The organism is Bradyrhizobium sp. 139 (genome assembly GCF_023074175.1).
Lineage (GTDB): Bacteria > Pseudomonadota > Alphaproteobacteria > Rhizobiales > Xanthobacteraceae > Bradyrhizobium.
The window spans coordinates 1-56,259 of record NZ_JADPKS010000026.1; the positions used below are offsets into that span (position 1 = coordinate 1).

Below are 56,259 nucleotides of genomic sequence, written 5' to 3' on the forward strand. Positions count from 1 at the left end.
ATCGACGACGTCAACCGCCATCCGGTCATCCATACCTGGTCCTACAAACTTGCCGAGGCCGCCTGAATATGATTCGAATCAAGGAAACGATCGTCTAGTGCTTAGATACGTGGCCTCTGGCTCGACGGCCCCCGATGTTCCGCTCGAACGCGTCAATGTCGAAGCCAGGGCTGGTGTGCCTGCGATTCAGATCTGGGAGGAAGATGTGGTGCCCGCATTAGGGATCGGCTGAGGCAATCGTTTTCGCTCGTCTTGATCTCGTACAGCCAGGTCCGGTCGGGCGTCTCATCGATAAAGCGCGTAACTGCGGAGTTCGCTTGGCAGAAGCACACTATTATTTCTTGGTTTTCGTCGCATTCCACAATTGCTTCGCTCGCGCGCTTTTTATGTAGATCTTGCGAGGAGGCTCGGTCCCTGAAACCTTGGTCAATGCATCTTCGGCGATGCGCGTGATCTGAAGTACGCTGCGGTCATCTCCCTCTCCGGCGTGCTCCGCCATGCGGCCATGGATGAACGCGTTCTGCTGGGCGTGATCCAGCTCAGCCCAGAATCCATCCGTTGCCACAAGCAGCGCCATTTTGTCCACCGGGATTGAACAGAAAGCCGGTTCGACAAATTCTCGCGAGCGGAAGCTACGCGTAAGACGATGACGACCGATATCATTTGCCAAATCGCCAATCTTCATCGGCGTTACAGCGTTGGCGAGCGTATGCGGTTGGACCAGCCAAGACACCTTGCCCGCTGGCGCGTAATGGCCAACCAGGCAATCGCCTGCGTGCAGAATGAGTGCCTCGCGCCCATCGCCGACGTGTATCAAGAGGTAGCTCGCCGAATCCCTCTGGAAATGCTCGGTGAGCTCGGCACGCGTCGCCCGAAGCTGGGCAGTTAGGACCGCTACGGTGATTGCTTGGTCCGTCGACACGAACCAATCGACTATTCGGCGCGCAATCTCGGAGGCGAAGACTCCACTGTTTGCTCCGGAGCTCGAACCGTCGAGGACGATGGCGAGGACCTCTGTTTGACGTATGCCGATTCCGGCACAATCCCGGTTGTCGGTCGTCCTTGTTCCTTGCTGGCTCTGCCAGCGGAGTGCAAAGGCCATGTCAGCCGTCGCCGAGCCTGCTCAATGCGATGAAGCGGTCGCGGACAATGTCAGCACGTCCCTCCGGGCCGCGAATATTTCCTTCGAGGAAATGATCGAAGTCGCGATCTGAAAGTAGCCTTTTGAATTCCCCGGCAATGTATGAGCGAATGTCCGCATCGGCGGCGGCAACTTCGTCAACTAGTTCTTGCCGCCCGTCAACGAGGAGCAGGATATCTTCAGCGTCGCGGCTGCCGATAAGGTCGCCGCCACCTCTGCCGCGATAAGCCTCCAGCTTCGTTGCGATGAACATGGGCGGGGTGAGATGCCGGATTGTGATGTTTTCATCCAGTGACGTCTCAACGGCTGTTTCGATCCCCTTTGCGTACCAACGATTGCTGAAGCCGAGGATCTCCTCGTCGTCCGGCATAAAGTCGACCTTGAGCTCGCCAAGCTTCATCCGGCATATGACATTGTCGTCGACTGCCTCGGAGAAGCCCTGCTTGCGAAGTTGCTCCAGTAACTTTGCCCACTCCGGAAAGCCGGCCAGATCCACAATCAGGTCGACATCATCTGTGGCTCTTACTCCCTCAAGCGTGACCGGATCCGTTATATAGAGAGCCGTTGTGCAGCCGCCCACAAAGACCAATCGCGCAAGAAGTTGATCGCCGAGCGCGACGGCAACTGTCTTCAGCATTTCCTTGAGACGGCCTTGGATCGTCATCCTAGCCGCTCCTTAAGCAAATTGCTGGCGAGGTGTGCTTCGCGCTGATTACCGAGTCGTATCGCGTCCACGAGAGCCAAATAGGCGTAAAGGCGATCGTCCTTCTCTGCGGCTTCTGGCACGGTCTTGAACAGAGGCTCGATTGACTCGCCCATCTCGCGGCCGCGCGCATAGGGCCAGACGTGGATCAGGCTGCCAGCGCTGTGGAGCGAGTCCTTTAGGACAGGGGCGGCGAAAGCTGTCGGCACGCCGCGCTGCATCGGACCTGGTTTTGCCGGGAAAACAAACTTCAGCCCGTGGGCAATAAAATCGCGCAGGTTCCTGCGATTGGGATTTGGATGGTTGGTGTCGCGGTCCTTGATTGCCATGCCGGATGCGAGACTGCGATTGATCGAGGCCGCGATTTCCGTTTTGCTGATTCCGAGAGAGGCTCCGAGCCCTCTCACCGAGTACGGGTCCTCACCGTCCAGGTGGACGTCTGTCCCGGTTGCGTGTTCATGATCCTGCAAGCTGACGAGCTTTAGCAGGACGACAATATCCTGGCTTTTCATGGTTCCGCGCTGTCCTCAGTCCTCGGACAGAGGACACTAGGCGCGTTGGTTGGCTTGTCAAGTTTTCAGAACTCGGATTCAGCAGAATTGCCAGATAGTTCCTCGGCGCCGAACCAGCTAGAGATCGGCGCCGGTAGCAGCTTCTTAAGGATATTCGATGGGTCCTTAGGTCGCTCGGGATCGTGTTTCGGTGGCCTCCTTGCTGTGCGCCGGCTCCCAGATTCTGGCGATCACGGGGATTGAGAGGATGGTGCAGATGCTAGCGAGCAGGCCTAAGACATCCCTGCAAGGAGACTGGAGTGCGGCTGCCGCGCTTTCAAACGCAAGCCATAGCGCGGGCATGCCCACTTAATTTACGGAGGCGATCGGTCCCTCCAAGTGATCGGCCGGAATCGTTTCGATAGCGCAAGTATTTTTTCGTAATTTTTTCCGCCGCGTTTTCCCATCGCTACGACGAACATGCAGCCGCAACGCAAACGCGCGACATCGCACTTTGCGGTGCCAGCGGCGACCGCGTTTATCTTGGCGCGGACGTTTGTCAAAGTTGTGGAGAGGAGAATTCAGCTACAGGTTCATGCGATGGCATCCGAAAAACTTCGAGAAATCACGCGCGCTACGCCATTGATGCTTGCAGACGCGATCGCCTGCGCTACTGTGTAATGCGTAACGGGACGCGATCGCATCCGAGACAAAAAGCGATCATCCGACCGCTTGCCCCTTCGCACCCTCAGAGCTGGGACAATCCCGACAATGAGGAAGTCTGGCTCGAGTTGGCGCGCGCCATCGGACGACAAATTGCACGGGACGAAAAAGCCGGTTTGGAACAGCCGATAAGGGAACGGCATGACGATAGTGTCACCGAAAAAGAGGGCCGTGCTATACGCCCGTTATTCCAGCGACATGCAAAAGGCGACCTCGATTGACGGCCAGCTATTGCTTTGCCGAAAGATCGCCGAACGCAACAACCTGGACGTGATCGGTGAATTCGTAGACGCCGCAAAGTCTGGCCTTACCGAAGAGGCGCGTGATGGCTATCAGCGACTTCTCAACGGCGTGCGAAATCACGACTTTGACGTGGTCGTCGTTGAGCACTTTGATCGGCTGTCGCGCGATCCCGCAACGATCCAGCGCCTAAAACAGGTCTTCGAGTTCAACGGCGTTGACCTAATGGATCAGAAAGGCATTTACGCGACCGCCACCGATATTAGCATCGCGAGTCTCTACAACACGATCTACAAGCCGCAGCTTGCTGACAAAGTTCGGCGCGGGCACGACAACGCCGTCGCCAACGGAAAAATTCCCGGCGCGTATGCGTACGGTTATCGGCTGAAGCCTGGCGCGCCCGGTGAGCGCTTGATCGACAAGAACGAAGCGAAGATCGTACTCCGCATTTTCAAAGAATATGCTTCGGGCCGTTCAACCCGAGAGATTGCCGCCGATCTTACCCACGAAGGGGTGCACTCGCCCGGTGCCACCCGTCACAAGAACAAGGCTGGCCGTTCCACTTGGAATCATCAGTGCATCACTGGTGGTCGTCATGGTCGCGGAATTCTCGGCAACGAGTTGTACATCGGCGAAATTCATTGGAACGTTCGCTCAACAATTCTGAACCCGGAGACACAGAAGAAGCAGAAGCGCCGCAATCCGGAAGAACGCCACATCTTGGTCAAGAATCCCGAGCTGCGAATCATTCCGCAAGAACTCTGGGATACGGTGCAGAAAGTGCGCGGCGCGCGCGCCATCCATATGTTCGGACCAACGGGTAAACCGCAGCGTCGCCCGCTGATCCCGCGTAACAATGAGCACCCGCTTGCCGGCGTACTCCGCTGCGGCGTTTGCAACGGCCATATGCGAATTGCACAATCGTCTCGGAACGGCGCGCCGCGTGCGGCATGCGCCAACGCGCATCAGCGAGGCACCTGCGAGCACACCCGAAGCTTTGACATGGACGTTCTACTTGAGGATGTTTCCATCAAGATCGATGCGAAATTGCTTTCGCCAAAAGCCATTGAAGAAGCGATGGGTGCTTGGCAGGAGGAACGCAAGAAAGACCGAAAAAAAGGTAGTGAACGCGACAACCTGGAGCGTCGACGGCGAGTACTGACTACCGAGATAGAGCGCCTGTCATATGCGATCGCAAACAGTCGTCGTAAACCGGATGAGCTGCTTAAGCGTATCGATGAGTGCGATCTAGAGCGGGAGAATGTGGATGCGCGCTTGCGGCTGCTGGGCAATGGCAGCGAGAATGTGATCCCGTTCGACCATCCGAAGTTCGGCGAACTCTACCGTTCGGAGGTGAAGAAACTCGTCAGCGCGCTGAAGATCAATCCGAAAGCGATCGAAACCCGCGTCGCCTTCCGCAATTTGATCGACTGCATTGTGGTGCATCCCGGCCGCAAGCGGATGCCCTACGAATACACGCCATACCTGAACAGTGCCGTCCTTTTCGGCAAGAAGCTTTTCCCCGAAAACCGCCGCAAGGCAGAAGAAATTGGCATGTTTGCATACTACGATAATGGCAAGTCAGAGAAGTCCGTGTCCTCGTAGTAGACGCGGACCTGCATGTGGTGGCGGCCGTCGCGGATCTCGCCGTCGAGATGGGCAGTCACGTCGCAAGCCTCTTCGCTTTTCGCTACCAGCCCGTTTTGCGCAAAAACGGCCGGCGGCGCAAGCTGGCTAGACGACCACCGGCCCCCGCCCCAACGTCACCTCGACGATCTCCGGCGGCACGCCGAAGCGGACCGGCATGATGCTGCAACCGAGGCCACCGGAGATGATGACGTCGCATCTCAGCCGGATATGACCATAGGCAAGCCGGAGGCCATGCTGCGGCGGAACGGCCGGCGACCAGCCGAGCAGGCGGATCTGGCCGCCATGGGTGTGGCCGGACAGTTGCACCGCGACGCGTGCGGGCACGCGCGGCGCGATGTTGGGCTCGTGCGCGAGCAGGATGATCGGTGCGTCGTCGGTAACCTTTGCTAGCGTCGCGGTGAGATCGTCGGCGCCGAAACGCACCACGCTCCGGAAGCGCCGGGCCGGAAGGAACGCAAGTTGATCGCCGAGGCCGGCAAGCCAGAACGGGCGGCCTTCCTTCGTGAGCCGCACGGCATCGTTCTCGTAGACGGGAATGCCGGCCGTCTCCAGCGCACGATGCGCGATGGTCGTCCCGTGCCCTGCCTTTTGCACGGTCCTGTCGTCCCAATAATCGTGATTGCCCATCACGGCATGGACGCCCAGCGGGGCCTTGAGGCCGGCCAGCACCCGGGCCCATTCGCTCGATGGAATGATGCGCGTGACCTGGTGAAGACCTGCGACATAGTCGCCGAGGAGCACGATGATGTCGGCATTCAGCGCATTGGTGCGATCGACGATAGCCTCGATCCGCTCCAGCGACATCCAGGGATCGCAGGCATGGATGTCGGCGATCACGGCGATCTTCAGCGGAAAATCGGCCGGCCATTGCCGCGGCGTCAGATGATAGCGAGTGACGCGGAGCCGCAGCACCGGCTCGACGCCGACGCCGTAGGCGGCGGTCGAGAGGCCGAGGGCGGACAGACCGCCGATAGAACGGATGAGATGACGGCGCGTGATCATGGAAGCCCGGTTGTGATGCGCTTTTCGTGATGCGGCCCGATTGGAGCGGAATTGGGGTGCGCTTGTGCAGACCGTCTGCACGACATTACCGGAAATTCATGAGAACTGGAGCGCTTTGCACTCGCGCAGATCAGTCGTCGCTCTCGTCCGTGCCGAACAGGCCGAACTGTGCCGCCGCATCGCGCGAGGGTTCGCTGATGCCGAGATGGCGGAAGGCGTGCGAGGTGAGCAGGCGGCCGCGCGGGGTGCGCTGCAGATAGCCGCACTGAATAAGATAGGGCTCGATGATGTCTTCGATCGCATCGCGCGGCTCGGACAGAGCGGCGGCCATCGTCTCCACGCCGACCGGGCCGCCGCCATAGTTTTGCGCGATGGTCGTGAGGTAGCGGCGGTCCATGGCATCCAGGCCGGCGGCGTCGACCTCGAGTGCGCTCAGCGCGTGGTCGGCAATCCCGCGATCGATCTTGTCGGCATCGGCGGCGGAGGCGAAATCACGCACGCGGCGCAACAGGCGCCCGGCGATGCGCGGCGTACCGCGGGCGCGGCGCGCGATCTCGTTGGCGCCATCCGCGCTCATGCCGACATTGAGTACGCGCGCGCCGCGGGTGACGATGCTTTCGAGTTCCTCGATGGTGTAGAAGTTGAGTCGGACCGGAATGCCGAAACGATCGCGCAAGGGATTGGTGAGAAGGCCGGCGCGCGTGGTGGCGCCAACAAGGGTGAATTTCGACAGCTCGATCTTCACCGAGCGCGCCGCCGGGCCCTCGCCGATGATGAGATCGAGCTGAAAATCCTCCATCGCTGGATAGAGCACCTCTTCCACCGCCGGGCTGAGGCGGTGGATTTCATCGATGAAGAGCACATCGCGCTCTTCGAGATTGGTGAGGAGCGCGGCGAGATCGCCGGCCTTGGCGATCACGGGGCCTGATGTGGCGCGAAAGCCGACGCCGAGCTCCTTCGCCACGATCTGCGCCAGCGTGGTCTTGCCGAGGCCCGGGGGACCTACGAACAGCACGTGATCCAGCGCCTCGCCGCGCTTGCGCGCCGCCTCGATGAAGATCGAGAGATTCTTGCGCGCCTGCTGCTGGCCGACGAAGTCGGACAGCGACTGCGGCCGCAGCGCGGTGTCGCCGACATCATCGCTGCGGCGTTCGGGCGTGACCATGCGGGGGGGAGTGGTCATGCGGATAAACCAGATCGTAGGGTGGGCAAAGGCACTCCTCGCGCCGTGCCCACGATGTCTCCGATCGCTCTGCAGATAGTGGGCACGCTTCGCTTTGCCCACCCTACGATCTGAACACTCACTTCGACAGCTCCTTCAAGCCGAGCCGGATGAGCTGCGCGGTCTCGGCGCTCTCGCCGGCGCTGCGCGAGGCCGATGCAATCGCCGCGGCCGCCTGCGGCTGGCCATAGCCCAGATTGACCAGGGCGGAAATCGCATCCGCCACCGGGCGCGGCGCGCGCTGGTCGTCGACGGCGCCGGCGAGATGTACCACGGCCGGATCGACATTGGCGAAGGCCGGCGCCTTGTCCTTCAACTCGGTGACGATGCGTTCGGCGACCTTGGGGCCGACACCGGGCGTGCGCGCCACCGCGGCCTTGTCACGCAGCGCAATGGCATTGGCGAGATCGGAAGGCGCCAGCGTGCCGAGCACGGCGAGCGCGACCTTGGCGCCGACGCCCTGCACGGTCTGGAGCAGGCGAAACCATTCGCGCTCCTGGTCGGTGCGGAAACCGAACAGTTTGATCTGATCCTCGCGAACGTAAGTCTCGATCGACAGCACGGCGGCCTCGCCGGGCGAGGGCAGATGCTGCAGCGTCCGCGCCGAGCAGTGCACCTGATAGCCGACGCCGCCGACGTCGAGGAGCACGTAATCCTCGCCGTAGGAATCGATCAGGCCCTTGAGCTTGCCGATCATCTCGTGGCCTCGCTCGCGGCGTACAATTCTCTTTCGTCATGGCCGGGCTTGTCCCGGCCATCCACGCCTTTGACATCGGCGCGAAGCAACATGGATGCCCGGGACAAGCCCGGGCATGACGGCCGTGACGTGTGGTGCCCGCTCATATCCCCACCACCTTCAACCTGAGCGCGGTGCTCTGGCGGTGATGGGCGTGGGTAATGGCGATGGCGAGCGCGTCGGCGGCGTCCGCGGACGGCGGCTCGGCCTTGGGCAGCAAAATCTTCAGCATCATCGCGATCTGCTGCTTGCCGGCGTGGCCGGCGCCGACCACGGTCTTCTTGACCTGGTTCGGCGCGTATTCGGCCACCGTGATGCCGAACATCGCCGGCGCCAGCATGGCGACGCCGCGGGCCTGGCCGAGCTTCAGCGTCGCGACACCGTCCTTGTTCACAAAAGTCTGCTCGACCGCGGCTTCCATTGGCTGGTGACCGGAGAGGACGGCGGCGAGCCCCTCATGGATCGCGAGCAGCCGGGTTGCCAGCGGCAGGTCGTCCGGCGGTTCCACCGAGCCGCAGGCGACGTAGATCAAACGATTGCCCTCAGCCTCGATCACGCCCCAGCCGGTGCGGCGCAGGCCAGGGTCGATGCCGATGATGCGAACGGGGCCGCGAATCGGGAGCGCAGTCATGGGGCAGTGATAGCGGCTGGCCGCCGTGGGGGAAACAGAAACAGAACGGAAGTAACAGGGGAAGTGGGGTCTCCTCTTCGCCTCTCCCCCGCAAGAGCGGTGCGAGGGAGAGCACGGTCCACGGGAGTGCCTAGCCGCCCATCTTCGCCATCAGCGCGTCGGACACCTCGAAATTGGCGTAGACGTGCTGGACGTCGTCGTGCTCGTTGAGCAGGTCCATCAGCTTCAAGAGCTTCTCGCCGGTCTCATCGTCGACAGAGAGCGTATTCTGCGGCTTCCAGATCAGAGCGGCCTTGCGCGGCTCACCAAACTTGGCTTCCAGCGCCTTGGCGACGTCGCGATAGCTTTCGGTCGAGGCGTAGATCTCGTGGCCGCCTTCGCCGGACTGCACGTCGTCGGCGCCGGCCTCAATCGCGGCATCCAGCACCGCGTCGTCGGAGGCGACGCTACGGTCGTATTCGATGATGCCGGTACGGTCGAACATGAAGGAGACCGAGCCGGTTTCGCCGAGGTTGCCGCCGGACTTGGTGAAGAAGGAGCGGATGTCGGAGGCGGCGCGGTTGCGGTTGTCGGTCAGCGCTTCGACGATGACGGCGACGCCGCCGGGGCCGTAACCCTCGTAGCGGATCTCTTCATAGTTCTCGCCCTCGTTGCCGAGCGCCTTCTTGACGGCGCGCTCGATATTGTCCTTCGGCATATTCTCCTGGCGCGCCGCGATGATGGCCGCACGCAGGCGCGGGTTCATGTTGGGATCGGGCGTCCCCAGTTTGGCCGCGACGGTGATTTCCCGTGCCAGCTTGCCGAACAGCTTCGACTTCTGCGCATCCTGCCGCCCCTTGCGGTGCATGATGTTTTTGAATTGGGAATGTCCGGCCATGCGTGATCTTCTCTAGGGAATCGTGCGCCATAGGTGAGCGTGGGAAGCGCGGCCTTATAGGCCGCCAACCCACCGGAATGAAAGAGGCTCTACGACTTTAAGGTAATAACGTAGTGCCCCGTGCCTGGATGTCAGGCGCCGTTAACCCTGATTTCATTCCAGCTTGCGAAAATAGCGTCCGCCCGTTCCCCGACAAGAGTGACCTGATGGCGTTCGCATTATTTCGGAAGCGTCTGCGGGACTTGCCTGTGCCGGTGGCAACTCCACAGGCCGCGCAGTCGCCGGTCGATTTCGCTCCGGCCTCAGCCGCCGAGGGCGATTCCGCCACGGAAATCCTGGAACTGCTGGAACTCGAACTCGGCGCCATGATCCGTCAGCTCGAGCGCGCCGCCAATTCGGTCGCCGGCGGCGCGGAGGCGACCGCCACGACGCTTGCCGCCATCCGCGACCGCACCGACGCCCTGACCGGCCGGACCAGCGCCGCGCAATCGACCGCCTCCACCTTCGCCCATGCCGCCGACAAATTCACCCAATCCGCGCAGGGCATCGGCGCGCAGGTGCGCGAGGCCGGCAAGCTTGCCGACGAAGCCAGCGCCGCGGCACAGGAAGCCCGCGCCAATGTCGACCGCCTGCGCGAGTCCTCGGCCGCGATCGGCAACGTCGTCAATTTGATCGCACAGATCGCGCGGCAGACGACACTGCTCGCGCTCAACTCGACCATCGAGGCCGCGCGTGCGGGCGCTGCGGGAAAAGGCTTTGCGGTCGTCGCCACCGAGGTCAAGGCACTTGCGGTGCAGACCCAGGGCGCGACGGAGGAGATCACCAAAAAGATCGACGCGCTCCAGCGCGACGCCGCCGGCTCTGCGGACGCGGTACACCGCATCTCGCAGGCGATCGAGGCGATCCGCCCGGTATTCGAAACCGTCAACGGCGCGATCGCCGAACAGAACGCCACCACCAGCGAAGTCTCCGGCAACGCGACAAGCGCGTCGGAGTTCATCATCTCGGTCGGCGAAAGTGCGGCCGAGATCGATGCCGCGACCAAGGCCGCTGAGACCCACGGCGAGAACGTCGCCAGCGCCGGCAAGGCCGTGACCGCCTTCGCACAGAAACTGAAATCGCGCTGCGCCGTGCTGCTCCGCCAGAGCGAGCACGATGACCGCCGCAAGACCGAACGATTGCCGTGCCATCTCAAGCTTGAAACCGCGCGCGGCGTATGGCCGGTTTACGAGATCGCGATGGATGGCGTGCTGATCGGTGGGGCGGAGGCAGGCCGGCTTGCACCGCAGGCAATGATCGAAGGCACCCTCGTCGACGTCGGCGCTTGCCGCCTGCGCGTGGTCGAACAATCCAAGGCCGGCGCCCGCGCGCAATTCGTCAATCCCGATGCCGAGCTCAAAGCGAAGGTCGAGGACAGGCTCTGGTCGATCCACGAAGAAAACACGGAGTTCGTCAGCCGTGCCATGGAGGCGGGCAACGCACTGACCGGGATCTTCGAACAGGCGGTCGCGCGCGGCGAGGTCAGGATCGACGACCTCTTCGACACCGATTATGCCGAAATCGCCGGAACCAATCCGCAGCAATACCGCACTCGATATCTGGACTGGGCCGACCGCGCGCTGCCGCCGTTCCAGGAAGCGTTATTGGCGAAGGATCCGCGCATGGCATTCTGCGCGATGGTCGATCGCAATGGATTCCTGCCGGTGCACAACAGGATCTATTCGCATCCGCAGCGGCCTGGCGATGCCGCCTGGAACACAGCCAATAGCCGCAACCGGCGGATCTTCAACGATCCGGCGGGATTGGCTGCCGCGCACAACCTGCGCTCGTATCTGGTCCAGAGCTATGCGCGTGACATGGGCAATGGGAATACGGTGATGATGCGCGAGATCGACGTCCCGATCCGCGTGCAGGGCCGGCACTGGGGCGGATTTAGGACGGCCTACAAGCTTTAGAGCACGATTCAAACAAGCAGCCAAAGCGCGACAACAAGTTTCGCGCCTTCGTGCACGCTCAGGCAAGACGGCGACGAATCACCCTTTAGAATTGGAATGGGAAGAATTGGAATGGGAATGCCGCAGGGGGCCGGCGAACGGCTCTGACTGGAGGACGCTCAAGACATGTCCGTCGTACAACTTGCCGTACTGGACACCGGCTCCAACCGGACACTTGCCGAACGTCTGATCGACCAGCTCGCCGACCGCATCGGCGGTCTCGGCGTGGAGCTCGCCGACATCGCCGGCAACGTCCAGGAGGTCGCAAACCGTGTCGCGAACCAGTCCGAACGGTTCCATCACCTCCAGAACACGGCCGAGACGATGGTCTCGGCCAATCACGACATCGCCAATGCATCACAAGCGGTGCAATCGACCGCATCAGCGGCGGTCGGTGAGATCGCGCAGTCGCGCGGCGCAGTCGACACCGCGGTCAGCCACATCTCCGGGCTCGTCGCAGCCGTGGAGCGGATCGAGGCGCGCTTGAGCGCCGTCGGCTCGGCGCTGGCGCAGGTGGCAAAAGTGTCCGGTTCGATCGAGGCGATCGCGAAGCAGACCAACCTGCTCGCGCTCAACGCCACCATCGAAGCGGCGCGCGCCGGCAATGCCGGCCGCGGATTTGCGGTGGTCGCAAGCGAAGTGAAGAACCTCGCGGAAGCCACCCGCCAGGCCACGCATCAGATCTCCGACACCGTGCGCGATCTCGACGGCCAGATCGAAGGCCTGATCAGCGAGAGCAGCGACGCCTCGCAGCGCGCCAAGACTGCCGGCGAAGGCGCCCAGCAGATCTCCGGCATCATCTCGCGGGTCCAGCAGGGCTTCGCCTCCGTGGAAGCGGAGATCAACAGCGTCACGCGCGCCGCGACCTCCAATCTCGGCCATTGCGACACGGTCATCAGCGAGCTCAACGAGCTCGCCAAGGGCGTCGACCTGTCCTCGCGCGATCTCAAGAGTGCCGATCAGCGCGTGACGAAACTGCTCGACACGTCCGAAGCCCTGATCGCACTGATCGCCGACAGCGGCGTGGAGACGTCGGATGCGCCGCTGATCCGCGTCGCCGTCGAGACCGCAAAGCGGATCTCGGACGAGTTCGAAGCCGCAATCGACCGCGGCGAGATCACGCTCGACCAACTCATGGACGAGAACTACCGGGAAATCTCCGGCACCGATCCCAAGCAATACAATACCAACTATGTCGAGTTCACCGACCGCGTGCTGCCCGCGATCCAGGACCCGATCCAGAAATCCGATCCCCGTATCGTGTTCTGCGTCGCCTGGGCCAGGAACGGCTATCTGCCCACGCACAACCCGAACTACCGCCTGCCGCAGGGCAAGGACCCCGTCTGGAATAACGCCAATTGCCGCAACCGCCGCCTGTTCACAGACCGTGCAGTGCAGAAGGTCGCGGCGAACACCAAGCCGTTCCTGCTCCAGACCTATCGCCGCGACATGGGCGGCGGGCAGTTCGTGCTGATGAAGGATCTGTCTTCACCGATCATGATCCGCGGCAAGCACTGGGGCGCCTTCCGGATGGGTTTTCGGCAGAGCTGACGGCCGCAGCGAGGCGCCTCGCCCGATGGCGCTCCGGCGCCCTGAATCAAAAAAGTTGAAAAACAACCCCATGCACAGTAGCCGGGACCAGCGAAATCAAGGGCTTGCGCGGGCAGCCGCGACGCGGTTTGACTCGTCGGGCAAAACAGGGGCATAATGCGAATATTCCGAAATCATCCACCCTTCCTTCCCCGTCTTGGGAGAAGGGAAGACAGCGTGCGATCCGTTGGGCACCAGATGCGACCCGCGAGCGCGACTAGGGCATGTACCCATAAACCCGCGCTGCACTTCGTATGAGGTCCGCTCTGCCTCTGATAGCGGCGCGTTGGCGAACCTCACCCTAGATCCGAATTGGGCCAATTGCGGAATTCACCCGGCTCCAGCCTTCATTCAATTCGCGCTGATACCGGCTGCCCGAACGATTTCGGCGCCTTATACGATCGAGCGCCGGGATCTTACTGAGCCCTGGGCCGGACTAAGCGACCGGCTGTGAGACATCCAATGACTTCGCGACCTTGCATTGGCCCCCGCTCAGGACCCGTTTCCAAACCTACTTGGCGCGTTTGTAGACAAGCTCCGAAGAGCCGCCAATGGACGTTGATGGGTTGGTGACCTTCAATTCGTCCGCAGCAATTGTGAATCCTCGCGTCTGTTCGGTCTCTGCCCGATTTGGGAACGAACTGCCCTCAAATTTCAGCGTGTAGGTCTTTTTCGATTCGTCGACCGTGTACGTGCCAAAGTTGGCAATGCTTCCCTGTACCACGGCTTTGTTTTCCTCTGGCGTACCCTGTGCGCGGTTTTGCGTCGCAAACTTCGGAAGATCGGAGCGCACAATTTGCGACGAGAAGTATCCGTTCTCGGTGAAGATCAGGAGCCCTTTCGGCTTGGTGCCCCACGCCGGACTGCCGTCCGGAAGTTTTGTTGTCGAGGAGACGAACGTCCAGGTCCCCACGAGTTGCTCCTTGATCGACTTCTGCTGACCAACGACGTTGCTCGGCAGCAAAGCGACTCCCAACGCCATCAGTGCAGACATGCGGAACACACTACGCCGATTCATGTTCTCCTCCTGTCTCGAATGGTGCGGAATGGATCGCGAATGCGGTCACAATTTCGCGGCCGCGCTTTTGGCGGCCACGGCGCATACTCCGGCAAAAATGGCTTTGACAGCGTGCCCGATCGGGCATCGAATGCTTGATACCGCCCGCGTCTCGTGGACGGTCAGCGAACCAAGTCGGGAGGAAATCATGGGAGAAATCGACCGGCGATCTGCTCTGATGCTCGGTGTCGCGATAGCGGGAACTGTTCTTGTTGCAGCCAATCCAACGGTGGCTCAGCCTTACCGACCCGATGAGGGCAAGGAGCTCGCCCCGGGCGTCCGACTAGTGGAGGTAAGCGAGCGCGAAGCGATGCATGGGCGCGACTCCGTACTCCCAGCCTATAAGCGAATTAAGGTCGTTGACATAGTCTTCCAGCCGAAGGTAACGCACAAAGACGATGCCATGCGAAACGACATGGTCTGCCAGTGCCTCGACGGCGAAATGCGGCTCGATCATCGCGATGGCCACCCGTTCACGGTCAAGAAAAACGACGTATGGACCTGTGTCAAAGGTGAACCAGAGGACACTGAGAACATAGGGAATAGCGCCGCTATCATGCGAGTCATCAATCTGATGCCTGCCTGAGAAGATTGCGAGAGGGAATTCTCCTCCACCTCGCACCTATACGCGGTCCCGGCTCCAACAAACGCTCTGCTGTCCCAATCACCAGGGAGGGTCCGCTTTGGGTCACAAGCGGCGGTCGGGGACAGCGCCAGCCGTGTCCGGTCCACCTCAAACGGCCGACCTTGCAGCCCCAGGTGTACTCTTCGCTCCGGGCCGACGTTGTAGGCAATCAGGTTGAGGAGAAAGTCGGCGGCGACGCGACTTGGGCCTCGATGTTTGGTCTTTGCTCGCCTCGTGTTAGACTTCGCCTGCCCGACCAGGGAGAACAGCCATGACCGCCGAGTTCGATGAAGACCGCTTCAATATGGCTATCCGTAAATTTCTGAAGCATGTCGGAGTTACATCGCAGCGTGAAATTGAGAACCTGGTGCGTAGCGGGGCGGTGAAAGGTGGCAAGCTCAAACTGCGAATGACCCTGTCCGCTGAGGGGACGCCGCTGAAACATGTAGTCGAGGAAACAATCGCACTCTGACGATGTCCCGGCTGCCCCCGGCATTGCCGCCCTCTTGGTGGAGCATTCAATCCTGTTGATTTCCAGCAACGTCCGCCTTGGGTCACAAGCCGCCGATCACGCTCAAGGTGGGAGACTTCCGCTTTGCGCTGGTAAGCTGACGTTTATGAGTACACGCCCTAGCTCAACCAGAACTTCGGCGTCGTCGGCTCCAGCCTTCCGCCTGCGCGCACGGGCGCGATCCGCAGCGCAAGGCCTGTCGCATCATCCGTCTCCACCGCAACGCCGCTCAGCGTCGCCGCGCCCGCCGCGGGCTCGAAGCGGCCCGAGGGAATCCCCGAGGTGAACCTGCGCAGCGGTTCTTCCTTCTGCATGCCGATGATGGAATCGTAGTCTCCGGTCATGCCGGCGTCGGTCATGTAGGCGGTGCCGCCGGACAGGATCTGGTGGTCGGCCGTCGGCACATGGGTGTGGGTGCCGACGACGAGGCTGGCGCGGCCGTCGCAGAAGAAGCCGATGCCCTGCTTTTCGCTGCTCGCCTCGCAATGGAAGTCGACGACGATGGCGTCGGCGGCAACGCCGAGCGGGCAGGCGCCGAGCTCGCGCTCCAGCGCCGCAAAGGGATCGTCGAACGGGGTCATGAAGACGCGGCCGAGCGCGTTGACGACGAGCGCGTGCTTGCCGTTCTTGGTCTCGACCAGCGCAGCGCCGCGGCCGGGCGTGCCGCGCGGATAGTTCGCGGGCCGCACCAGGCGTTCGGCACGCTCGATGAACACCAGCGCCTCGCGCTGGTCCCAGGAATGGTTGCCGAGCGTCACCGCATCGGCGCCGGCATCGAGAAACTCCTGGTAGATCGCCTCGGTGATGCCGAAGCCGCCGGCGGAATTCTCGCCGTTGACGACGACGAAATCGAGCGACCAGTCCTTGACCATGCCGGGCAGATATTCGGCGATCGCCGTGCGCCCCGCACGGCCGACGACATCACCCACGAAGAGAATGCGCAACTTCAGAACTCCGGAAATCGAACACGTCCGATTCCGTTAGCACATAATCCAGCGCGACGTCGTGCGATAGTGCCGGAACCGCCTTGATCTCCTGCGCTGCAAAAGCAAGCCCGATGCCGACGATGTTCTTGGCCTTGCGCAGATGCGCGAAGGTGTGGTCGTAGTGCCCCGCGCCGTAGCCGATGCGATGGCCGAGACGGTCGAAGGCCGCGAGCGGCGTCAGCATGATGTCGGGGATGACTTCGCTTGCTGCCGGTGACGGTTCGGGAATGCCGAGCGGACCGAGCATCAGCCGGTCGTTCGGGTGGAAGATGCGGAAGACCAGCGACTGGCCGCGCGCGGTGACGCAGGGCAACGCGAGCTTTGCGCCCTCCTCGGCGAGCTTCTTCATCAGCGGCAGCGGATCGATCTCGCTGCGGATCGCCGAATAGCCGGAGACGATGCTGCCGGGCAAGAGCGTGAACGGCAGCCCGCGCATGGCGAGCTTTGCGGCCGCGGCGATGCGCTTCTTCTCGCTCAGCGCGTCGCGCGCCGCGAGGGCTTTGGCACGGAGTTCGGCTTTGGAGTTGGACATGCGCGTTTTCCCCCGAGGCAGATCCTGTCTACCGTCATCGTCCGCCTTGTGCGCCCTTGCGCACTGGGGCGGACGATCCAGTATTCCAGAGACGCTAGTGATCAAGCATCAACGCCGCGGCGTACTGGATGCCCCGCCTGCGCGGGGCATGACACCGAACTCGACCGCAGTCTGACGCGCAATTTCGAAGGCACTAACCATTCGACAGGCACGAACCGGAAGAAAACAACAGTGCGAAGCCGCGGACGCCGTTGAAGCACTCGATCCCGGAGTTCCCTACGAAAGTAGGTGGGCACCATATGTCCGAGCCCACGGGCCCGGCCAGGGACAGTTCCCTAAAGGATCGATAAGGCCCCGGGGATATATGGCTCCGGACGCGCGTCGCAGCCTCGCCCGCGTAATGTAACAACGATACTGACGAATCGCCAGCCCGTTGCACGGGCTTGCCCCCAATCAGCCGATCGCGATCCCGTTGCCGACGGTCCGGTTCAGGACCTGGGTCGACTTCTCGATGCGCTCGGCCGCGGCGTTCAGCGCGTTCACGACCGCTGTCTGGGTCAGCCGGGCGCGCTCGACGGCGGCGTTGCGGAAATCCCTAAGTTCGGTCAGCTCCTGCTCCAAGGTGCGGATGCGGTTGCCGGCATCGACCAGCTCGTCGCAGACGGTCAGCGCCGCCATCACGGTCAGGCGCGCATCGCCGATCTCGCCGAATTTTCCGCGCAGCGACTGAATCCGCGTCTCCAGGCTTTCGGCGAGCTTCAGCAGCCGCACCTCCTGGCCCTCCTCGCAGGCCATGCGGTATTGCCGGCCGTTGATGGTGACGTTGATGTGGCTCATCCATCCTCTCCGGTATCGAGCACCGAGCGTATCGTGACGATCGCGGAATCCAACCGGTCGGAGATCTCGCGATTGGTGCGCTCGAGCTTGCGCGCCTTCACCAGCGCGCCGTCGAGCTCGTCGGCAAGCCGCGAGCGATCCGCGCCCAGCGCTTGGATCCGCGCCGCAAGCTCGTTCTCGTCGCGATCGGCATCGCGCCGCCGTTCCACCGCGCTTTCGAGCGCATCGAGCGCCGCCATGAGTCTGCGGGTCGCGATCTCGATCTCGACGGCGGAGGACTCCGTCATGGCAGAGCTGTTGGAAACGCGATCGTTCATGCAGTCAGCGGCGGAACCTGTGGCCTATCCGGAGGCATTTACCTTGGGACTTGCCGCCCGGCAAAAGACTCGGTTCGGCAAGCGGTTAGAAGCAGAAATTTACGTGGCAAGCTAGCCGAGCGCAACGTCGCCGCGAAACTATGCACCGCTAAGCAACTTTTCCGGCCAAACCGACGTTTGATCGCCTTGGACTCCCGGAACCGAGGTGCTATCCCAGCCCGACCTCCAGTGCCCGCCAAGCTCCTCCCACGCGGCCCCGCACCGCCGCCAAGCGCCTCATTTCAGACGGATTTCAGACATGCTGCAAGTCGACCACACCCGTATGGCCAACGCGATCCGTGGCCTCGCGATGGACGCCGTCGAGAAGGCGAAGTCGGGCCATCCCGGCCTGCCGATGGGCGCGGCCGACATGGCCACGGTGCTGTTCACGCAATTCCTGAAATTCGACGCCGCAGCGCCTGCCTGGCCTGACCGCGACCGCTTTGTGCTCTCGGCCGGCCACGGTTCGATGCTGCTCTATGCGCTCTTGTACCTGACCGGCAATTCCGAAATGACGCTGGACCAGATCAAGCAGTTCCGCCAGGTCGACTCGCTGACCCCCGGGCACCCCGAGAATTTCCGCACCAACGGCATCGAGACCACCACAGGCCCGCTCGGCCAGGGCATCTCGACCGCGGTCGGCATGGCGCTGGCCGAGAAGATGCTCGCTGCTGAGTTCGGCAAGAAGATCGTCGACCACCACACCTTCGTGCTCGCCTCCGACGGCGACCTGATGGAAGGCGTGTCGCAAGAAGCGATCGCGATGGCCGGGCACTGGAAGCTCAACAAGATGATCGTGCTGTACGACGACAACGGCATCTCGATCGACGGCCCGACCTCGATTTCCGATTCCGTCGACCAGGTGAAGCGCTTTAAGGCGTGCGGCTGGGCCGCCGAGAAGATCGACGGTCACGATCAGGCCGCCATCGCCGCCGCGATCACCCGTGCCAAGAAATCCAGCAAGCCGACGCTGATCGCCTGCCGCACCACCATCGGCTTCGGCGCGCCGCACAAGGCCGGCACGGCGAAGGCGCACGGCGAGGCGCTCGGCGCCGAGGAGCTCAAGGCCGCCAAGGAAAATCTCGGCATCGCGCTCGAGCCGTTCTCGGTGCCGGACGACGTGCTGAAGGCCTGGCGCGAAGCCGGCAGCCGCGGCGCAACTGCGCGGCAGGAATGGGAAGGCCGACTCGGTGAGCTCGGCAGCCGCAAGCGCGCCGAGTTCGAGCGCCGCCTGCGCCATGAGCGTCCGGCCGCGCTCGCGAAGGCGGTAAGCGCCTACAAGAAGGAGCTGTTGGAAAAGCCGATGGTTGCGGCGACCCGCAAATCCTCCGAAGCGGTGATCGAAGTCATTGCCGGCGTCATGCCGATGGAATTCCTGGCAGGCTCCGCCGACCTCACCGGCTCCAACAACAACAAGGCGAAGTCGGCAACGGCCTTCTCGGCCAAAACGCCGAAGGGCCGCTTCATCCATTACGGCATCCGCGAGCACGGCATGGCGGCTGCGATGAACGGCATCTTCCTGCACGGCGGCTTCGCCCCGAACGGCGCGACCTTCCTGGTCTTCACCGACTATGCACGGCCCGCGATGCGGCTTGCCGCCTTGATGGGCGCCGGCGTCGTCTACGTGATGACGCACGATTCCATCGGACTCGGCGAAGATGGCCCAACCCATCAGCCGGTCGAGCATCTCGCCGCGCTCCGCGCCATTCCGAACATGCGCGTGTTCCGCCCCTGCGACTCCATCGAGGTCGCCGAGTGCTGGGAGCTCGCGCTCAACCGCATCGACGGCCCCACCGTGCTGGCGCTGACGCGGCAGAACCTGCCGCAACTGCGCACCACCGTGCCGAATGAAAATCCCTGCCAGCAGGGCGCCTATGAGCTTGTCGCCGCCCAGGGCGAGGCCAAGGCCACGCTGTTCGCGTCCGGCTCCGAGGTCGAGATCGCGGTCGCCGCCCAGAAGCAGCTCGCGGAACGCGGCATCCCGTCGCGGGTGGTCTCAGTGCCCTCGCTCGAGCTGTTGTTAGCGCAACCAGAGGCCAAGCGCGCGGCCATCATCGGCGACGCGCCGGTGAAGGTCGCGATCGAGGCTGCGGTCCGCTGGGGCTGGGATGCCGTGATCGGCCAGGATGGCGATTTTATCGGCATGCATTCCTTCGGCGAGAGCGGACCGGCGAAGGACCTTTACAAGCATTTCGGCATTACCGCCGAGGCTGCGGTTAACGCTGTGCTGAAGCGCGTTTCCTGAGAGTTGAGCTTGCCAAAAAAAAGGGCTACGTAACCTCCTCATATGATCAGTCGCCGCCCGGCCGAACCGGGCGTCCGCCCTAAAAAAACCCTCGCAGGCGCGCTAAGCGCGTTGTGCGGGATGGTAGGCGTTATCGAACACACGTCATTGAACGGTCATAAGGAGACGAAACATGGCAGTCCGCGTCGGAATTAACGGTTTTGGCCGCATCGGCCGCAACATCCTGCGGGCTATCGCCGAGTCCGGCCGCACCGACATCGAGGTCGTCGGCATCAACGACCTCGGCCCGGTCGAGACCAACGCCCATCTGCTCCGCTTCGACAGCGTCCATGGCCGTTTCCCCGGTACCGTGACCGTCGATGGTGACACCATTAATCTCGGCAACGGCAAGATCAAAGTGACCGCCGAGCGCGATCCCTCGAAGCTGCCTTGGAAGGATCTCGGCGTCGACATCGCGATGGAATGCACCGGCATCTTCACCGCGAAGGACAAGGCCTCCGCGCATCTGACCGCCGGCGCCAAGCGCGTGCTGGTCTCCGCGCCCGCCGACGGCGCCGACGCCACCATCGTGTATGGCGTCAACCACGACACGCTGACCAAGGATCACCTGATCGTTTCCAACGGCTCCTGCACGACCAACTGCCTTGCGCCGGTCGCCAAGGTGCTGAACGACCTGGTCGGCATCGAGACCGGCTTCATGACCACGATCCACGCCTATACCGGCGACCAGCCCACGCTCGACACCATGCACAAGGATCTCTACCGCGGCCGTGCGGCTGCGATGTCGATGATCCCGACCTCGACCGGCGCCGCCAAGGCGATCGGCCTCGTGCTGCCCGAATTGAAAGGCAAGCTCGACGGCGTCGCGATCCGCGTGCCGACCCCGAACGTCTCCGTCGTCGATCTCAAGATCGTCGCCAAGCGCGCCACCGATCCGAAGGAAATCAACGAGGCGATGAAGCGCGCCTCCGAGCAGCAGCTCAAGGGCATCCTCGGCTACACCACGGCGCCGAACGTCTCGATCGACTTCAATCACGACCCGCACTCGTCCACCTTCCACATGGACCAGACCAAGGTGCAGAACGGCACGCTGGTGCGCGTAATGTCCTGGTACGACAACGAATGGGGCTTCTCGAACCGCATGGCAGATACCGCCGTCGCGATCGCGAAGGTGATCTAAGCTCAAAGTCTCGTGTCCCGGACGCGGCGCAGCGCTTCGGCGCTGCTCCGCATATCCGGGACCGATGTCTCACCCGCGTAAGTCCCGGTTCAGCACAGCGGCACTTCGCGCCGCTAGTAGCGCCCGGGACAAGAGAGTGTCCGATGGCAAACAAATTCCGCACCCTCGACGACGTCGACGTGACGGGCAAGCGCGTGCTGCTGCGGGTCGATCTCAACGTGCCCATGGACAACGGGCGTGTCAGCGACGCCACCCGGCTCGAGCGCGTCGCGCCGACCATTACCGAAATCTCGGACAAGGGCGGCAAAGTCATCCTGCTCGCACATTTCGGCCGGCCAAAGGGACGCGATCCCAAGGAATCGCTCAAGCCCGTCGCCGAGGCGCTGTCGAAGGTCGTGAAGAAGCCCGTCGCCTTCGCCGACGACTGCATCGGCGAGCTCGCGGCCACGGCTGTGGCGGCGCTGAAGGATGGCGACATCCTCTGTCTCGAAAACACCCGCTTCCATAAGGAAGAGGAAAAGAACGATCCCGCCTTCGTCGCGGAATTGGCAAAGCTCGGCGACATCTGGGTCAATGACGCCTTCTCGGCGGCGCACCGCGCCCATGCCACGACCGAAGGCCTCGGTCACAAGCTGCCGGCCTATGCCGGCCGTACCATGCAGGCCGAGCTCGTCGCGCTGGAGAAGGCGCTGGGTTCGCCGACCAAGCCGGTCATCGCGATCATTGGCGGCGCCAAGGTCTCGACCAAGATCGACCTGCTCGAAAACCTCGTCAACAAGGTCGATGCGCTCGTGATCGGCGGCGGCATGGCCAACACCTTCCTGCACGCCCAGGGCGTCGGGATCGGCAAGTCGCTGGCCGAGAAGGATCTCGCCGCCACTGCGCTGCGCATCATGGAGAAGGCGGAAGCCGCCAATTGCGCCATCATTCTGCCGGTCGACGCCACCGTCGCCTACCATTTCGCCGCCAATGCGCCATCGCATGCCTATGGCCTCGACGCGATTCCGGCCGACGGCATGATCCTCGACGTCGGTCCGCAATCGATCGCGCGTGTCCATGCCGCCATCGATGACGCGGCGACCCTGGTCTGGAACGGACCGCTCGGCGCCTTCGAGATGCAGCCGTTCGACCGCGGCACGGTCGCAGCCGCCAAGCATGCTGCCCAGCGCACCAAGGCGAAGAAGCTGATTTCGATTGCGGGCGGCGGCGACACGGTTGCGGCCCTCAACCAGGCCCATGTGGCCGGTCAATTCACCTATGTCTCGACTGCCGGTGGCGCATTTCTTGAATGGATGGAAGGCAAGCCCCTTCCCGGCGTCGAAGTTCTGCGCACAGGTAATTAGTCGGGCCTTGCAGGCCTAAACGGGAGAAAAAGACAGATGGCTCGGATCACGTTACGTCAATTGCTCGACCATGCGGCGGAGAACGATTACGGCGTACCGGCCTTCAACATCAACAACATGGAGCAGGCGCTGGCGATCATGGACGCGGCCAACACGGTCGACGCGCCCGTCATTATCCAGGCCTCGCGCGGTGCGCGCTCCTACGCCAATGACATCATGCTCAAGCACATGATGGACGCGGTGACCGAGATCTATCCGCACATTCCGGTCTGCGTGCATCTCGACCACGGCAACGAGGCCGCGACCTGCATGACCGCGATCCAGGCCGGCTTCACCTCTGTCATGATGGACGGCTCGCTCAAGGCCGACGGCAAGACCCCCGGCGACTGGAACTACAATGTCGGCGTCACCAAGACCGTGACCGACATGGCCCATCTCGGCGGCATCTCGGTCGAGGGAGAGTTAGGGGTGCTCGGCTCGCTCGAGACCGGCATGGGCGACAAGGAAGACGGCCACGGCGCCGAAGGCAAGCTGTCGCACGACCAGCTCCTGACCAATCCGGACGAGGCCGTGAAGTTCGTCCAGGAGACCAGGGTCGACGCGCTCGCGATCGCGATGGGGACTTCTCACGGTGCTTACAAATTTACCCGCAAGCCGGACGGCGACATCCTCGCCATGAAGGTGATCGAGGAGATCCACCGCAAACTGCCGAACACGCACCTTGTCATGCATGGTTCGTCCTCGGTGCCGCAGGACCTCCAGGACATCATCAACGAGTTCGGCGGCAAGATGAAGCCGACCTGGGGCGTGCCTGTTACCGAGATCCAGCGCGGCATCAAGAACGGCGTGCGCAAGATCAACATCGACACCGACAACCGCATGGCCATGACCGGCCAGATCCGCAAAGTGTTCAAGGAGCACCCGGAAGAGTTCGATCCGCGCAAGTACCTGAAGCCCGCGATGGAAGCGATGACCAAGCTGTGCAAGCAGCGGCTCCAGGAGTTCAATACCGCCGGCCAAGCCTCCAAGATCAAGAAGGTCCTGACCACCGCCGAGATGGCCAAGCGCTACGCCAAGGGCGAGCTCGACCCCCGCGTCGCGTAGCGATCGCGTGGTGGCGTAAGGCCAATGCTCTATCCTCCCCCTCGCTCCGCTTGCGGGGAGAGGGTTGGGGTGAGGGGGAGTCTCCACAAGGACGGGGACAGTTGGACTCGCGGAGAGTCCCCCTCACCCGGAAATCGCGCTTCGCACGATTCCGGCCTCTCCCCGCAGGCGGGGAGAGGCGAACATCCCCCTCCCCCTTTACCCTGCGACGAACGTTAACTCGGCAATTGCCCGAGAACGGTCTATTTTCACAGCCAAGGGCAGCATCGTTTTGGGAGGACCTCGATGAATCTGACTGAGCTCAACAGGATCGCGGCCGCCATGGTCGCGCCCGGCAAGGGCATCCTTGCCGCCGACGAGTCTTCCGGCACCATCAAGAAGCGCTTTGACGCGATCGGCGTGGACTCGACGGAAACGAGCCGCCGCGACTATCGCGAGATGCTCTTTCGGTCGAAGGAGGCCATGAGCAAGTACATCTCCGGCGTCATTCTCTATGACGAGACGATCTGGCAGGATGCCAGGGACGGCACGCCGCTGATCAAGCTGATCGAGGAGAGCGGCGCCATTCCCGGCATCAAGGTCGACGAAGGCACGCAAGGCCTGCCGATGTGCCCGGGCGAGCTCGTCACCGTCGGGCTGGACAAGCTCGCCGAGCGGCTGAAGAAATATTACGAGCGCGGCGCGCGCTTTGCCAAATGGCGCGCGGTGATCGACATCGGCAGCGGGATTCCCTCGATGACCGCGATCAGCGTCAACGCCCATGCGCTGGCGCGTTATGCCGCGCTATGCCAGGCCGCGCAGATCGTGCCGATCGTCGAGCCGGAAGTGCTGATGGACGGCGATCACGACATCGACCGCTGCTATGAGGTAACGCAACGCGTGCTCAACCAGACGTTTCAGGAATTGTGCGTGCAGCGCGTTGCGCTCGAAGGCATGGTGCTGAAGCCGAACATGGCGATCTCTGGCAAGAAGTGCGCGAAGCAGGCCCCCGTCGAGGAGGTCGCGGAGAAGACCGTGCGGCTCTTGAAGGCGTGCGTGCCGGCGGCGGTGCCCGGCATCGCCTTCCTCTCCGGCGGCCAATCGGACGAGGAGGCAACTGCGCATCTCAACGCCATGCACAAGCTCGGTCCGCTGCCCTGGGGCCTGACCTTCTCCTACGGCCGCGCGCTGCAGGCCGCGCCGCAGAAGGCCTGGTCCGGCAAGGCCGAGAATGTCGCAGCCGGCCAAAGCGCATTCAGCCATCGCGCCCGGATGAATGGTCTGGCGTCCAAGGGCGAATGGCAAAGCAGCCTGGAAAAGAAGGCGGCCTAGATCTTGTCGAACAAATCGCCTCCGCCGCGCCCGGCGCCGCGCCTGTATCTCGCGACGCCTGTTGTCGATGATCCCGCGGCGCTCGTCGCCGAGTTGCCGGACCTGCTCGCGTCTGCCGATGTCGCGGCCGTGCTGGTTCGGCTGAAGGAGACCGACCAGCGCACCATGATCTCGCGCATCAAGGCGCTGGCGGCGCCGGTCCAGAAAGCGGGCGCCGCGCTGCTGATCGACGGACATGCCGAACTCGTCGCGCGCGGCGGCGCCGACGGTGCGCACCTGTCAGGCCTGGCCGCGCTCGAAGAGGCCGCGCCATCGCTCAAGCCCGATCGCATCGCCGGGGTCGGCGGGCTTGAGACGCGCCACGATTCCATGAGCGCGGGCGAGATGGGCGCTGACTATGTGCTGTTCGGCGAACCTGACGAGAAAGGCGAGCGGCCATCGTCCCAGGCTATCGCCGAGCGCCTGGACTGGTGGGCTGAGCTGTTCGAGCCGCCCTGCGTCGGCTTTGCCACCTCGCTCGAAGAAGCCCACGAGTTCGCCGCCAGCGGCGCCGATTTCGTGCTGGTCGGCGAATTCGTCTGGTCCGACCCGCGGGGTCCCAAGGCCGCGCTGATCGAGGTAGACGCTACGATCAAGAAGGCCCATGCAATTGCGCTTGCGGGCCAAGATCCTGCGGGCCGGGAGCACGGCTAGCGCCCGACATGAAGCTCCCGCGCATCACCATGCTGGCCACGCTGCTGCTGACGGCGCCCGCGGCCGCGCAGCTCCAGATCACACCGCCGGTGGCAACGCCGGGCGCGCCCGCCGAGAAGCAGAAGCCCAAGGCGCCCCCGGTCGCCACGAAGAAGGAGGCCGCGCCGGCACCGAAGCCTTCGAACTCCCCCAAGCCGGCCGCCTCGCCCAAGCCGGCGCTGCCAGCGACTGTGATCCCCGCGCCGGCAACCGACAATCCCAATGTCGATCTGGTGTTCGGCGCCTATCAGCGCGGCCAGTACAAGACGGCATTCGATCTCGCCACCGCCCGCGCACAAGCGGGCGATCCCAAGGCGATGACCATGCTGGGCGAACTCTATTCCAACGCCATGGGCGTCCGCCGCGACTACGCCAAGGCGCTGGAATGGTACAAGCGCGCCGCCGATGCCGGCGACCGCGAGGCGATGTTCGCGCTCGCCATGCTGCGGATTTCCGGCCGCGGCGGCTCAGTCGACAAAAGCGAGGCGGTGAAGCTGATGGCTTCCGCCGCCAAGCTCGGCGAGCCCAAGGCGGCCTATAACCTCGCTCTGCTCTATCTGGACGGCCAGACCCTGCCGCAGGACGTCAGGCGTTCCGCCGAACTGCTGCGCCAGGCGGCCGATGCCGGCCTGCCGGAGGCACAATACGCGCTCGCGACCTTCTACAAGGAAGGCACCGGCGTGCCGAAAGACCCGGAACGCGCGGTGCGGCTGCTCCAGGCGGCTACGCTGGCCGACAACGTCGATGCCGAAGTTGAATATGCCATCGCCATGTTCAACGGCACCGGAACGCCGAAGAACCAGCCGGCCGCTGTCGCGTTGCTCCGCAAGGCCTCCCGCCAGGGCAGCGCGATCGCGCAGAACCGCCTGGCCTGGGTGCTGATCAACGGCATGGGCGCATCCGCGGACAAGATCGAGGGCTTCAAATGGCACCTGGTGGCGAAAACCGCCGGCAAGGGCGATCCGGAGCTCGACAAGCAATTGTCCGACCTGCCGGCCGAAGACCGGGCCAAGGCCGAGGCCGCCGCCAAAAAATGGCTCGGGACCAAATGACTTGACGCAATGACTTGACCTTGGGGCCCTCGCAGGGCACCCCATCCTTCAAACAGGCGCGATTTCCCGCCATTTCCCCGATCAAAACCAGAGCTCATGCTGTATTCCGCCACTATCAACGTCATGGTCAAAGCCGCGCGCCGCGCCGGCCGCAGCCTCAAGCGCGATCTCGGCGAGATCGAGCATTTGCAGGTCTCGCTGAAGGGTCCGGCCAATTTCGTCTCGCTGGCCGACAAGCGCGCCGAGGAGATCCTCTATCAGGACCTTGCCAAGGCCCGTCCCGGCTACGGCTTCATCGGCGAGGAAGGCGGCACCCGCGAGGGCAGTGACAAGAGCCACACCTGGATCGTCGATCCCCTCGACGGCACCACCAACTTCCTGCACGGCATCCCGCAATTTGCGATCTCGATCGGCCTTTCCCGCGAAGGCACGGTGATCGCCGGCGTGATCTACAATCCAGCCAATGACGAGCTCTACATCGCCGAGCGCGGCAAGGGCGCCTTTCTCAACGACCAGCGCCTGCGCGTGGCCGGCCGCCGCCAGCTCAACGAGTGCGTGGTGGCCTGCGGCCTGCCCCATATCGGCCGCGGCGACCACGAGGAATTCCGCCGCGAGATGACCGCGATCCAGGACCGCGTCGCAGGCCTGCGCCGTTTCGGCGCCGCCTCCCTCGATCTCGCCTTCGTCGCCGCCGGCCGCCTCGACGGCTACTGGGAGCGCAACCTCCAATCCTGGGACATCGCCGCCGGCCAGATCATGGTGCGCGAAGCCGGTGGCACGATCACCGACATCGACACCCCCGGCGATGCGCTGGTCACCGGCCACGTCGTGTGCGGGAATGAGTTCGTGCACGGGGAGCTGGTGAAGATTTTGCGGAAGTAGGCGTAAGGCCAAAGCCTCGCCTCACACCGCGCCGTCATCATGACAGTGTGCTTACGGCTTCGCCGGCGCCGGCGGCCCATACGCCTCGCGTTCCTTCGCTGACCTCAGCTCCCGGTCCCCCGCCAGCACGCGCTGCACCGACACGAAGAACACCGGCACCATCAGCAGCGCCAGGATCACCACCGCGATCATGCCGCCCATCACGATGGTGCCGAGCGATTGCTGGCTGGCGCCGCCGGCACCATGCGCGATCGCCATCGGCAGCACACCGCAGATAAAGGCGAGGCCGGTCATCAGGATCGGCCGGAAGCGCAGACGGCAGGCCTCGATGGTGGCTTCCACCAGCGGCTTGCCCTCCTTGCGCAGATCCTTGGCGAACTCGATGATCAGGATCGCATCCTTGGCGGCGAGGCCGATGATGGTGATCAGTCCGACGGTAAAATAGACGTCATTGGGCAGACCGCGCAGCATCGCTGCGACCACCGCGCCGACGATGCCGAGCGGCACGGTCAAGAGCACCGCGAGCGGAATGGTCCAGCTCTCATAGAGCGCGGCAAGACACAGGAACACCACGAACACCGACAGCGCCAGCAGGAACGGCGCCTGCGAACCCGACAGCTTCTCCTGGAGCGACTGCCCGGTCCATTCATAGCCGAAGCCGCGCGGCAGCTTGCCCGCAAGCCGCTCCATCTCAGCGATCGCGTCGCCCGAGGTGAAGCCCGGCTTGGCCTCGCCGGAGATGCGCACCGCCGGATAGTAGTTGAAGCCCGCGATCTGCGTCGGCCCACGCGCCCATTCGACTGTGCCGAAGGAAGAGAACGGCACGAGCTGACCACGGCTGTTCTTGACGTTGTAGTTGAGGATGTCCTCGGTCCGCATGCGGTCGCGGGCATCCGCCTGCACCACGACCCGCTGCATGCGGCCGCGGTTCGGAAAGTCGTTGATGTAGTTCGAACCGAGATTGGTCGAGATCGTGTTGTTGATGTCCTCGAAGGTGACGCCGAAGGCGCCGGCCTTTTCGCGGTCGATCACGAGATTGACCACGCCAGCCTCGGGCAGGCCTTCGATATAGACCTTTTGAAGCACGGAACTGGCATTGGCCTCCGCGATCAGCTGGTCGGCGGCACGCATGAGCGCCGGATAGCCCTTCTGGCCGCGGTCCTGGAGGCGGAATGAGAAGCCCGAGGAATTGCCGAGATTGTCGATCGGCGGCGGCTGGAGCGCAGAGATCTTCGCATCGCGGATTGAAGACGACAGATCGCGGTTGATGTCGTTGACGATCGCCGCGGCGGAGTCCTTCGGCCCGCGCTCCGACCAGTCCTTCAGCGTGATGAAGGCCTGCGCGGTGTTCATGCCCTGGCCGGAGAAGCTGAAGCCGGTGAGGAACGTGACATCTTTCACACCCGGTCGCTCGGCGAGATATTTCTCGACCTTCTCGATGACGGCCTCGGTGCGAGGATACGACGAATCCGACGGCGTCTGCACGTCGGTAGTGACGAAGCCCTGGTCGTCGACCGGCAGGAAGCCGCCGGGCAGATTGACGAAGGCCCAGGAGAGACCAACCAGCAGCGCGACATAGACCAGCATCAAACGGCCGGTGCGCTTCAGCGAGAAACCGACCGTGCGGGAGTAGCCTTCCTTGCTGCCATCGAGCATGCGGTTGAACCAGCCGAACACGCCCCTCTTCGCGTGACCGTGACCGGCGGCGACCGGCTTGAGCAAGGTCGCGCACAGCGCCGGCGTCAGCGACAGCGCCAGGAAGGCGGAGAAGCCGATCGCGGCGACCATGGTGACCGAGAACTGGCGGTAGATGATGCCGACAGAGCCCGGGAAGAACGCCATCGGCACGAACACCGCCATCAGCACCAGCGTGATGCCGATGATGGCGCCCGATATCTGCGCCATGGCTTTCCGCGTCGCTTCCTTCGGCGGCAGACCTTCCTCGGACATGATGCGCTCGACGTTCTCGACCACGACGATGGCGTCGTCGACGAGGATGCCGACCGCGAGCACCATGCCGAACATCGAGAGCATGTTGATGGAGTAGCCGGCGAGCAGCAGCGTGGTACACGCGCCCAGCAGCGCCACCGGCACCACGATGGTCGGAATGATGGTGTAGCGGATGTTCTGCAGGAACAGGAACATCACCACGAACACCAGCACCACGGCTTCGACCAGCGTCGTCAGCACTTTCTTGATCGAGGCCTCGACCACGGGCGTGATGTTGTAGGGAATCTCGTAGGAGATGTTGGCCGGGAAGAAGCGCGACAGCTCCTTCATCTTCTCCTCGACCGCGCTCGCGGTCGCCAGCGCGTTGCCAGTCGGCGACATCAGCACCGAGAGACCGGCGGTCGGCTTGCCGTTCAGGCGCGTGTTGAACTGGTAGCTGAGGCCGCCGACCTCGATGCGTGCGACGTCGCGCAACCGCACGGTCGAACCGTCGGCATTGGCACGCAGGATGATGGCGCCGAATTCATCCGGCGAAGAGAGCTGACCCTTGACCAGCACCAGCGAGGAGGTGCGCTGGGTCGCAGTCGACGGTTCGGCGCCGATGCTGCCCGAGGCGACCTGCGCGTTCTGCGCCGCGATCGCCTTGTTGACGTCGTCGGCGGTCAGCCCGTAGCCGACCAGCTTGGCCGGATCGACCCAGACGCGCAAGCTGCGCTCGGTCGAATAGAGCGTGGCACGGCCGACGCCGGGGATACGGCGGATCTCGCCGAGCACGTTGCGGATCATGAAATCGCCGAGACCGACTTCATCGAGGCTGCCGTCGGTCGAGTTCAGCGTGATGATCTGGAGCACCGCGCTGGAGGCTTCCTCGATCAGGATACCCTGCTGGATCACCGCACGCGGCAAACGCGCTTCGACGCGCTTGATGCGGTTCTGCACCTCGACGGAGGCGGCGCTGGTATCGGTGCCCGGCTGGAAATTGGCAATGATCTCGACTTGGCCGAGCGAGTCGCTGGTCGATTCGAAATTGAGGATGCCGGAGGCGCCGTTGAGCTCCTCCTCAATCAGGCGGGTGACGCTGTTGTAGAGGTTTTCGGGCGAGGCGCCGGGATAGCTGGTCGAGATCGAGATCGAGGGCGGCGCGATGATCGGATATTGCGCGATCGGCAGCAACGGGACCGCAATCGCGCCGATCAGGCAGATGAACAGCGCGACCACCCAGGCGAAGATCGGCCTGTCAATGAAGAAACTCGCCATGGCGCGTTACCGCGTGAGCTTCTGGGCGTGCCGGTTGTCCGCGGTGGCGTCCGCTTCCGACCAGGATTGCGGCTTGACCTTGTCGCCGGCCGCGAACTTCTGGAAGCCTTCGACCACGACCTTGTCACCGGCCTTCAGGCCTTCGGTAACGAACCAGAGTCCGTCCTGCAGCGATCCTGCGCGCACCGGCTGCACCGCGATGTGATTGTCGTCCTTGACGACGAACACCTCGCTGCCGCCGCCGCCATTGCGCTGGATCGCCTGCTGCGGCACCGCGATCGCGTCGCTATCGAGACCCTGGTCGATGCGGACGCGGACATACATGCCCGGCAGCAGCTCGCGCTTGGGATTGGGGAATTCGCCGCGCAGCGTCACCTGGCCGGTGTGGGCATCGACCTTGGCGTCGGAGAACAGCAGCTTGCCGTCGAGCGAATAGGTGGTGTTGTCGTCGAGCACGAGGCGCACCTTGGCGGCATCGGCGGCGATGCGCTCGAGATCGCCGCTCTCGAAGGCGCGGCGGAGCTGGTTGAGCTCGGTCACCGACTGGGTGAAATCTGCATAGATGGGATCGAGCTGCTGGATGCTGGCGAGGTTGGTCTCGTTCTGCACCGCGAGCGCACCCTCGCTGACCAGCGCCGCACCGACGACGCCGTCGATCGGCGCGCGCACGGTGGCATAGTCGAGATTGAATTTTGCGCGCGCGAGATCGGCCTTGCGGCCTTCGACCTCGGCATGGGCCTGACGCTCGGCCGCGATCGCCTTCTCGTTCTCGGCTTCCGGGGCGGCGCGATCCTTGGTGAGGGTGGCGATGCGGTGCGCCTGCTGCCTGGCCTGCATCAGCGCGGCCTCGGCCTTGGCGACGGCAGCCTCGTTGGCCATCACCTCGACCTCGAAGGGACGCGGATCGATGCGGTAGAGCGGATCGCCCGCCTTCACCTCGCTGCCTTGGCGGAACAGGCGCTCGACCACGATGCCGGAGACGCGCGGCCGCACGTCCGAGACGCGCGTCGGCGCGATGCGGCCCGGCAGCTCGCGCACCACGGCGCGCGGCTGAGGCTTCACGATGACGATACTGACATCAGGATCGGCGGGCCGGGCGGCGGATACGGCGGAGCTGGATTCGTCGCAGCCCGCGAGCAACGGCGTAAAGGCCGCGAGCATCACTGCAACGCATGCCGATCGCGCGCGAAGTCCTGACATGAAGTGGGGTGCCCCGATGTTGTTGAAACCGATGACGCTCCGCGCAATGCCCGTTCTAGGCTGTTCCGCGCGGTTGATACCGTCAAAATAGAATGGACTTGCTGCGATGCAACCATCCCGCAGGCGGCTCAATGTCACACCGCCTATGGCGCTGAGCTCAGAGCGCTTTTTATGCATCACCGGATTGTGAGTCGGGAGTTCCATCGCACACTGCGACAGAACAACGCAACGCCGTGATGTCCAATATGACGTGGTGGAGAGTTCGCGGAGCGCCTTTGCTGGCCGTAAGGGCAGTTTTGAACATCACTCGGTGTGACGCTTCAGTGGACGACCGCGCTCCGTAGAAGCAGATGAGAGCTCCGCATTTGGCTTCGCCTGGTCAGAGCACGGGCCTGAGTGCCGCAAGAGCCCGCCGTGGCGATGAGGCACGTGCGGGGCTTGCAAGATGGTCAGCGTACTTATCGCTTGGCAGGCGGACCACTCTTGTTGCCCGGCAATCCCTTGACGTTCGCCGGGTCCTGCTCCTGCACCGATAGGTTTTGAGACGCTGAGCCGGTGGTTCCGGTATGAGCTGGCGGCCCGTTCTTGTTGCCAGGAGCACCCGCAATTCCTGCACCTGAGTTCTGTGCACTCGGCGCCGTCGCCGCGCTGCCGGAGTCGGTGTGAGTAGCGCTGCCCGGGACGTGAGCCGCCGATCCAGGCTTCTCCTGTTCCGAGACGTAACCCGAGGCACCAGAGTTCTGAGTTTTGATACCTTTGTCGGCTTCATTCTGGAGGTTATGCGATGGCGAAGCCTGCTGCGCCATCGCCGGTGCCGTATAGCCGGCTACCACGGCAATTGCTGTGAGTGCGAGGTACCGCATGATGTTTCCTCCTGGATTGTTTGCCGATAACAAAGGAGGAGCCCGACGTTTCCGATCGCCGCCGGAATTCTTTGCAAGCCCGCAAGCGCAGATTCACCACGTGAGGCGGAAGCTGCCGGCGCCCTTGTAGTTGCAGTTGTCCGCGCCGTTCCGAACATCTCGACCGAGACAATGCGGTCGAGTTGCCCATCGGGCGGAAACACGTTCATGTCCGCGGTGACCACGCGCAGGGTTCAGGAGCAAATGCTGCCGCGCCTCCTCCTCGACATAGGCGCGCTGGGCCTGCGAGCTCGACACCGCCGTCACCTTACGTGCGGAAACTGCCGCGCCATCCACAGCGACAGCGAGCCCCAGCCGCAGCCGAGTTCGAGGATGGTCTGACCGTCGGCGAGAGCGGCGTGCTCGACGGTCTGGCGCAGCGCCTCCTCCTCCTCCTCCGCTTCCCGCAAGGTGGTCGCATCGGACTTGTAGAAGCAGGACGAATATTTGCGGTTGGGGCCGAGCACCTCCGCAAAGAACGAAGCGGGCACCTCGTCACGCCCGGCATTGACGGCATCCGCGTCCCCGGCGATCGGCCGCAAGATCATCCGCCCGGCCAAGGCGGCATCATCGGCCGCGCCCAGCGCGGACAGGCGCGCCGCCATGCGGGAGCACAGGCGCTGTATCGCGGCGCGGATCACAACGTCCGGCAGCGGCACGCGTTCGGCAGTCCCGATGATCGCGGACACGACTCATGCGACCACTCCGTCTTTGGACGGCAGGGGGAAAGTGCGACCTGAACCTGTGGAATGCCGACGATTTGCGAAGTACGTCTTTACCAAAGCGCGGTTTCAGCTTTGAGTTCCGCACCTCTCCCCGAAATCGGCGCATCCGGCGCTTTTTTTGGGCTGCCGCTGTGCCATAGTGCGCCCCGCAAGCAAGTTCGTAACGGATGATACCGGCCATGCCGTCTGGCGCCTCGCCCCGCTCCCCCATGGATATCGAATACACCAAGCTATCCTCGCCCAGCGTTTTCCTGGTGCGGATGCTGGTCTTCCTCGTGCTCTGCACCCTGGTGGGCGTGGTGCTTTACAAGCAGATCATCCAGGCCTTCTTCGCCAATCCCGGGCTCAATGCCCTGATCGGCGGCGTGCTGTTCATCGGCATCATCCTGGCCTTCCGCCAGGTGATCCGGCTCTACCCTGAAGTCTCCTGGGTCAACAATTTCCGCATCGCCGATCCCGGCCTTGCGCCGGCCCGGCACCCCAAACTGCTGGCGCCCATGGCGATGATCCTGGGCGGCGAGCGCACCGGGCGGATGAGCATCACCCAGACCACCATGCGGCACCTGCTCGACTCGATCGCGACCCGCCTGGACGAGGCCCGGGACATCTCCCGCTACATGACCGGCCTCCTGGTCTTCCTCGGCCTGCTCGGCACCTTCTGGGGCCTCATCGAGACGGTCGGCTCGGTCGGCAAGGTGATCGACGGGCTCAAGGTCGGCGGCGATTCCGGCGCGTTGTTCGACACGCTGAAGGAAGGCCTCGCCGCCCCGCTCGGCGGCATGGGCATCTCGTTCTCGAGCTCGCTGTTCGGCCTCGCCGGCTCGCTGATCCTGGGCTTCCTCGACCTGCAGTCGAGCCAGGCGCAGAACCGCTTCTACACCGATCTGGAAGACTGGCTCGCCACCACCGTGCGCGAATATGGTCGCGGCGATATAGCTGTCGCCGCCGGCGGCGGTGGCGTTGCGAGCGGTGAGCTCCAGGCCGCGGTCGAGCGGCTGCGCTCGGTGATCGAGGAAGGCAGCGCCAGCCGCGGCACCACGGCGGCGATGGCGAGCCTTGCCGAAGCGATCCAGGCGCTGGTCTCGCACATGCGGACCGAGCAGCAGATGATCCGCGAATGGGCCGACGGCCAGGGCGAGCAGAACCGTGATATCCGCCGCCTGCTGGAGCGCATCGCGCGCCAGCCGGAAAAGAGCTGAGCAATTTAACTCCGAGAGGCGATAATGGCCCTAGCCCGCGGCCGCCGCAGCGATGGCGCCTTCAACTACTGGCCCGGCTTCGTCGACGCGCTGTCGACGCTGGTGCTGTCGATCGTGTTCCTGCTGTCGGTGTTCCTGGTCGTGCAGTTCTTCCTCTCGCAGGAGGTCACCGGCAAGGACAAGGCGCTGGAGCTGCTCAACGCCAAGATCGCGCAGCTCAACGAACTCTTGTCGCTGGAGAAACTCGGCAAGCTCACGCTCGACGACCAGGTCTCGCAATTGAAAGCGGGCCTCGCCTCGGCCGAGACCGAGCGTGATCGGATCAAGGGCCTCTATGACGGACTCGCTGCCGCCGGCAACGACGCGCAGGGCAAGACCTCCGAGCTCGGCAAGGCGCTGGATTCGGAGAAGGCGGTTTCGGCGCGGGCGCTGGCACAGATAGAGGTGCTGAACCAGCAGATCAGCGCGCTGCGGCGGCAACTGGCGGCGCTGGAAGAAGCGCTCGACGCCTCCGAAAAGCGCGACAAGGAATCGCAGAACCGTATCGCCGATCTCGGTTCTCGCTTGAACGTTGCCTTGGCGCAGCGTGTGCAGGAATTGTCGCGCTATCGGTCGGAATTCTTCGGCCGGCTGCGCGCCATCCTCGGCAATCGCCCGGACATCCGCATCGTCGGCGACCGCTTCGTGTTCCAGTCCGAAGTGTTCTTCGACACCGGACAGGCGATGTTGCTGCCGGAGGGCCGCGCCGAGCTCGACACCCTGGCGGCCGCGCTGATCGAGCTCGACAAGAAGATCCCGAACGAGATCCCGTGGGTGCTGCGCGTCGATGGCCACACCGACGTGCGGCCGGTGAACGGTCCGAACTTCAAATCGAACTGGGACCTGTCGGCCGCCCGTTCGATCTCGGTGGTGCAATACCTGGTCTCGCTCGGCGTGCCCGCCCAGCGCCTCGTCGCGGCCGGCTTCGGCGAATTCCAGCCGCTCGACACCGCCAACACGGAAGAGGCCTACAAGCGCAACCGCCGCATCGAGCTGAAGCTGACGGAGCGGTAGTGACCGCCCTGCGCCTCCGCCCCTACCGCCCCGAGGACGAAGCCGCCTCAATCGACCTCTGGCATCGCAGCTGGCAGCAGGCCTATCCGCAGATCGATTTCGCCGCCCGCCTCGAATGGTGGCGCGCGCGCTGGCGCAAGGATCTGGTGCCGAAAGCCTCGATCGTCGTCGCCGAACAGGACGGCGTGCCGACCGGCTTCGTCACCATCGACGGCGAAGGCTATCTCGACCAGCTCGTGGTCGATCCCGCGCACTGGGGCTCGGATGCAGCGAGGCTGCTGCTGGATGAGGCCAAGCGCCTGTCACCGTCAGGCGTCACGCTGCTCGTCAACAAAGATAACGCCCGCGCCATCCGCTTCTACGAGCGCAACGGCTTTGCGCATGCCGGCGATGATTTGAATCCCACCTCGGGACGGCCGGTGCTGAAGATGATTTGGCGGGCGTGACGCCTGTCACGTCGGGATCCCCGGGCGTGAGTTATTCGTTGTTCCTTTGGGAGCAGCGATGACAAGCAGATGGAGACGATCGATGCGGCTGAGCGACCTGGCCAAGGGGTCTTCGGTCTTTCTGGGCGTCATCGTCGCCGGATATCTGTCGACGACCTATGTCGACCAGCGTCTTGCCACACCGCTCAAGACGGCGAGTGCTCCTGCTCCGACGAGCGATCCTGCTCCGACGAGCAGTCCCGTTCCAACGAACACCCCTGCGCCATCGGCCTGTGTCGGTGAGGACGGGAGCTGGAAGAACTGGCTGTGGCCGAATGTGCCGACGCTCTCGCCGAAGTGCCGATAAAATCCGTGCTCCAAAACTAAAATGTCGAAACAATCCCATGCACAGTAGCCGGTGACAGCGGAATCAACGGCTTGCGCAGGCTACAAAGCCCTTTGACACGTCGGGCAAAACAGGAGCATTTTGCTACGATTGGGCACTGAGGCTGTTGGGGCTCGAAGCTCCCTCTAAAAGCTCCGCTGTCATTCCCCGCGAAGGCGGGGAATCCAATACGCCGCAGGCTCTCAGTATCCTCGCACTGTCTCGAAGTACTGGATCGCCCGCCTTCGCGGACGATGACTTTGTGAATGAGGAGGCAGTCCGAACGCCTCCGCCTCACGCCCCCTCGAACTGCAACCTCGCCAGCCGCGCATAGAGCCCGTTCGCCGCGACCAGTTCGGCATGCGTGCCCTGCTCGACGATCTTGCCCTGGTCCATCACCAGGATGCGGTCGCAGGACAAGACGGTCGCCAGGCGATGCGCGATCACCAGCGTGGTGCGGTGGCGCATCAGCTCTTCGAGTGCGGTCTGCACCAGCGTCTCGCTTTCGGCATCGAGCGCGGAGGTCGCTTCATCGAGCAGCAGCAGCGGCGCATCGCGCAGGATCGCCCGCGCGATCGCGATGCGCTGGCGCTGGCCGCCGGACAGCGTCACGCCGCGTTCGCCGAGCGGGCTCTCGAATCCTTCCGGCAGGCGGCGGATGAACTCGGCGGCGTGCGCGAGGTCTGCGGCGCGCTCGACCTCAGCGTCGGTCGCATCGGGCCGGCCAAAGCGGATATTCTCGCGGGCGCTCGCGGCAAACACGTTCGATTCCTGCGGCACCAGCGCGATACGGGACCGGAAATCGCGCGGGTCGGCGGATTTGACCGGCGCGCCATCGAGCGAGATCGCACCGCCCCGCGGATCGTAGAAGCGCAACAGCAGATGAAAGATCGTGCTCTTGCCGGCGCCGGACGGACCCACGATCGCGACCTTCTCGCCAGGACGCACCGTGAATGACACCGCGTCGAGCACTTTGACGTCGGGCCGCGCCGGATAGGCGAAGCTGACCTGATCGAAGCCGACCTCGCCGCGTGCCGGCACCGGCAGCGCGCGCGGCGACGCCGGCGCGGTGATGTCGGGCTGCACATGCAGGATCTCGAACAGGCGCTCGGCAGCGCCGGACGCCGCCGAGACCTCGCCCCAGACCTCGCTGAGCTGGCCGAGGCCGGCCGCGGCGAAGGCCGCATAGAGCACGAACTGGCCGAGCCGGCCCGGCGTGATGGTGCCGGTCAGCACGTCATGCGAGCCGATCCAGAGGATCGCGACCACGCTTGCGAACACGATGAAGATGATGATGGCGGTGAGCACTGCGCGCGCCTGGGTCGAGGTGCGCGCCGCCTCATAGGCCTGCTCGACCTCGCCGCCGAAACGGTTCGCGGCGAGCCCCTCGCTGGTATAGGCCTGCACGGTGCGGATGGCGCCGACCAGCTCGCCCGCATAGGCCGAAGCCTCGGCGAGCGTATCCTGCGCATTGCGCGACAACCGCCGCACCCAGCGCCCGAAGGCGACCAGCGGCAGCACGATCAGCGGAATAGCCAGCAGAACGAAGCCTGACAGCCGCGGGCTGGTGATCACCATCATTGCCGCAGCACCGAAGAACATCATCAGATTGCGCAGCGCGATCGACACGGAGGCGCCGACGGCGGATTTGATCTGGGTGGTGTCGGCGGTGAGCCGCGACACCAGCTCGCCGCTGCGCGCGGAATCGAAGAAGGCCGGCGAGAGCGACAGCAGATGGGCGAAGACGTCGCGCCTGAGATCGGCGACGATGCGCTCGCCGATCGTCATCACGAGGTAATAGCGCGCAGCGCTCGCGAGCGCGAGCACGGCGACGACCGCGATCATCACCGAGAAATAGCTGTTGATCAGCTCGATGCCCTCAGGCGTCAGGCCGAAATCGATCATCCTGCGCACCGCAACCGGCACCAGCAGCGTGGTCAGTGCGGCGATCGTGAGTGCGACGAAGGCCAGCGCCGCGCGACCGCGATAGCGCGCGACATAGGGCGCGAGCGCCAGCAGCGGACGCAGCTTCGCCCGGCTTTTCGCCGGCGCCTCGATCAAATCGGCTTCGATCAAGGGGGCCTCTGCGTGCCCGGTTTCAAGCCGTTCTACTGCGCTCATGAGATCCGACCAAAAGAGAGGAGTCCGCTCCAAATAGGCCGGGTGAGCGGGAGTGGCAAATCCGGGATGTCCCTCAGGTGACAGCCCGGTTCTCAAAGGACTCCCAAGGGCCTACCAAGGCCTTGCAATGGCTTGTTTTACAGGGCCCCGTGGGGTATAGAGCCGGCCAAATCCGTCATTCGATAGCCACCCAAGTGAGGCGCCGGGGCGCCGAGGAATTGCCATGAAAGCCGAAATTCACCCGAATTATCATACGATTAAGGTCGTGATGACCGATGGAACCGAGTACCTGACTCGCTCGACCTGGGGCAAGGAAGGCGACACGCTGAACCTCGACATCGACCCGAAGTCGCATCCGGCCTGGACCGGCGGCAACGCCCAGCTGATGGATCGCGGCGGCCGCGTCTCGCGCTTCCAGAAGAAGTTTTCGGGCTTCCTCAAAAAGGATTGATCCGGCCGCAAGGCTGGACACGAAAAACGCCCCCGGAGAGCCGGGGGCGTTTTTGTTTTGGGCGACGGTCTGGTCTCAACCTGTCATCCTGAGGTGCGAGCCATGCGACGCAAAGCGTCGCGTGGGGAGCCTCGAAGGATGAACGGCCAAGCAGCAGCCGGGCCGTCGCCCTTCGAGGCTCGCCGAAGAGGCGAGCACCTCAGGGTGACGGTTCGACATCAAGTGCGCGGATTGGAAGTGCGCGGATTGGACCTTACCGCTCGAACGCCGCCTTCAGCGCGTTGAGCTGCGGCACCAGCGGGTTGCCGATCGCGGCGTGTTCGGCCGGCGGGGTGTGAATGGTGGTGTCCAGACGGCGCACGCGGGTCTGAAGGCTCATCGAGCGATGGATCAGGTCCTGGAGCTGCGACGGCAGCTTCTCGATGCTGTCGGTGGAGCCGGGATCGGCGGCGGAGAGCTTGACCTTGGTCTTTTCGCGGCTGGCCTGGCCCAGCGTCATCTCGCCTTCCTTCACCGCGCGGTGCAGCAGCAGCCACGAAGCAAGCTGCATCAGGCGGGTGGTCAGGCGCATGCTCTCGGTCGCATAGGTGAGGCTGACGGCGCGATCGAGCGCCTTGGCCTCGGTGCGGCCGGCGCCATCGAGATAGGCGGCGGTCTCTTCGACCAGGTCCATGCCCTCGCGGAACAGGACGCCGAACGCCGCAGAATTGGTGAACCGCTCGCTGAGTTGAACGAGAGCACCTTCGGCTTGCAAACGTTCCATGGTTAACGCCCCTTACGCAACTGTTTGACTGTCCGGCTTTGGCGCCGGCTTATGATGAACAAATCATTGCGCGGGCCGGACGCCGAGTCCAGCGACAAGCGCGGATATGGTTTCCGCCGTTTTTTGCTCGGAATTCAACCGGCGCCAAAGCGCGCGCGGCGCGCTTTAGCTTGTTGTTTGAGCATGATCTTATCGGAAAACCGCTTCACACTTTTCCAGATCATGCTGACGCAAAAAAGCAAAAAAGAGCCGCCGGAAGACCGGCGGCTTTGAAAGTTGATAACAGGGAGGCGTCAAACAGAGTGGACAGGAGCCACTCGGTGTCCAAACAAGGACAGTTCCAGTCATAAACCCGAAAGCTTAATATGGAGTAAACGAGCCAATTTTTTGAGAGTTCGTTAGCCATGTCGGTCAGTGGCCGAGTGCGTTGCGGAACAATCTCTCGACCGGTCGCCCCGCGAAGGCGGGGGCCCATAACCACAGGGAGAAGTTGTTGCACGAACCGGTAACTCCGAGTCATCGCCAAACAGCTTCTTGTGGGTCCCGGATCAGCGCTCCGCCCTCGACAACGCTGCGCGTTGCCGAGAGCTACGCTTGTCCGGGAAGACAGCTATGACGACAGCTATTGTGTGGCCCTATGACTTGAACACACTGTTCGCCGCGTCGCGCGAGGCGCGCTTCTTGGTGGCGGCTTCCTCCAGTCTTGCGATCTCGGTGTTCAGCAGCGCGACGCGCTCGGTCAGTTCCTCGACCGACAACAGTGAGAGATCCTGTCCGATTTCGTGGGTGACCTTCTTACGCGGGCGGTCGTCGTCTTCCATCGCCATCCTTGTTCCTCCTGCGTTCGCGCGGCGAGCCAAGCCGAGGTTGCCAGCCTGCACTGTGCTGGCTAATCAAAGGCCTCGTTTTATCCCGCACCTTTGCTCAAGGACACATCATGGACAAGCTGCCCGCGCAAATGACCGTGGTCGCCATCTCCAAGCCCGGTGGACCGGAGGTGCTGGTGCCGGAACAACGCACCCTGCCGCAGCCAGGCCCCGACGAGATCCTGGTCAAGGTGCAGGCCGCCGGCGTCAACCGGCCCGACGTCGCGCAGCGCTCCGGCGCCTATCCACCGCCGCCCGGCGCCAGCGATCTGCCAGGCCTGGAGATCGCGGGCGAAGTGGTGGCGGTCGGCAGCAATGCCAAGCGGCACAAGGTCGGTGACATCGTGATGTCGCTGGTCGCCGGTGGTGGCTATGCCCAGTACTGCATCGCCCAGGACGCCCAGGCGATGAGCGTGCCGCCGGCATTGTCGATCAAGGAAGCGGGCGCGCTGCCGGAAACCCTGATGACGGTCTGGCACAATGTGTTCGAGCGCGGCGGCCTCAAGGCCGGCGAGACGCTGCTGATCCATGGCGGCTCCTCCGGCATCGGCACCATGGCGATCCAGCTTGCGAAAGCGTTCGGCGCGAAGGTGATCGTCACCGTGGGATCGCAGGACAAGATCGACGCCTGCCTCAAGCTCGGGGCCGACCGCGCCATCAATTACAAGACCGAAGACTTCGTCGCCGTGGTCAAGGCCGAGACGAACAATGCCGGCGCCGATCTCATCCTCGACATGGTCGCCGGCGACTATGTCGACCGCAACTATGATGCCGCCGCGGTCGACGGCCGCATCGTGCAGATCGCAACTCTCAACGGCCCCAAGGTCAGCGTCAACATCGCCAAGGTGATGGTGAAACGCCTCACCCATACCGGCTCGACGCTGCGCCCCCGTACTAATGCGGACAAGGCGGCAATGGTGGCCGCGATCGAGGCGAAAGTGATGCCGCTGTTGCGCGAAGGCCGCGTCAAGCCGCTGATGGACAGCACTTTCCCGCTGGAAAAGGCATCCGATGCACACCGGCGGATGGAGACCTCGGCACATATTGGCAAAATTGTGTTGGAGGTCTAGGCCAACGGCCCACAGGGCAAGGCGGAAACCCTTTGATTTTCCTCGCTTTCGTGGCATCTATCGCGACGCACCGAACCATCTTGTTCCGTTCGGAAAACGCCCTGCACTGAAGAGTTTGCGTCGAACGCGGAGAACCGACCTTGCGTCTGATCAGGTGCCTCGCGCCCATAGCGCTGGGCCTCATGATTCTCGCCGCCGCGTTCCCGGCGCGCGCGCTCGACGCTGTCAGCGTCCGCGGCGATGCGCCCGCGATCGACCTCACCGGCGTGCTCGAGCATCAGCGCAGTGACGCCGACCGCATCCAGGTCTCCACCGCGCCCGGCACCGACGGCATCGTCCGCCGCATCGAGGTGCGCGCCCGCGAAGGCGGCCAGAACTGGGTGGTGTTCGCGCTCGCCAACAACACCGACGACCAGCTCGACCGCCTGATCGTCGCCCCGCATTACCGCATCGTCTCGTCGGGCTTGCTGTGGCCCGACCTCGGGCTGTCGCGCATCGCAACCATCACGCCCTCGACCGGCGACCGGCCGGAACGGCAGGAAAGCCCGACCGCCGACGTCTTCCGCATCACGCTCGACCCCGGCGCCGTCATCACCTTCGTCGCGGAACTGCGCACCGACAAGCTGCCGCAGCTCTATCTGTGGGAGCCGGAATCTTACAAGGACAAGGTCAACTCGTTCACGCTGTACCAGGGCATCGTGATCGGCATCTCCGGCCTGCTTGCGCTGGTGCTGACCATCCTGTTCGTTGTGAAGGGCAGCATCATGTTCCCGGCCGCTGCGGCGCTGGCCTGGGCGGTGCTGGTCTATATCGGCGTCGATTTCGGCTTCTGGGGCAAGGTGCTCGACATGTCGAACAACGCCGAGCGCATCTGGCGCGCGGCGGGCGAAGCGATCCTGGCGGCAACGCTGCTGGTGTTCCTGTTCGCCTATCTCAACCTCAGTCGATGGCACGTGCGCTATTCGCACATCACCGTGGGCTGGCTCGTGTTCCTGGGCTCCCTCGTTGCGCTGGCCCTGTTCGACCCGGCTGTGGCGTCCGGCATCGCGCGGATCTCGCTGGTGCTGATCGCCTTCGCCGGCTTCGCCCTGATCGTCTATCTCTCCACCCATGGCTTCGACCGCGCGGTGCTGCTGATTCCGACCTGGTTCCTGCTCGTGGTGTGGGTGGTCGCCGCCGGCATGACGGTTGCGGGCTCCGTCACCAACGACATCGTCGGCCCGGCGCTGCTCGGCGGCCTCGTGCTGATCGTGATGCTGATCGGCTTCACGGTGATGCAGCACGCCTTTGCCGGCGGCGGCGCCACCACCGGCGTCGTCTCCGACATCGAGCGGCGGGCGCTGGCGCTGGCCGGCTCCGGCGATTTGATCTGGGATTGGGACGTCTCCGCCGACAAGGTGTTCACCAGCCCCGAGACCGAAGCGCTGCTGGGGCTGAAGCGCGGCACGCTGGAAGGCCCCGCGGCATCGTGGCTCGAAGTGCTGCATCCGCTCGACCAGGACCGTTTCCGCGCCGCGCTCGACAGCGTGCTCGACCAGCGCCGCGGCCGCCTGGTGCAGGATTTTCGCCTGCGCACGCCGGACGGACACTTCATGTGGTTCGCGCTCAAGGCGCGCCCGGTGGTCGGCTCGGACGGCGAGGTCTCGCGCGTCGTCGGCACGCTCACCGACGTCACCGAGCTGCGCAACGCCGAGGAGCGTCTGCTGCACGATTCCGTGCATGACAACCTCACCGGCCTGCCCAACCGCAAGCTGTTCATGGACCGGTTAAGTGCGGTCGCGCATTTCGCCAAGACCATGCCGACGCTGCGGCCGACGCTGATGGTGATCGACCTCGACCGGTTCAAGCAGGTCAACGATTCCGTCGGCATCGCGGTCGGCGATTCGATCCTGCTGACGCTGGCCCGCCGTCTCACCCGCATCCTGAAGCCGCAGGACACGCTGGCGCGGCTTGCCGGCGACCAGTTCGGCCTGATCCTGCTCTCGGAGCAGGATCCAGCGCGGATCACCAATTTCGCCGAGACCATTCGCAAGACCATCCGCGCGCCGATCGCCTTCAACGAGCGCGAGATTTTTCTCACCGCCTCGATCGGGCTCGCGCTCTCCGATCCGCAAACCCAATTGACGGACGAGATCATCAAGGACGCCGAGCTGGCGATGTATCATTCCAAGCGCATCGGCGGCGACCGCATCGACGTCTACAAGCCCGCCATGCGCGCGCGAAAAACCGACCGCCTGACGCTGGAGAGCGAACTGCGCCGCGCCATCGAGCGGCAGGAGCTCACGATCCTGTACCAGCCGATCGTGCGGCTGGAAGACCGCTCCGTCGCCGGCTTCGAGGCGCTGGTGCGCTGGGATCATCCCAAGCTCGGGCGCATGGCGCCGTCGGAATTCATCACCATTGCCGAAGAGACCGGGCTGATCATCGACCTCGGCATGTTCGTGCTCGATCAGACCGCCAAGCAGCTCTCGATCTGGCAGCGCGCGATGCGCTCGCGCGAGCCGATCTTCGCCTCCGTCAACGTCTCCTCGCGGCAATTGCTGCGCCACGATTTGATCCACGACATCCGCACCGTGCTGTCGCGCTCCTCGGTCGCGCGCGGCACGCTCAAGCTTGAGCTGACGGAATCGCTGGTGATGGAGAACCCGGAGCACGCAGCCCAGATGCTGACGCGGATCCGCGAGCTCGGCACCGGCCTGTCGCTCGACGATTTCGGCACCGGCCATTCCTCGCTGGCCTATCTTCAGCGCTTCCCGTTCGACACCATCAAGATCGACCAGTCCTTCGTGCGCACCACCAATCGCGGCACCCGGCCGGTGATCCTGAAGTCGATCATCGCGCTCGCGCATGATCTCGGCATGGACGTCGTCGCGGAAGGCGCCGAGACCGATTCCGACGCGGTCGAGCTCTACCAGATGGGCTGCGAATACGCCCAGGGCTTCGCGTTCGGCGAACCGATGGATGCCGATGCGGCGATGCGGCTGCTCACGGAAGTGCGGCTGGAAGCGGCGAGCTGATCTCAACCCGCGGACGCTCTTCCCTTCTCCCCTTGTGGGAGAAGGTGGCGCGAAGCGCCGGATGAGGGGTTTGTCTCGGCAGACTCCGGTCGACAGCTTAACGCGCGGAGAGAACCCCTCACCCGTCTCGCCGCTATGCGGCGAGCCACCCTCTCCCACAAGGGGCTAAGGCATGCACACATCTCAAAAATGGAATCTAATACAGGGACTTAGATGACCCCGGATTTCGGAACCGCCCAAAGAGCGGTCGGTCAGCTATCTTGAAAAGACTCGCGCTTTCTATGGGTGCTGACCAACGACCGAAAGATGTGTGCACGCCTTAGCCCACAAGGGGAGAGGGGAACAGCATGCCTCACCGACATCAACGCCGCCGCTCGCTCTTCCGCTTTGTGAACCGCACGCTCTGGCCGTCCGGCATCCGCGTCGCCACAAAGCCCGCCGCGAGGCAGGCCTCGCGCTGCGGCATCTGAATGTCGGGGCTGCGCAGGCTGTCCCACCATGAGGCGCGATTCGCCGCGCGCGGCAGCGCCGTGCCGATGATCTCTTCGATCTGCTCGAAGCTCAGCACGAATTCCGCCTGCTTCTGCCGCATCAGATAATCGCGCAACGCGTCGTATTCGTTCACATCGTCCTCTCGTCCGAAGCCCAAATCTGCTCACATGAGGCTGCTCAAAACCGGCAGCTCTATAAACCATTTCTTAACTCATTGCGGCAACGCCGTCCCGGCTTAAACACTACTCAAGTTTTCGGGCGCATCCACTCATGTCGGGAGCTAGCCATGTTGTCTGGATGGCGCGAAGTCACGGCCCGTCGGCCGTGGCGCATTTCGGCGAAGCTGCTGATCATATCGTCCGTCGTGACGGTGATCGGCTTTTCCGCCATTTGCGTCAACGTCATGCTCGACATGCGCCGCGGCGAGGAGGCCCTCGCCCGCCAGACGCTGGAAAATCTGGCCACCTCCATCGAAGCAGATGTCAGCCGCAACATCGAGATCTACGACCTCTCCCTGAAGGCGGTCGCCAGCAACATGCTGCTGCCGGAGATCAACACGGTCTCGAAGCCGATCCGTCACCTGATCCTGTTCGATCACGCGACCACGGCGAGGCACTTCGGCGCCATCCAGGTGTTCGATGCCGACGGCAAGCTGACCATCGACGCCTCCACGCTGGATCCCCTGCTGCAGAACCGGAGCGAGGAGGATTACTTCAGGGTTCACCGCGACAATCCCGCCGCCGGCCTCTTCATCAGCCGTCCGATGCTGTTCCGCGGCGGCTATTCCATCGTGCTGAGCCGGCGCATCAGCGATACCGACGGCGGCTTCATGGGGGTCGTCGCCGGCTCGATCCGCTTCAGCTATTTCCACGAATTGTTCGAGCGACTGAACCTCGACCCTGAAGACACCATCACCGTGCTCAAGCGCGATCGCACCATCATGATGCGTCGGCCGTTCGATCTCGACATCATCGGCACGAATCTGAACGACCGCCAGGCCTGGAAGGCCGACAATCTTCGGGTGGGCACGTCCTATTCGGGACAGGGCCCGGTCGATCCGACGCCGCGGCTCTATGCGCGCAGCGGCGACAGCGGACCGCTGTTCGTGGTGGCAGGCAAACCGCTGAACGTCGTGTTCGCGCTGTGGCAGCGGGAGGCGCTTCGCATCGGCGCCGTGGTGCTGGTGCTCGCACTGTTCGTGCTGGGCTCGGCGATCGGGCTCGCCCGCGAGATCGGCCGGCGCGCCGACGCCGAAAGCAAGCTCGAGGAGATGGCGACGACGGACGCGCTGACCGGTCTGAAGAACCGCCGCAAGTTCGATCATGTCATCGACAGCGAGTGGCGGCGCGCCATGCGCCAGAAGGCACCGGTCGCGCTGCTGATGATCGATGCCGATCACTTCAAGGCCTATAACGACACGTTCGGCCACCAGGCCGGCGACCAGGTGCTAGTCGGCATCGCCATCTGCATTTCCGATTCAGTGAGCCGCGCCGGCGATTGCGCCGCGCGCTATGGCGGCGAGGAGTTCGCCGTGCTGCTGCCGAACACCTCGGCCACCGATGCCTTTGAGGTCGCCGAGGCGATTCGCCTGAAGGTGCAGGGCTGGTCCGACGACCAGGCGGCATCGACGGTGTCCTGCGGCATCGCCAGCCTCGTTCCCGCGAACGGCATGGACTGGGCGATCCTGGTCGCCGCCGCCGACAAGGCGCTCTATGCGGCCAAAGCCGGCGGCCGCAACCAGTCGGTGGTCGCGAGCCTGCCGAAGCTGTCGCTGGTGGCGTGAGGGGCTACTGCCCCAAGTACTTCTTCATCTCCGCGATCAAGCCGTCACGCAGCTCGGGCCGCTTCAGGCCGTAGGCGATGTTGGCGCGGAGGAAGCCGGGCTTGGAGCCGCAATCATGGCGCTCGCCCTCGAACTCGACGCCGTAGAATTTCTGCGACTTGGCCAGCCCGATCATGGCGTCGGTAAGCTGGATCTCGCCGCCGGCGCCGCGCTCCTGGGTCTCCAGTATCTCGAAGATTTCCGGCTGGAGGATATAGCGGCCGGTGATGGAGAGATTGGAGGGCGCGGTGCCCTTGGCCGGCTTCTCGACCATGCCGTCGACCTCGAACATCTTGCCGGTGCGTTTGCCGACGCCGCAGATGCCGTATTGATGGGTGAGATGCTCGGGCACCGCCTCAACCGCGACGACGTTGGATTTTTCGCCGAGCGATGAAGCCGTCTCGATCATCTGCTTCAGGCAGCCGGGCGTGTTGAGCACGAGCTCGTCCGGCAGCACGACCGCAAACGGCTCGTTGCCGACGATGTCGCGCGCGCACCAGACCGCGTGACCGAGGCCGAGCGGCGCCTGCTGGCGGGTGAAGCTGACGGCGCCGGCCTTCGGCTGGTTCTGCGCCAGGATTTCCTGCTCGGCCTTCTTGCCGCGCGCGGCCAGCGTGGAATCGAGCTCGAACATCTGGTCGAAGTGGTCTTCGATGACATTTTTGTTGCGGCCGGTGACGAAGATGAAGTGCTCGATGCCGGCTTCCCTCGCCTCGTCATAGACGTACTGGATCAGCGGCTTGTCGACGATGGTCAGCATTTCCTTCGGCATCGCCTTGGTGGCGGGCAGGACGCGGGTGCCGAGGCCGGCGACGGGGAATACGGCTTTGCGAATTTTCATGTGATGGATCGAATACCTGAGGACACATGTGAAGCGAGCAATGGCAACTTGCTAGCCTGTTTGCAGCCGCTAACAAAGGCGGATGTGGGGCCTCGCCCGCACAGAGTTAAGAAAAAGGCCGCCACCAAAATTTCACCTTTGTTAAGCTATTGGCAACGCTAACCAGGCCTCCTGATGGCGGATTTTCAGGCCGACGGGTGGGACATGATGCAATCAGTGGCAGGGCTGGCAAAACCGGCTGGATTTCTGACCGGCGCAACGATGATTGCGGCCGCTTTGCTGCTGCCGGCTTGCGCGCACGCGCAGGCCCAGAACGGCCTGTCGAACCTGTTCGGCGGCATCTTCTCCGGCCCGAATCCGGCGTCTTCGCAAGCCGCGCCCGGCCCCGGCGGCGCACCACCCTGGAGCGGCGAGGACGGAGCCTCCGGCCATCCGCTGATGACGGCGGCGGCGATCCGCGAAGCCGCGGGCAATTTCAGCAATTGCGTCGCCGCGATGTGGCCGGATGCCGCACGCCGCGGCATCACGCAGGAGAACTTTCAGCGCTTCACCGCAGGCCTCAGCCCCGATCTGCGCATCATGGACCTCATGGATTCGCAGCCGGAATTCACCAAATCGATCTGGGACTATCTCGACATCCTCGTGAACGACAACCGGCTCGCCAAGGGCCGCGAGGTCCTCGCCAAATACAAGGCGCAGTTCGACACTACCGAAAGGGCCACGGGCGTCGACCGCTATATCATTGCCGCGATCTGGGGCATCGAGTCCAACTACTCGACGCAGATGGGCGACCGCAGCGTGCTGCAATCGACCGCGACGCTCGCCTGCATCGGCCGCCGCCAGGGCTATTTCAAGGACGAATTCCTTTCCGCGCTGGAGATCCTCAACCGCGGCGATCTCAGGCCCGAGCAGATGCGCGGCTCCTGGGCCGGCGCCTTCGGTCCGACGCAGTTCATGCCGACCGCGTTCAAGCGCTTTGCCGTGGATGGCGATGGCGACGGACGATGCGACGTCGTCGACAATCCCACCGACCTGATCGCCTCCACCGCCAACAATCTGAAGAAGGACGGCTGGCAGGCCGGCCAGACCTGGGGCTTTGAGGTCGTGGTGCCCCCGGGCTTCAACTACATGCTGGCCGATCGCGCCAAGGCGATGACGATCGCGCAGTGGGGGAAGCTCGGGCTCAAGCGCCCGGCCAACCAGCTCTTCCCGCATCCGGCGGAAAAGGCCTATCTGCTGGCGCCCGCCGGCGCGCAGGGACCGGGCTTCCTGATGCTGCAGAATTACCGCGTCATCATGAAGTACAATCCGGCCGAGGCCTATGCGCTGGCGATCGGCCATTTCGCCGACCGGCTGCGCGGCGGTCAGCCCTTCGTGCAGCCCTGGCCGCGGCAGGAACGGGAGCTGTCCCGGACCGAGCGGCTGGAATTGCAGCAGCTGCTGGCTCAGCGCGGCTTCTACAAGGGCACCCCGGACGGCCAGTTCGGCGGCCAGACCCGGGAGGCGCTGCGCAGCTTCCAGGCCTCGATCGGGGTCGCCGCCGACGGATTTGCCTCCTCGGACGTGCTGGAACGGCTGCGCGGGCGGTAAAATCGCGCCGAAAGTAACCCTGAACAGGGATTTTGCTCGCTCGTCTTGACGGGGACGGCTGTTCCCCGGTGTATGGCAGACGAATCTGCAAAGAGAATCCGCCTGTTTGCGGCCCGATTCCGTTACTATATTGGACCTGTTCTGATCCCCATTGCGCGTGCCCGAGATCGCATGTCGAAGCCGAAGTCTTTCTTCAAGGCGCTGACCGAGACCGGCCCGTTGATCGCGCTGGGGACGGCGCTTGCGATCCTGGTGTCGATCGCGGGACCCGCCTCGGCGCAGTTCTTCAACTTCCCCGGCTTCGGCGGTCCGCCGCAGCGCGCGGCCCCGCCGCCGCGAAACGGCGGAGGCGGCGGATGGTTCGGCGGCGACTTCTTCGCGCCGTTCCAGCAGCAACAGCCGCAAGCACCGCGCCAGGATTTTTCGCGCGCGCCGGCGCCGGCCAAGCGCGACACCATCCCCGATAAGAACGTGCTGGTGATCGGCGACGCCACGGCCGACTGGCTCGCCTACGGTCTCGAAGACGCCTACACCGAGCAGCCCGACATGGGCGTGATCCGCAAGCACAAGACCACGTCCGGCCTGATCAAGTACCAGCCGAAGGGCGAGCCCTCGGACTGGGCGGCCGCTGCGAAGGGCATTCTCGAGACCGAGAAGCCTGACGTTATCGTCGTCATGCTCGGCCTCAACGACCGCATTTCGATCCGCGAGCCTGTCGCAGACAAATCAGACAAGGCGACGGACAAGGACAAGAAGAACGACAAGGGTGCGCGCGCCAAGCCGCAAGGAAAACCGGGTGACGCCAAGCCCGGCGACAACAAGCCGGGCGATGCAAAGCCCGGTGACACCGCAGCCAAGCCCGACGACAAGCCCGCCGATACCGACCTGCCGCAGGACGATGCCGACAACGCCGATACCCCGGCGGCAGCCCCCGAAAAGAGCGCGCGCAACCCGAACGGCCTCTACGAATTCCGCGACGAGCGCTGGGTCGAGCTCTATGGCAAGAAGATCGAGGAGCTGGCCAACGTCCTCAAGTCCAAGGGTGTGCCGGTGCTCTGGGTCGGCCTGCCCGCGATCCGCGGCCCGAAGGGCACGGCGGACATGCTGTTCCTGGATTCGCTCTATCGCGAAGGCGCGGCCAAGGCTGGCATCACCTATGTCGATGTCTGGGACGGTTTTGTCGATGAAGCCGGCCGCTTCCTCCAGAAGGGACCGGACTTCGAAGGCCAGATCCGTCAGCTGCGCAGCTATGACGGCGTCTATTTCACAAAACCCGGCGCACGCAAGCTCGCCCATTATGTCGAACGCGAGATCACGCGGCTGCTCGCGGGGCGCTCCGGCCCGATTGCGCTGCCGAGCGAACCGGCAACGCCCGACACCAGCGCCGAGCCCGGCAAGCCCGCGCCGCGGCCGCTGGCCGGACCGATCGTGCCGCTGGTTGCGGCCTCGATCTCGACCGATCAATTGCTGGGCGGCCCAGGCACACGTCCCGCCGCCGTCGATGCGCTCGCTGCGAAGACGATGGTGAAGGGTGAGCCGCTGGCCGCCCCGGCCGGCCGTGCCGATGATTATGCCTGGCCGCGCCGCGAAGTCGGCCGCGAGCAGGCCAAGGGCGATATGCCGATGGCGGCGACGACGCCCGACGGCAGCGCCGCTCACGGCACACCGGGTGCAGCCGCCGCGATCGCGCCGCCAAGACTGGCGCCGAAGAAGCCGCCGCTGCCGCAGCAGCCAGCGCAGGCAAACCCGTCATTGCGTGATTTCTTCGGCTTCGGCTCTCCGCAGCCACCGCCGCGTCAATTGGCGCCGGCGCCAGGGCCGCGCAATCCAAATCAGAACCCCGCGATCCCGCGTCCGCCGGGCAACGTCGGGCGATCGGCGGAAGTGCTTCGGTAGTCGATCTCGTGTCCTGGACGCGCTGCAACGCGCAGAGCCGGGACCCAGCTCTTGCGATATCCGCAACGAACAGACCCCGGCTCAGCAACGCGGCGTTGCGCGCCGTATTGCGTCCGGGGCACGTTGGATGGAGCCTTGGCTCAGCCGTAGTAGCGCCGGCGCGTCGGCGGGCGGCGCGCGGGGCGCGACATCAGAAGCGCGAGTGCGAAACCGATACCGCCGGCGACAAGCAGCGCGCCGAGCGGATTGTCCTGCACCTTCTTCGAAATCGCCTGCGTGCCATCGCGCAAAGTGTCGCCGCTGTTCTCGTAAGCGTCCTTGGCGTAGCCGGCCGCCGTCTCGCCGGCGTCACGTACGGCATCCTTGGCCTGGCCGTAAAGATCCTGCACCGTGCCGGCGGCTTCCCGCGCCTTGCCCGACGCCTGTGTCTGCGCATCGCCAGCGAGATCACCGACGGCGCCTTCCGCACGCCCAGCGAATTCCTTGGCCGATCCGACGATCCGATCCTTGTCCATGATGCTCCTCCTCGGGGGTCTGCCCAAGTAACCGATCAGGCGCATCGCAGTTCCATGGCCGCCTAGAGAATGAGCCCGCCGTCGACGACAAGCGTTTGACCGATCATGTAAGAGGACAATGGAGAGGCCAGGAACAATGCCGCGCCCGCCATGTCGGCCGGCGTGCCCAATCGCCGCAGCGGAATGCGTGAAAGTGCGCTTTCGAGCCGCTTGGGATTGTCGGTCGTCACCTTCGTCATCTTGGTGTCGACGAGGCCGGGCGCGATACCATTGACGCGGATGCCATCCTCCGCCCAGGCCTCGCCCAGCGTCCGCGTCAATCCGACGGCGCCGGTCTTCGAGGCGTTGTAGGCGGGATTGCCCATGGTGGAATGATAGGCCGCGGTCGAGGACACCATGATCAGCGCGCCCTTGGCATCGCGCAACATGGAATGAAACCGGGTCGCGCAGGCCATCAGGCTCATCAGATTGACCTCGACGACCTCGCGGAAGCCAGCCATCTCGAACTCGCCGCGGCGATAAAGCACCGCGCCCTGCGCGAGCACGAGCACATCGAGACGGTCGAAGGACGGCTTGAACGCTTCGATCGCGCCGGCCTTGCCGACATCGAGCTGCGCATAAGGAAGACCCGTGAGATCGGAGCCTTCTCCCGCCGAATATTCCGCAGGCTGAGCACGCGTGCCGCAGACTGCAACTTGTGCCCCCCGGGTACGGAAGGCTTGCGCGATGCCGTTGCCGATGCCGCTGGAACCGCCGACCACCAGCACCTGCTTGCCTGAGAAATCGAGCTCGTTCGCCATCGAGGCCTCCCGTTTTGTCTTGCTTGTTTGACCTGTCTGCGGATCGATGCCAGCCTTGTCAATCGCATAACAAGACACAAGACGGCGCGAGGAAACAGCATGTCCGATTTCAAGCAGCTCAGCCGGTCCGTGAAGGGCTTGACCGTTCTCGTCACGGGTGCGGCGAGCGGCATGGGCCGCGCAACCGCGCGCGTGTTCGCCGTTGAGGGTGCAAACGTCGCCGTCACCGATCATGACGAACAAGGCGCGCATGCAATTGCCAAGGAGATCGCGGCGAGCGGTGGTTCAGCGAAGGCGTGGAAGCTCGATGTCGCCGACGGCGGCGAGATCAAGCACGTGATTGCCGATGTCGCCGCGCATTTTGGCGGGCTCGATATCGTCGTCAACAATGCCGGGATCTCCGTGCGTGTCGCGATCGACGACGAGGCCTATGAGGACGCCTGGGCCAAGGGCATCGCGGTGATGCTGACAGCGCACCCGCGCATCATCCGCGCCGCGCTGCCGCACCTGCGCAAGTCGAAGAGTCCGCGCATCGTCAACATCGCCTCGACCGAGGCGCTCGGCGCCACCGCACTGCACAGCCCCTATTCGGCGGCGAAGGGCGGTGTGGCGAGCCTCACGCGCTCGCTCGCCGTCGAGCTCGGCCGCGAAGGCATCATGGTCAACTGCATCTGCCCGGGGCCGATCCGCACCGGGATCACCGACCGCATCTCCGAGGAGCACAAGACCATCTACGCCAAGCGCCGCACTGCGCTTCTGCGCTATGGCGATCCCGAAGAGGTCGCGCATATGACGCTGAGCCTGTGCCTGCCGGCGGCATCGTTCCTGACCGGCGCGGTGATCCCGGTCGACGGCGGCCTGATGGCGCGCAACGCGTGAGAGCCATCAGAGGGGCGTAGCCCGGATGGAGCGCAGCGCAATCCGGGAGGTCTATCCGCGAGGCGAGAATCCCGGATTACGCAGCGCTCCATCCGGGCTACGGCTGCGGCTACGGGCTGCCATGCACAGCCAGCGTTGACAACGCTGATCGCGGGAGTAGCTTTTTCACCAGCAGAGCGGGACCAACCGCTCGCGGTTCGCGGGAGAAAACGCCATGACGATCGCCATCCGGCAGCTTCAGAAGCATTTTGTCGGCGAGGTTTCCGGCCTCGATCTGCGGAAGCCTCTCACCGCGGCCGAGGCGCGCGAGGTCGAGGCCGCCATGGACAAATATGCGGTGCTGGTGTTCCACGACCAGGACATCACCGACGGGCAGCAGATGGCCTTCGCGCTGAATTTCGGCCAGCGCGAGGACGCGCGCGGCGGCACCGCGACGAAGGAAAAGGATTACAGGCTCCAGTCCGGCCTCAACGACGTCTCCAATCTCGGCAAGGACGGCAGGCCGCTGGCGAAGGACAGCCGCGCGCATCTGTTCAACCTCGGCAACTGCCTGTGGCATTCCGACAGCTCGTTCCGTCCCATCCCGGCAAAATTCTCGCTGCTGTCGGCGCGGGTGGTGAACCCGAAAGGCGGCAATACCGAATTCGCCGATATGCGCGCAGCCTATGACGCGCTGGACGACGACACCAAGGCGGAGATCGAGGATCTCGTCTGCGAGCACTCGCTGATGTATTCGCGGGGATCGCTCGGCTTCACCGAGTACACCGACGACGAAAAGCAGATGTTCAAGCCGGTGCTGCAACGGCTGGTGCGCACCCATCCCGTGCATCGCCGCAAGTCGCTCTATCTCTCATCGCATGCGGGCAAGATCGTCAGCATGAGCGTGCCGGAGGGCCGGCTGCTGCTGCGCGATCTGAACGAACATGCGACGCAAGGCGAGTTCGTCTACGTCCACAAATGGAAGCTGCATGATCTCGTGATGTGGGACAACCGCCAGACCATGCATCGCGTCCGCCGCTACGATCAATCCCAGCCCCGCGACATGCGCCGCGCGACCGTGGCGGGGACAGAGCCGACGGTACAGCAGCAGGCGGCGGAGTAGGCGTCACGCACTCTTGTCGTCCCGGACGAGCGAAGCGACGATCCGGGACCCATAGCCACAGGCCGTTGTGGTTAGGTTACGAAGGCTCGGAATTGCAGCTTAGCAAGACAACTCCACCCTGGGATTATGGGTCCCGGATCTGCGCGCGCTTGGGGCGCGCTTGTCGGGGACGACGGCGAGAATGTTGCGCCAGCTAGGCGTGCCCCGCCTCGTTCGAGAGCATGCCGGGATCGATGCCGATCTTATGCAGGGCGCGCGAGTATTTGTCCTCGACATCGTCGCCGAAGATCAAATCCGAATCCGCATCGCAATGCAGCCAGCCATTGCTCTGGATCTCGGCCTCGAGCTGGCCCGGCGCCCAGCCGGCATAGCCGAGCGCGAGGATGGCGTGCTTGGGGCCGGAGCCGTTGGCGATCGCCCGCAGGATGTCGACGGTCGCGGTGAGGCAGACGCCGTCGTCGATCCGGAGCGTCGCATTCTCGATGTAGAAATCGCTGGAATGCAGCACGAAGCCGCGGCCGGTATCCACCGGTCCACCGCGCAGCACCTTCATGCTTTCGGCGTTCTCCGGCAGCTTGATGTGCTCGCCCTTGTTGATGATGCCAAGTTGCTCCAAGAGCTCGGGGAAGTCGATGCTGCCGGCGGGATGATTGACGATGATGCCCATCGCGCCTTCGGCGGAATGCGCACAAAGATAGATCACCGAGCGCTCGAAGCGCTCATCGCCCATCACGGGCATCGCGATCAGGAGCCGGCCGTCGAGATAACCGGCCGAACTGGGGAGCGCGGGGCTTGGCTTGGGGGTGCTTTCGCCCGTCCTTTTGCCTGTGGGAGCCATCGGTGAAGCACTCCGGTTTCAATTTCTATCCTGATGTCGGGCCGGGCCGCTGTCAAATCAAGGCTTGCAGAGACGTGATTCAGGTGCATCCATCACAAGCAATTCAATGGTTTGCCCCGGGGTGACCCTGTAAAGACGTGCCATGCTGACAAGAGTTCCCACGCGTGCGGCGATTGGCGTCGCGACAACCCTGCTTGCATCGTCGCTGACGCTTGAAGCCCGGGCCGACGACGCTTCGCCGTGGCAGCGCGACGGCCATTCCGCAGTGCGGCTGCTCGCGGGGTCACGCAGCGGGGCCATCCTGCTCGGCGGTATCGCCTTCCAGCTCCAGCAGGGATGGAAGACCT

51 protein-coding genes, 1 other RNA gene and 4 pseudogenes (1 of these 56 only partly in view) are annotated in these 56,259 nt (G+C 63.9%); 29 read left to right on the forward strand and 27 right to left on the reverse strand.

All coding sequences use genetic code 11. The features are described 5' to 3' along the window. A pseudogene (locus tag IVA80_RS07155) lies at positions 1 to 232 on the forward strand (hypothetical protein); the annotation flags it as partial. Positions 233 to 334: 102 nt separating this feature from the next. Here IVA80_RS07155 and IVA80_RS07160 read toward each other — a convergent pair. The 3 genes from IVA80_RS07160 to IVA80_RS07170 are packed head-to-tail and all read right to left on the reverse strand — an operon-like array spanning position 335 to position 2,356. Further along, positions 335 to 1,102: a protein phosphatase 2C domain-containing protein gene (locus IVA80_RS07160; RefSeq protein ID WP_247427237.1), complete on the reverse strand. Its 768-nt coding sequence runs from the start codon at positions 1,100 to 1,102 to the stop codon at positions 335 to 337. Position 1,103: 1 nt separating this feature from the next. Next, positions 1,104 to 1,805: a hypothetical protein gene (locus IVA80_RS07165; RefSeq protein ID WP_247427239.1), complete on the reverse strand. Its 702-nt coding sequence runs from the start codon at positions 1,803 to 1,805 to the stop codon at positions 1,104 to 1,106. Next, positions 1,802 to 2,356 carry a hypothetical protein gene (locus IVA80_RS07170; protein WP_247427241.1) on the reverse strand — a complete coding sequence of 185 codons (555 nt, stop codon included), beginning with the start codon at positions 2,354 to 2,356 and terminating at the stop codon, positions 1,802 to 1,804. The genes IVA80_RS07165 and IVA80_RS07170 overlap by 4 nt, the downstream gene beginning before the upstream one ends. 843 nt (positions 2,357 to 3,199) lie before the next feature. On the opposite strand from IVA80_RS07170, the gene IVA80_RS07175 reads away from it, so the two are divergent. Continuing rightward, complete coding sequence (locus IVA80_RS07175) at positions 3,200 to 4,903, forward strand: recombinase family protein (RefSeq protein WP_247427243.1); 1,704 nt, start codon at positions 3,200 to 3,202, stop codon at positions 4,901 to 4,903. On the opposite strand, the pseudogene IVA80_RS07180 reads toward IVA80_RS07175, so the two are convergent. From IVA80_RS07180 to IVA80_RS07205, 6 genes and pseudogenes are all read right to left on the reverse strand, one after another. Continuing rightward, positions 4,876 to 4,995, reverse strand: a pseudogene (locus IVA80_RS07180) (acyl-CoA thioester hydrolase); the annotation flags it as partial. The gene IVA80_RS07175 and the pseudogene IVA80_RS07180 overlap by 28 nt on opposite strands. A gap of 37 nt (positions 4,996 to 5,032) precedes the next feature. Further along, a complete protein-coding gene (locus tag IVA80_RS07185) occupies positions 5,033 to 5,950 on the reverse strand; it encodes a metallophosphoesterase (protein WP_247427246.1) in 918 nt (305 codons plus the stop codon). A 130-nt stretch (positions 5,951 to 6,080) separates the two neighbouring features. Then, positions 6,081 to 7,133: a Holliday junction branch migration DNA helicase RuvB gene (gene ruvB, locus IVA80_RS07190; RefSeq protein WP_247427250.1), complete on the reverse strand. Its 1,053-nt coding sequence runs from the start codon at positions 7,131 to 7,133 to the stop codon at positions 6,081 to 6,083. Between the two features lie 118 nt (positions 7,134 to 7,251). After that, the gene (gene ruvA / locus IVA80_RS07195) at positions 7,252 to 7,869 is read right to left on the reverse strand and encodes a Holliday junction branch migration protein RuvA (RefSeq protein WP_063981036.1); all 618 of its coding nucleotides are present in this window, start codon (positions 7,867 to 7,869) and stop codon (positions 7,252 to 7,254) included. 142 nt (positions 7,870 to 8,011) lie between these two features. Further along, the gene (ruvC, locus tag IVA80_RS07200) at positions 8,012 to 8,539 is read right to left on the reverse strand and encodes a crossover junction endodeoxyribonuclease RuvC (protein ID WP_247427253.1); all 528 of its coding nucleotides are present in this window, start codon (positions 8,537 to 8,539) and stop codon (positions 8,012 to 8,014) included. A 130-nt stretch (positions 8,540 to 8,669) separates the two neighbouring features. Beyond that, positions 8,670 to 9,416, reverse strand: a complete 747-nt coding sequence (locus tag IVA80_RS07205) for a YebC/PmpR family DNA-binding transcriptional regulator (RefSeq protein WP_247427256.1) — start codon at positions 9,414 to 9,416, stop codon at positions 8,670 to 8,672. A gap of 206 nt (positions 9,417 to 9,622) precedes the next feature. On the opposite strand from IVA80_RS07205, the gene IVA80_RS07210 reads away from it, so the two are divergent. Both IVA80_RS07210 and IVA80_RS07215 read left to right on the forward strand, forming a co-directional pair. Then, positions 9,623 to 11,371, forward strand: coding sequence for a methyl-accepting chemotaxis protein (locus IVA80_RS07210; protein ID WP_247427260.1), 1,749 nt, complete (start codon positions 9,623 to 9,625; stop codon positions 11,369 to 11,371). Between the two features lie 165 nt (positions 11,372 to 11,536). Further along, a complete protein-coding gene (locus IVA80_RS07215; RefSeq protein WP_247427263.1) occupies positions 11,537 to 12,961 on the forward strand; it encodes a methyl-accepting chemotaxis protein in 1,425 nt (474 codons plus the stop codon). Between the two features lie 550 nt (positions 12,962 to 13,511). Here IVA80_RS07215 and IVA80_RS07220 read toward each other — a convergent pair. Continuing rightward, entirely contained in the window at positions 13,512 to 14,018 is a 507-nt protein-coding gene (locus tag IVA80_RS07220) for a lipocalin-like domain-containing protein (protein WP_247427266.1), read from the reverse strand. A 28-nt stretch (positions 14,019 to 14,046) separates the two neighbouring features. On the opposite strand from IVA80_RS07220, the gene IVA80_RS07225 reads away from it, so the two are divergent. Next, positions 14,047 to 14,643, forward strand: a complete 597-nt coding sequence (locus IVA80_RS07225; protein WP_247427269.1) for a hypothetical protein — start codon at positions 14,047 to 14,049, stop codon at positions 14,641 to 14,643. 310 nt (positions 14,644 to 14,953) lie between these two features. Further along, on the forward strand, positions 14,954 to 15,154 hold the full coding sequence (locus IVA80_RS07230; protein ID WP_130220955.1) for a DUF6494 family protein: 201 nt from the start codon (positions 14,954 to 14,956) through the stop codon (positions 15,152 to 15,154). 158 nt (positions 15,155 to 15,312) lie between these two features. Here IVA80_RS07230 and IVA80_RS07235 read toward each other — a convergent pair whose 3' ends face one another. From IVA80_RS07235 to IVA80_RS07255, 5 genes are all read right to left on the reverse strand, one after another. Then, the gene (locus tag IVA80_RS07235) at positions 15,313 to 16,137 is read right to left on the reverse strand and encodes a TIGR00282 family metallophosphoesterase (RefSeq protein WP_247427274.1); all 825 of its coding nucleotides are present in this window, start codon (positions 16,135 to 16,137) and stop codon (positions 15,313 to 15,315) included. Next, positions 16,115 to 16,711 (reverse strand): 5-formyltetrahydrofolate cyclo-ligase, encoded by a 597-nt coding sequence (locus tag IVA80_RS07240; protein WP_247427278.1) that lies wholly within the window; start codon positions 16,709 to 16,711, stop codon positions 16,115 to 16,117. Before IVA80_RS07240 ends, IVA80_RS07235 begins: the two co-directional genes overlap by 23 nt. Before the next feature lie 232 nt (positions 16,712 to 16,943). Beyond that, positions 16,944 to 17,104: non-coding RNA, 6S RNA (ssrS, locus tag IVA80_RS07245), on the reverse strand. A gap of 60 nt (positions 17,105 to 17,164) precedes the next feature. After that, positions 17,165 to 17,548, reverse strand: a complete 384-nt coding sequence (locus IVA80_RS07250) for a cell division protein ZapA (protein WP_247427280.1) — start codon at positions 17,546 to 17,548, stop codon at positions 17,165 to 17,167. Next, the gene (locus IVA80_RS07255) at positions 17,545 to 17,835 is read right to left on the reverse strand and encodes a DUF4164 domain-containing protein (protein ID WP_011084341.1); all 291 of its coding nucleotides are present in this window, start codon (positions 17,833 to 17,835) and stop codon (positions 17,545 to 17,547) included. Before IVA80_RS07255 ends, IVA80_RS07250 begins: the two co-directional genes overlap by 4 nt. On the opposite strand from IVA80_RS07255, the gene IVA80_RS07260 reads away from it, so the two are divergent. The 9 genes from IVA80_RS07260 to IVA80_RS07300 all read left to right on the forward strand — a co-directional run bounded on the left by IVA80_RS07260 (position 17,834) and on the right by IVA80_RS07300 (position 27,753). Continuing rightward, positions 17,834 to 17,980 carry a hypothetical protein gene (locus IVA80_RS07260; protein ID WP_247427282.1) on the forward strand — a complete coding sequence of 49 codons (147 nt, stop codon included), beginning with the start codon at positions 17,834 to 17,836 and terminating at the stop codon, positions 17,978 to 17,980. The genes IVA80_RS07255 and IVA80_RS07260 overlap by 2 nt on opposite strands. A gap of 183 nt (positions 17,981 to 18,163) precedes the next feature. After that, on the forward strand, positions 18,164 to 20,149 hold the full coding sequence (tkt, locus tag IVA80_RS07265; protein ID WP_247427284.1) for a transketolase: 1,986 nt from the start codon (positions 18,164 to 18,166) through the stop codon (positions 20,147 to 20,149). 172 nt (positions 20,150 to 20,321) lie between these two features. After that, complete coding sequence (gene gap, locus IVA80_RS07270) at positions 20,322 to 21,329, forward strand: type I glyceraldehyde-3-phosphate dehydrogenase (RefSeq protein WP_247427286.1); 1,008 nt, start codon at positions 20,322 to 20,324, stop codon at positions 21,327 to 21,329. 143 nt (positions 21,330 to 21,472) lie between these two features. Further along, positions 21,473 to 22,672, forward strand: coding sequence for a phosphoglycerate kinase (locus IVA80_RS07275; RefSeq protein WP_247427289.1), 1,200 nt, complete (start codon positions 21,473 to 21,475; stop codon positions 22,670 to 22,672). Positions 22,673 to 22,708: 36 nt separating this feature from the next. Beyond that, positions 22,709 to 23,776 carry a class II fructose-bisphosphate aldolase gene (gene fba / locus IVA80_RS07280; protein WP_247427291.1) on the forward strand — a complete coding sequence of 356 codons (1,068 nt, stop codon included), beginning with the start codon at positions 22,709 to 22,711 and terminating at the stop codon, positions 23,774 to 23,776. A gap of 285 nt (positions 23,777 to 24,061) precedes the next feature. Then, entirely contained in the window at positions 24,062 to 25,087 is a 1,026-nt protein-coding gene (locus IVA80_RS07285; protein WP_247427294.1) for a class I fructose-bisphosphate aldolase, read from the forward strand. A 3-nt stretch (positions 25,088 to 25,090) separates the two neighbouring features. Beyond that, positions 25,091 to 25,780: a thiamine phosphate synthase gene (locus IVA80_RS07290; protein WP_247427297.1), complete on the forward strand. Its 690-nt coding sequence runs from the start codon at positions 25,091 to 25,093 to the stop codon at positions 25,778 to 25,780. 8 nt (positions 25,781 to 25,788) lie between these two features. Then, the gene (locus IVA80_RS07295; protein WP_247427300.1) at positions 25,789 to 26,871 is read left to right on the forward strand and encodes a tetratricopeptide repeat protein; all 1,083 of its coding nucleotides are present in this window, start codon (positions 25,789 to 25,791) and stop codon (positions 26,869 to 26,871) included. A gap of 96 nt (positions 26,872 to 26,967) precedes the next feature. Continuing rightward, positions 26,968 to 27,753 carry an inositol monophosphatase family protein gene (locus tag IVA80_RS07300; RefSeq protein WP_247427303.1) on the forward strand — a complete coding sequence of 262 codons (786 nt, stop codon included), beginning with the start codon at positions 26,968 to 26,970 and terminating at the stop codon, positions 27,751 to 27,753. A gap of 51 nt (positions 27,754 to 27,804) precedes the next feature. Here IVA80_RS07300 and IVA80_RS07305 read toward each other — a convergent pair whose 3' ends face one another. From IVA80_RS07305 to IVA80_RS07320, 4 genes and pseudogenes are all read right to left on the reverse strand, one after another. Then, positions 27,805 to 30,960 (reverse strand): multidrug efflux RND transporter permease subunit, encoded by a 3,156-nt coding sequence (locus IVA80_RS07305; RefSeq protein WP_247427305.1) that lies wholly within the window; start codon positions 30,958 to 30,960, stop codon positions 27,805 to 27,807. Positions 30,961 to 30,966: 6 nt separating this feature from the next. Continuing rightward, entirely contained in the window at positions 30,967 to 32,160 is a 1,194-nt protein-coding gene (locus IVA80_RS07310) for an efflux RND transporter periplasmic adaptor subunit (protein WP_247427307.1), read from the reverse strand. A 458-nt stretch (positions 32,161 to 32,618) separates the two neighbouring features. Continuing rightward, positions 32,619 to 32,804, reverse strand: a pseudogene (locus IVA80_RS07315) (hypothetical protein); the annotation flags it as partial. 371 nt (positions 32,805 to 33,175) lie between these two features. Next, positions 33,176 to 33,751, reverse strand: a pseudogene (locus IVA80_RS07320) (class I SAM-dependent methyltransferase); the annotation flags it as partial. 215 nt (positions 33,752 to 33,966) lie between these two features. Here IVA80_RS07320 and IVA80_RS07325 point away from each other — a divergent pair. The 4 genes from IVA80_RS07325 (at position 33,967) to IVA80_RS07340 (ending at position 36,831) form a co-directional block, all read left to right on the forward strand. Next, positions 33,967 to 34,986, forward strand: a complete 1,020-nt coding sequence (locus IVA80_RS07325; RefSeq protein ID WP_247427309.1) for a flagellar motor protein MotA — start codon at positions 33,967 to 33,969, stop codon at positions 34,984 to 34,986. 24 nt (positions 34,987 to 35,010) lie between these two features. Beyond that, positions 35,011 to 36,039, forward strand: a complete 1,029-nt coding sequence (locus tag IVA80_RS07330; RefSeq protein ID WP_247427311.1) for a peptidoglycan -binding protein — start codon at positions 35,011 to 35,013, stop codon at positions 36,037 to 36,039. Further along, complete coding sequence (locus tag IVA80_RS07335) at positions 36,039 to 36,485, forward strand: GNAT family N-acetyltransferase (RefSeq protein ID WP_247427313.1); 447 nt, start codon at positions 36,039 to 36,041, stop codon at positions 36,483 to 36,485. The genes IVA80_RS07330 and IVA80_RS07335 overlap by 1 nt, the downstream gene beginning before the upstream one ends. Before the next feature lie 82 nt (positions 36,486 to 36,567). Beyond that, positions 36,568 to 36,831, forward strand: a complete 264-nt coding sequence (locus IVA80_RS07340) for a hypothetical protein (protein ID WP_247427315.1) — start codon at positions 36,568 to 36,570, stop codon at positions 36,829 to 36,831. Positions 36,832 to 37,143: 312 nt separating this feature from the next. On the opposite strand, the gene IVA80_RS07345 is transcribed toward IVA80_RS07340, so the two are convergent. Further along, positions 37,144 to 38,970: an ABC transporter ATP-binding protein/permease gene (locus tag IVA80_RS07345; RefSeq protein ID WP_247427317.1), complete on the reverse strand. Its 1,827-nt coding sequence runs from the start codon at positions 38,968 to 38,970 to the stop codon at positions 37,144 to 37,146. Between the two features lie 223 nt (positions 38,971 to 39,193). Between IVA80_RS07345 and rpmE the strand changes: the two genes are divergently transcribed. Next, on the forward strand, positions 39,194 to 39,421 hold the full coding sequence (gene rpmE / locus IVA80_RS07350; RefSeq protein WP_007599895.1) for a 50S ribosomal protein L31: 228 nt from the start codon (positions 39,194 to 39,196) through the stop codon (positions 39,419 to 39,421). A 253-nt stretch (positions 39,422 to 39,674) separates the two neighbouring features. Here rpmE and IVA80_RS07355 read toward each other — a convergent pair whose 3' ends face one another. After that, on the reverse strand, positions 39,675 to 40,184 hold the full coding sequence (locus tag IVA80_RS07355; protein WP_247427319.1) for a DUF1465 family protein: 510 nt from the start codon (positions 40,182 to 40,184) through the stop codon (positions 39,675 to 39,677). 51 nt (positions 40,185 to 40,235) lie between these two features. On the opposite strand from IVA80_RS07355, the gene IVA80_RS07360 reads away from it, so the two are divergent. Next, a complete protein-coding gene (locus IVA80_RS07360) occupies positions 40,236 to 40,457 on the forward strand; it encodes a hypothetical protein (RefSeq protein WP_247427321.1) in 222 nt (73 codons plus the stop codon). 362 nt (positions 40,458 to 40,819) lie between these two features. Here the strand turns inward: IVA80_RS07360 and IVA80_RS07365 are convergent, their stop codons facing one another. Continuing rightward, a complete protein-coding gene (locus tag IVA80_RS07365) occupies positions 40,820 to 41,011 on the reverse strand; it encodes a DUF1192 domain-containing protein (RefSeq protein ID WP_247427324.1) in 192 nt (63 codons plus the stop codon). A 110-nt stretch (positions 41,012 to 41,121) separates the two neighbouring features. Here IVA80_RS07365 and IVA80_RS07370 point away from each other — a divergent pair, with 110 nt between their 5' ends. Both IVA80_RS07370 and IVA80_RS07375 read left to right on the forward strand, forming a co-directional pair. After that, positions 41,122 to 42,120 carry an NAD(P)H-quinone oxidoreductase gene (locus IVA80_RS07370; RefSeq protein ID WP_247427328.1) on the forward strand — a complete coding sequence of 333 codons (999 nt, stop codon included), beginning with the start codon at positions 41,122 to 41,124 and terminating at the stop codon, positions 42,118 to 42,120. 140 nt (positions 42,121 to 42,260) lie between these two features. After that, positions 42,261 to 45,137: an EAL domain-containing protein gene (locus IVA80_RS07375; RefSeq protein WP_247427331.1), complete on the forward strand. Its 2,877-nt coding sequence runs from the start codon at positions 42,261 to 42,263 to the stop codon at positions 45,135 to 45,137. 361 nt (positions 45,138 to 45,498) lie between these two features. Here the strand turns inward: IVA80_RS07375 and IVA80_RS07380 are convergent, their stop codons facing one another. Next, on the reverse strand, positions 45,499 to 45,762 hold the full coding sequence (locus IVA80_RS07380; RefSeq protein WP_247427334.1) for a hypothetical protein: 264 nt from the start codon (positions 45,760 to 45,762) through the stop codon (positions 45,499 to 45,501). Between the two features lie 153 nt (positions 45,763 to 45,915). On the opposite strand from IVA80_RS07380, the gene IVA80_RS07385 reads away from it, so the two are divergent. Next, positions 45,916 to 47,412: a sensor domain-containing diguanylate cyclase gene (locus IVA80_RS07385; protein ID WP_247427337.1), complete on the forward strand. Its 1,497-nt coding sequence runs from the start codon at positions 45,916 to 45,918 to the stop codon at positions 47,410 to 47,412. A gap of 4 nt (positions 47,413 to 47,416) precedes the next feature. Here the strand turns inward: IVA80_RS07385 and galU are convergent, their stop codons facing one another. Continuing rightward, entirely contained in the window at positions 47,417 to 48,292 is an 876-nt protein-coding gene (galU, locus tag IVA80_RS07390) for a UTP--glucose-1-phosphate uridylyltransferase GalU (RefSeq protein WP_247427341.1), read from the reverse strand. A 204-nt stretch (positions 48,293 to 48,496) separates the two neighbouring features. Here galU and IVA80_RS07395 point away from each other — a divergent pair, with 204 nt between their 5' ends. Both IVA80_RS07395 and IVA80_RS07400 read left to right on the forward strand, forming a co-directional pair. Further along, positions 48,497 to 49,882, forward strand: coding sequence for a lytic murein transglycosylase (locus IVA80_RS07395; protein WP_247427368.1), 1,386 nt, complete (start codon positions 48,497 to 48,499; stop codon positions 49,880 to 49,882). A gap of 171 nt (positions 49,883 to 50,053) precedes the next feature. Further along, entirely contained in the window at positions 50,054 to 51,778 is a 1,725-nt protein-coding gene (locus IVA80_RS07400) for a DUF459 domain-containing protein (protein WP_247427344.1), read from the forward strand. A gap of 140 nt (positions 51,779 to 51,918) precedes the next feature. Here IVA80_RS07400 and IVA80_RS07405 read toward each other — a convergent pair whose 3' ends face one another. Together IVA80_RS07405 and IVA80_RS07410 are read right to left on the reverse strand one after the other, a co-directional pair. Further along, positions 51,919 to 52,293, reverse strand: coding sequence for a CsbD family protein (locus IVA80_RS07405; protein ID WP_247427347.1), 375 nt, complete (start codon positions 52,291 to 52,293; stop codon positions 51,919 to 51,921). 62 nt (positions 52,294 to 52,355) lie between these two features. After that, entirely contained in the window at positions 52,356 to 53,093 is a 738-nt protein-coding gene (locus IVA80_RS07410; RefSeq protein ID WP_247427349.1) for an SDR family oxidoreductase, read from the reverse strand. Positions 53,094 to 53,192: 99 nt separating this feature from the next. Between IVA80_RS07410 and IVA80_RS07415 the strand changes: the two genes are divergently transcribed. Together IVA80_RS07415 and IVA80_RS07420 are read left to right on the forward strand one after the other, a co-directional pair. Beyond that, positions 53,193 to 53,972 carry an SDR family NAD(P)-dependent oxidoreductase gene (locus IVA80_RS07415; RefSeq protein WP_247427352.1) on the forward strand — a complete coding sequence of 260 codons (780 nt, stop codon included), beginning with the start codon at positions 53,193 to 53,195 and terminating at the stop codon, positions 53,970 to 53,972. Between the two features lie 214 nt (positions 53,973 to 54,186). Then, the gene (locus IVA80_RS07420; RefSeq protein ID WP_247427355.1) at positions 54,187 to 55,074 is read left to right on the forward strand and encodes a TauD/TfdA family dioxygenase; all 888 of its coding nucleotides are present in this window, start codon (positions 54,187 to 54,189) and stop codon (positions 55,072 to 55,074) included. Positions 55,075 to 55,267: 193 nt separating this feature from the next. On the opposite strand, the gene IVA80_RS07425 is transcribed toward IVA80_RS07420, so the two are convergent. Continuing rightward, the gene (locus tag IVA80_RS07425; RefSeq protein ID WP_247427358.1) at positions 55,268 to 55,912 is read right to left on the reverse strand and encodes a YqgE/AlgH family protein; all 645 of its coding nucleotides are present in this window, start codon (positions 55,910 to 55,912) and stop codon (positions 55,268 to 55,270) included. A gap of 142 nt (positions 55,913 to 56,054) precedes the next feature. On the opposite strand from IVA80_RS07425, the gene IVA80_RS07430 reads away from it, so the two are divergent. Beyond that, a protein-coding gene (locus IVA80_RS07430) for a protein-disulfide reductase DsbD domain-containing protein (protein ID WP_247427361.1) crosses the window boundary here: on the forward strand, positions 56,055 to 56,259 show its start. Its footprint extends 635 nt past the window's final position; the window shows 205 of its 840 coding nt (coding positions 1-205); it begins with the start codon at positions 56,055 to 56,057; the stop codon falls past the right edge of the window.

Coding starts and splice junctions, on each gene's coding strand:
- IVA80_RS07260 (WP_247427282.1), top strand. CDS start 17,834: ATGGCAGAGCTGTTGGAAACGCGATCGTTCATGCAGTCAGCGGCGGAA.
- IVA80_RS07210 (WP_247427260.1), top strand. CDS start 9,623: ATGGCGTTCGCATTATTTCGGAAGCGTCTGCGGGACTTGCCTGTGCCG.
- IVA80_RS07405 (WP_247427347.1), bottom strand. CDS start 52,293: ATGGACAAGGATCGGATCGTCGGATCGGCCAAGGAATTCGCTGGGCGT.
- IVA80_RS07360 (WP_247427321.1), top strand. CDS start 40,236: ATGATGAACAAATCATTGCGCGGGCCGGACGCCGAGTCCAGCGACAAG.
- IVA80_RS07175 (WP_247427243.1), top strand. CDS start 3,200: ATGACGATAGTGTCACCGAAAAAGAGGGCCGTGCTATACGCCCGTTAT.
- IVA80_RS07240 (WP_247427278.1), bottom strand. CDS start 16,711: ATGTCCAACTCCAAAGCCGAACTCCGTGCCAAAGCCCTCGCGGCGCGC.
- IVA80_RS07425 (WP_247427358.1), bottom strand. CDS start 55,912: ATGGCTCCCACAGGCAAAAGGACGGGCGAAAGCACCCCCAAGCCAAGC.
- tkt (WP_247427284.1), top strand. CDS start 18,164: ATGCTGCAAGTCGACCACACCCGTATGGCCAACGCGATCCGTGGCCTC.
- IVA80_RS07410 (WP_247427349.1), bottom strand. CDS start 53,093: ATGGCGAACGAGCTCGATTTCTCAGGCAAGCAGGTGCTGGTGGTCGGC.
- ruvA (WP_063981036.1), bottom strand. CDS start 7,869: ATGATCGGCAAGCTCAAGGGCCTGATCGATTCCTACGGCGAGGATTAC.
- IVA80_RS07160 (WP_247427237.1), bottom strand. CDS start 1,102: ATGGCCTTTGCACTCCGCTGGCAGAGCCAGCAAGGAACAAGGACGACC.
- IVA80_RS07340 (WP_247427315.1), top strand. CDS start 36,568: ATGCGGCTGAGCGACCTGGCCAAGGGGTCTTCGGTCTTTCTGGGCGTC.
- IVA80_RS07165 (WP_247427239.1), bottom strand. CDS start 1,805: ATGACGATCCAAGGCCGTCTCAAGGAAATGCTGAAGACAGTTGCCGTC.
- IVA80_RS07255 (WP_011084341.1), bottom strand. CDS start 17,835: ATGACGGAGTCCTCCGCCGTCGAGATCGAGATCGCGACCCGCAGACTC.
- IVA80_RS07305 (WP_247427305.1), bottom strand. CDS start 30,960: ATGGCGAGTTTCTTCATTGACAGGCCGATCTTCGCCTGGGTGGTCGCG.
- IVA80_RS07185 (WP_247427246.1), bottom strand. CDS start 5,950: ATGATCACGCGCCGTCATCTCATCCGTTCTATCGGCGGTCTGTCCGCC.
- gap (WP_247427286.1), top strand. CDS start 20,322: ATGGCAGTCCGCGTCGGAATTAACGGTTTTGGCCGCATCGGCCGCAAC.
- IVA80_RS07250 (WP_247427280.1), bottom strand. CDS start 17,548: ATGAGCCACATCAACGTCACCATCAACGGCCGGCAATACCGCATGGCC.
- IVA80_RS07170 (WP_247427241.1), bottom strand. CDS start 2,356: ATGAAAAGCCAGGATATTGTCGTCCTGCTAAAGCTCGTCAGCTTGCAG.
- IVA80_RS07395 (WP_247427368.1), top strand. CDS start 48,497: ATGATGCAATCAGTGGCAGGGCTGGCAAAACCGGCTGGATTTCTGACC.
- IVA80_RS07325 (WP_247427309.1), top strand. CDS start 33,967: ATGCCGTCTGGCGCCTCGCCCCGCTCCCCCATGGATATCGAATACACC.
- fba (WP_247427291.1), top strand. CDS start 22,709: ATGGCTCGGATCACGTTACGTCAATTGCTCGACCATGCGGCGGAGAAC.
- ruvB (WP_247427250.1), bottom strand. CDS start 7,133: ATGACCACTCCCCCCCGCATGGTCACGCCCGAACGCCGCAGCGATGAT.
- IVA80_RS07205 (WP_247427256.1), bottom strand. CDS start 9,416: ATGGCCGGACATTCCCAATTCAAAAACATCATGCACCGCAAGGGGCGG.
- IVA80_RS07400 (WP_247427344.1), top strand. CDS start 50,054: ATGTCGAAGCCGAAGTCTTTCTTCAAGGCGCTGACCGAGACCGGCCCG.
- rpmE (WP_007599895.1), top strand. CDS start 39,194: ATGAAAGCCGAAATTCACCCGAATTATCATACGATTAAGGTCGTGATG.
- IVA80_RS07295 (WP_247427300.1), top strand. CDS start 25,789: ATGAAGCTCCCGCGCATCACCATGCTGGCCACGCTGCTGCTGACGGCG.
- IVA80_RS07420 (WP_247427355.1), top strand. CDS start 54,187: ATGACGATCGCCATCCGGCAGCTTCAGAAGCATTTTGTCGGCGAGGTT.
- ruvC (WP_247427253.1), bottom strand. CDS start 8,539: ATGACTGCGCTCCCGATTCGCGGCCCCGTTCGCATCATCGGCATCGAC.
- IVA80_RS07310 (WP_247427307.1), bottom strand. CDS start 32,160: ATGTCAGGACTTCGCGCGCGATCGGCATGCGTTGCAGTGATGCTCGCG.
- IVA80_RS07345 (WP_247427317.1), bottom strand. CDS start 38,970: ATGAGCGCAGTAGAACGGCTTGAAACCGGGCACGCAGAGGCCCCCTTG.
- IVA80_RS07220 (WP_247427266.1), bottom strand. CDS start 14,018: ATGAATCGGCGTAGTGTGTTCCGCATGTCTGCACTGATGGCGTTGGGA.
- IVA80_RS07415 (WP_247427352.1), top strand. CDS start 53,193: ATGTCCGATTTCAAGCAGCTCAGCCGGTCCGTGAAGGGCTTGACCGTT.
- IVA80_RS07365 (WP_247427324.1), bottom strand. CDS start 41,011: ATGGCGATGGAAGACGACGACCGCCCGCGTAAGAAGGTCACCCACGAA.
- IVA80_RS07230 (WP_130220955.1), top strand. CDS start 14,954: ATGACCGCCGAGTTCGATGAAGACCGCTTCAATATGGCTATCCGTAAA.
- IVA80_RS07225 (WP_247427269.1), top strand. CDS start 14,047: ATGGATCGCGAATGCGGTCACAATTTCGCGGCCGCGCTTTTGGCGGCC.
- IVA80_RS07330 (WP_247427311.1), top strand. CDS start 35,011: ATGGCCCTAGCCCGCGGCCGCCGCAGCGATGGCGCCTTCAACTACTGG.
- IVA80_RS07215 (WP_247427263.1), top strand. CDS start 11,537: ATGTCCGTCGTACAACTTGCCGTACTGGACACCGGCTCCAACCGGACA.
- IVA80_RS07285 (WP_247427294.1), top strand. CDS start 24,062: ATGAATCTGACTGAGCTCAACAGGATCGCGGCCGCCATGGTCGCGCCC.
- IVA80_RS07385 (WP_247427337.1), top strand. CDS start 45,916: ATGTTGTCTGGATGGCGCGAAGTCACGGCCCGTCGGCCGTGGCGCATT.
- IVA80_RS07300 (WP_247427303.1), top strand. CDS start 26,968: ATGCTGTATTCCGCCACTATCAACGTCATGGTCAAAGCCGCGCGCCGC.
- IVA80_RS07275 (WP_247427289.1), top strand. CDS start 21,473: ATGGCAAACAAATTCCGCACCCTCGACGACGTCGACGTGACGGGCAAG.
- IVA80_RS07370 (WP_247427328.1), top strand. CDS start 41,122: ATGGACAAGCTGCCCGCGCAAATGACCGTGGTCGCCATCTCCAAGCCC.
- IVA80_RS07355 (WP_247427319.1), bottom strand. CDS start 40,184: ATGGAACGTTTGCAAGCCGAAGGTGCTCTCGTTCAACTCAGCGAGCGG.
- galU (WP_247427341.1), bottom strand. CDS start 48,292: ATGAAAATTCGCAAAGCCGTATTCCCCGTCGCCGGCCTCGGCACCCGC.